This is a genomic window from Streptomyces sp. NPDC002896 (genome assembly GCF_040295225.1).
GTDB lineage: Bacteria > Actinomycetota > Actinomycetes > Streptomycetales > Streptomycetaceae > Streptomyces.
This window is the reverse complement of record NZ_JBEOVA010000029.1, coordinates 56,773-99,145: the sequence shown is the minus strand read 5'-3', so window position 1 is coordinate 99,145 and position 42,373 is coordinate 56,773. Positions and strand designations below refer to the sequence as shown.

General features: G+C 69.2%; 40 protein-coding genes (1 of these 40 cut by a window edge). 26 read left to right on the top strand and 14 right to left on the bottom strand.

Annotated features, from left to right (window positions below; translation table 11 throughout):
• The first annotated feature begins 459 nt into the window (after window positions 1-459).
• Window positions 460-1,320: a phosphotransferase gene (locus tag ABT009_RS36910; protein WP_351305286.1), complete on the top strand. Its 861-nt coding sequence runs from the start codon at window positions 460-462 to the stop codon at window positions 1,318-1,320.
• Between the two features lie 328 nt (window positions 1,321-1,648).
• Here ABT009_RS36910 and ABT009_RS36905 read toward each other — a convergent pair whose 3' ends face one another.
• Together ABT009_RS36905 and ABT009_RS36900 are read right to left on the bottom strand one after the other, a co-directional pair.
• On the bottom strand, window positions 1,649-2,161 hold the full coding sequence (locus ABT009_RS36905) for a P-loop nucleotide/nucleoside kinase family protein (RefSeq protein ID WP_351305265.1): 513 nt from the start codon (window positions 2,159-2,161) through the stop codon (window positions 1,649-1,651).
• Window positions 2,162-2,635: 474 nt separating this feature from the next.
• Window positions 2,636-2,788 (bottom strand): hypothetical protein, encoded by a 153-nt coding sequence (locus ABT009_RS36900; RefSeq protein WP_351305263.1) that lies wholly within the window; start codon window positions 2,786-2,788, stop codon window positions 2,636-2,638.
• A 551-nt stretch (window positions 2,789-3,339) separates the two neighbouring features.
• On the opposite strand from ABT009_RS36900, the gene ABT009_RS36895 reads away from it, so the two are divergent.
• Entirely contained in the window at window positions 3,340-4,200 is an 861-nt protein-coding gene (locus ABT009_RS36895; RefSeq protein WP_351305261.1) for a helix-turn-helix transcriptional regulator, read from the top strand.
• Window positions 4,201-4,293: 93 nt separating this feature from the next.
• Here the strand turns inward: ABT009_RS36895 and ABT009_RS36890 are convergent, their stop codons facing one another.
• The 4 genes from ABT009_RS36890 to ABT009_RS36875 form a co-directional block, all read right to left on the bottom strand.
• Window positions 4,294-5,217, bottom strand: coding sequence for an RNA polymerase sigma-70 factor (locus ABT009_RS36890; RefSeq protein ID WP_351305259.1), 924 nt, complete (start codon window positions 5,215-5,217; stop codon window positions 4,294-4,296).
• A complete protein-coding gene (locus tag ABT009_RS36885) occupies window positions 5,214-6,146 on the bottom strand; it encodes an NAD-dependent epimerase/dehydratase family protein (RefSeq protein WP_502990035.1) in 933 nt (310 codons plus the stop codon). The genes ABT009_RS36890 and ABT009_RS36885 overlap by 4 nt, the downstream gene beginning before the upstream one ends.
• A 121-nt stretch (window positions 6,147-6,267) precedes the next feature.
• A complete protein-coding gene (locus tag ABT009_RS36880; RefSeq protein ID WP_351305255.1) occupies window positions 6,268-6,651 on the bottom strand; it encodes a DoxX family protein in 384 nt (127 codons plus the stop codon).
• 800 nt (window positions 6,652-7,451) lie between these two features.
• Window positions 7,452-7,904 (bottom strand): Lrp/AsnC family transcriptional regulator, encoded by a 453-nt coding sequence (locus ABT009_RS36875; protein WP_351305253.1) that lies wholly within the window; start codon window positions 7,902-7,904, stop codon window positions 7,452-7,454.
• Window positions 7,905-8,015: 111 nt separating this feature from the next.
• Between ABT009_RS36875 and ABT009_RS36870 the strand changes: the two genes are divergently transcribed.
• Both ABT009_RS36870 and ABT009_RS36865 read left to right on the top strand, forming a co-directional pair.
• Window positions 8,016-8,633 carry a LysE family translocator gene (locus ABT009_RS36870; protein ID WP_351305251.1) on the top strand — a complete coding sequence of 206 codons (618 nt, stop codon included), beginning with the start codon at window positions 8,016-8,018 and terminating at the stop codon, window positions 8,631-8,633.
• A gap of 50 nt (window positions 8,634-8,683) precedes the next feature.
• Complete coding sequence (locus ABT009_RS36865; protein WP_351305249.1) at window positions 8,684-9,139, top strand: PaaI family thioesterase; 456 nt, start codon at window positions 8,684-8,686, stop codon at window positions 9,137-9,139.
• Between the two features lie 179 nt (window positions 9,140-9,318).
• On the opposite strand, the gene ABT009_RS36860 is transcribed toward ABT009_RS36865, so the two are convergent.
• Window positions 9,319-11,391 (bottom strand): zinc ribbon domain-containing protein, encoded by a 2,073-nt coding sequence (locus ABT009_RS36860; protein ID WP_351305247.1) that lies wholly within the window; start codon window positions 11,389-11,391, stop codon window positions 9,319-9,321.
• Between the two features lie 232 nt (window positions 11,392-11,623).
• Between ABT009_RS36860 and ABT009_RS36855 the strand changes: the two genes are divergently transcribed.
• Both ABT009_RS36855 and ABT009_RS36850 read left to right on the top strand, forming a co-directional pair.
• Window positions 11,624-12,427: an MBL fold metallo-hydrolase gene (locus ABT009_RS36855; RefSeq protein WP_351305245.1), complete on the top strand. Its 804-nt coding sequence runs from the start codon at window positions 11,624-11,626 to the stop codon at window positions 12,425-12,427.
• Between the two features lie 176 nt (window positions 12,428-12,603).
• Entirely contained in the window at window positions 12,604-12,741 is a 138-nt protein-coding gene (locus ABT009_RS36850) for a hypothetical protein (protein WP_351305243.1), read from the top strand.
• Between the two features lie 71 nt (window positions 12,742-12,812).
• On the opposite strand, the gene ABT009_RS36845 is transcribed toward ABT009_RS36850, so the two are convergent.
• The 5 genes from ABT009_RS36845 to ABT009_RS36825 form a co-directional block, all read right to left on the bottom strand.
• The gene (locus tag ABT009_RS36845) at window positions 12,813-13,319 is read right to left on the bottom strand and encodes a methylated-DNA--[protein]-cysteine S-methyltransferase (protein ID WP_351305241.1); all 507 of its coding nucleotides are present in this window, start codon (window positions 13,317-13,319) and stop codon (window positions 12,813-12,815) included.
• A 197-nt stretch (window positions 13,320-13,516) separates the two neighbouring features.
• Window positions 13,517-14,629: a substrate-binding domain-containing protein gene (locus ABT009_RS36840; RefSeq protein ID WP_351305284.1), complete on the bottom strand. Its 1,113-nt coding sequence runs from the start codon at window positions 14,627-14,629 to the stop codon at window positions 13,517-13,519.
• Between the two features lie 89 nt (window positions 14,630-14,718).
• Entirely contained in the window at window positions 14,719-15,813 is a 1,095-nt protein-coding gene (locus tag ABT009_RS36835) for an ABC transporter permease (RefSeq protein WP_351305239.1), read from the bottom strand.
• Window positions 15,810-17,363: a sugar ABC transporter ATP-binding protein gene (locus tag ABT009_RS36830; protein ID WP_502990034.1), complete on the bottom strand. Its 1,554-nt coding sequence runs from the start codon at window positions 17,361-17,363 to the stop codon at window positions 15,810-15,812. The genes ABT009_RS36835 and ABT009_RS36830 overlap by 4 nt, the downstream gene beginning before the upstream one ends.
• Window positions 17,364-17,527: 164 nt before the next feature.
• Window positions 17,528-20,449 carry a SpoIIE family protein phosphatase gene (locus ABT009_RS36825; protein ID WP_351305281.1) on the bottom strand — a complete coding sequence of 974 codons (2,922 nt, stop codon included), beginning with the start codon at window positions 20,447-20,449 and terminating at the stop codon, window positions 17,528-17,530.
• Between the two features lie 468 nt (window positions 20,450-20,917).
• Here ABT009_RS36825 and ABT009_RS36820 point away from each other — a divergent pair, with 468 nt between their 5' ends.
• The 12 genes from ABT009_RS36820 (at window position 20,918) to ABT009_RS36765 (ending at window position 32,828) form a co-directional block, all read left to right on the top strand.
• Entirely contained in the window at window positions 20,918-22,363 is a 1,446-nt protein-coding gene (locus ABT009_RS36820) for a glyceraldehyde-3-phosphate dehydrogenase (protein ID WP_351305237.1), read from the top strand.
• A 45-nt stretch (window positions 22,364-22,408) separates the two neighbouring features.
• Window positions 22,409-22,813 carry an MDR/zinc-dependent alcohol dehydrogenase-like family protein gene (locus ABT009_RS36815; protein WP_351305236.1) on the top strand — a complete coding sequence of 135 codons (405 nt, stop codon included), beginning with the start codon at window positions 22,409-22,411 and terminating at the stop codon, window positions 22,811-22,813.
• Between the two features lie 59 nt (window positions 22,814-22,872).
• Entirely contained in the window at window positions 22,873-23,538 is a 666-nt protein-coding gene (locus ABT009_RS36810) for an HAD family hydrolase (protein WP_351305234.1), read from the top strand.
• Window positions 23,539-24,081: 543 nt separating this feature from the next.
• Window positions 24,082-24,729, top strand: coding sequence for a pyridoxamine 5'-phosphate oxidase family protein (locus ABT009_RS36805; protein WP_351305232.1), 648 nt, complete (start codon window positions 24,082-24,084; stop codon window positions 24,727-24,729).
• Between the two features lie 747 nt (window positions 24,730-25,476).
• On the top strand, window positions 25,477-25,797 hold the full coding sequence (locus tag ABT009_RS36800) for an SUKH-4 family immunity protein (RefSeq protein ID WP_351305230.1): 321 nt from the start codon (window positions 25,477-25,479) through the stop codon (window positions 25,795-25,797).
• A 493-nt stretch (window positions 25,798-26,290) separates the two neighbouring features.
• On the top strand, window positions 26,291-26,518 hold the full coding sequence (locus ABT009_RS36795; protein ID WP_351305229.1) for a hypothetical protein: 228 nt from the start codon (window positions 26,291-26,293) through the stop codon (window positions 26,516-26,518).
• A gap of 95 nt (window positions 26,519-26,613) precedes the next feature.
• A complete protein-coding gene (locus ABT009_RS36790) occupies window positions 26,614-28,119 on the top strand; it encodes an NUDIX domain-containing protein (RefSeq protein WP_351305227.1) in 1,506 nt (501 codons plus the stop codon).
• Entirely contained in the window at window positions 28,116-29,321 is a 1,206-nt protein-coding gene (locus ABT009_RS36785; protein ID WP_351305225.1) for a protein-L-isoaspartate O-methyltransferase family protein, read from the top strand. The genes ABT009_RS36790 and ABT009_RS36785 overlap by 4 nt, the downstream gene beginning before the upstream one ends.
• Complete coding sequence (locus tag ABT009_RS36780) at window positions 29,318-29,971, top strand: M15 family metallopeptidase (RefSeq protein ID WP_351305279.1); 654 nt, start codon at window positions 29,318-29,320, stop codon at window positions 29,969-29,971. Before ABT009_RS36785 ends, ABT009_RS36780 begins: the two co-directional genes overlap by 4 nt.
• A gap of 524 nt (window positions 29,972-30,495) precedes the next feature.
• A complete protein-coding gene (locus tag ABT009_RS36775) occupies window positions 30,496-30,993 on the top strand; it encodes an NUDIX domain-containing protein (protein WP_351305223.1) in 498 nt (165 codons plus the stop codon).
• A gap of 173 nt (window positions 30,994-31,166) precedes the next feature.
• Entirely contained in the window at window positions 31,167-31,310 is a 144-nt protein-coding gene (locus ABT009_RS36770; protein WP_351305221.1) for a hypothetical protein, read from the top strand.
• A gap of 3 nt (window positions 31,311-31,313) precedes the next feature.
• Window positions 31,314-32,828 carry an FGGY-family carbohydrate kinase gene (locus ABT009_RS36765; RefSeq protein WP_351305219.1) on the top strand — a complete coding sequence of 505 codons (1,515 nt, stop codon included), beginning with the start codon at window positions 31,314-31,316 and terminating at the stop codon, window positions 32,826-32,828.
• Between the two features lie 217 nt (window positions 32,829-33,045).
• Here the strand turns inward: ABT009_RS36765 and ABT009_RS36760 are convergent, their stop codons facing one another.
• A complete protein-coding gene (locus ABT009_RS36760) occupies window positions 33,046-33,180 on the bottom strand; it encodes a hypothetical protein (protein WP_351305218.1) in 135 nt (44 codons plus the stop codon).
• Window positions 33,181-33,570: 390 nt separating this feature from the next.
• On the opposite strand from ABT009_RS36760, the gene ABT009_RS36755 reads away from it, so the two are divergent.
• The 8 genes from ABT009_RS36755 (at window position 33,571) to ABT009_RS36720 (ending at window position 42,297) form a co-directional block, all read left to right on the top strand.
• Window positions 33,571-34,920, top strand: coding sequence for an ABC transporter substrate-binding protein (locus ABT009_RS36755; RefSeq protein WP_351305216.1), 1,350 nt, complete (start codon window positions 33,571-33,573; stop codon window positions 34,918-34,920).
• Between the two features lie 81 nt (window positions 34,921-35,001).
• On the top strand, window positions 35,002-35,961 hold the full coding sequence (locus ABT009_RS36750; RefSeq protein ID WP_351305214.1) for a carbohydrate ABC transporter permease: 960 nt from the start codon (window positions 35,002-35,004) through the stop codon (window positions 35,959-35,961).
• Window positions 35,958-36,845, top strand: coding sequence for a carbohydrate ABC transporter permease (locus ABT009_RS36745; RefSeq protein WP_351305212.1), 888 nt, complete (start codon window positions 35,958-35,960; stop codon window positions 36,843-36,845). The genes ABT009_RS36750 and ABT009_RS36745 overlap by 4 nt, the downstream gene beginning before the upstream one ends.
• Window positions 36,842-37,849 (top strand): zinc-dependent alcohol dehydrogenase family protein, encoded by a 1,008-nt coding sequence (locus tag ABT009_RS36740; protein WP_351305210.1) that lies wholly within the window; start codon window positions 36,842-36,844, stop codon window positions 37,847-37,849. Before ABT009_RS36745 ends, ABT009_RS36740 begins: the two co-directional genes overlap by 4 nt.
• A 29-nt stretch (window positions 37,850-37,878) precedes the next feature.
• On the top strand, window positions 37,879-38,922 hold the full coding sequence (locus ABT009_RS36735) for a zinc-dependent alcohol dehydrogenase (protein ID WP_351305208.1): 1,044 nt from the start codon (window positions 37,879-37,881) through the stop codon (window positions 38,920-38,922).
• Window positions 38,923-39,066: 144 nt separating this feature from the next.
• On the top strand, window positions 39,067-39,873 hold the full coding sequence (locus ABT009_RS36730; RefSeq protein WP_351305206.1) for a DeoR/GlpR family DNA-binding transcription regulator: 807 nt from the start codon (window positions 39,067-39,069) through the stop codon (window positions 39,871-39,873).
• Window positions 39,870-40,607, top strand: a complete 738-nt coding sequence (locus ABT009_RS36725; RefSeq protein ID WP_351305204.1) for an HAD family hydrolase — start codon at window positions 39,870-39,872, stop codon at window positions 40,605-40,607. The genes ABT009_RS36730 and ABT009_RS36725 overlap by 4 nt, the downstream gene beginning before the upstream one ends.
• 304 nt (window positions 40,608-40,911) lie before the next feature.
• Window positions 40,912-42,297, top strand: coding sequence for an MFS transporter (locus ABT009_RS36720; RefSeq protein WP_351305203.1), 1,386 nt, complete (start codon window positions 40,912-40,914; stop codon window positions 42,295-42,297).
• Window positions 42,298-42,333: 36 nt separating this feature from the next.
• Here ABT009_RS36720 and ABT009_RS36715 read toward each other — a convergent pair whose 3' ends face one another.
• Window positions 42,334-42,373, bottom strand: partial view of a helix-turn-helix domain-containing protein gene (locus ABT009_RS36715; RefSeq protein ID WP_351305201.1) — the final stretch only. Its footprint extends 1,919 nt past the window's final position; 40 of the gene's 1,959 nt are visible here — the last part of the coding sequence; its start codon lies off the right edge, out of view; it ends in the stop codon at window positions 42,334-42,336.

The following is a 42,373-nucleotide window of genomic DNA, read 5'->3' as shown; positions in this document are numbered from 1 at the left end:
TCCACGGGCACCTCCGGGGCCTTGGTGTCACTCACCACGTCAGTCATCAACTGTCGCTTCCAGCTCGGGAGTTACACCAGTGACCGTACAGACCCCACGGGACACCCCTGGTAGTTCGGAGAAGCCAGGTCGAGAACCAGGTCGGCTCACCTCCGGGGCCGGTCCAGGTCAGCTCCTCCCTGCGGAACCCGACCCATGCCATCGCTGGCGAGCCGGAGAGGAGCGTGCAGTGCTCGCAGGAGCACAGTTCCCTGTCAAGTCGATGTGTTCACGTCTTGTGCTCCTCTGTGTGGTGGCGTGCGGTTGTGACTGAGCGCTTCAGTTGGCGAGTGAGTGGTTGAGTTGGCGAGTTGAGCTACGCCAGCCGCCCGCGGAGCTGTGCCGAGCCACGATAGTTGGCACCTGGCCACGCTGGTTGGCACCGCCCTCGCTCATCTATGCCAAGATTCGAGGGTGGAGATGACCGACGTCACGCGTGCGATCGCGGCTGCGACTTCGGTCGCCGCATCGCTCGACCTGCTGGCCGACGACGCGATCGTTCTCCACAACTCGAACAAGCTGGCACTGCGGCTGACGCCATGCGGCGTCCTTGCCCGGGTCGCCCCTGTGGGACAAGAGGTTGCACAGTTCGAAGTCGAGCTCGCTCAGCGGCTCGCCGAGGTCGGATGCCCGGTGTGTCCCTTGGAGCCTCGGGCGGACCCGCGTGTGTACACGCGCGATGGCTTCGCAGTGACGATGTGGACCTACTACGAGCCCGTGACACCTCACACCTCACCAGTCGACTACGCCAAGGCGCTGGAGCAGCTGCACGCCGGCATGCGCAAGGTCGATGTGCCGAGCCCGAGGTTCACGGACCGGATCACGGAGGCGGAAGAAGTTGTCGCCGACCGGGATCGCTCGCCGGAGCTCGCCGACGCAGACCGCGTGTTCCTCAGCGGCAGGCTAGCAAGCCTGCGACGAGCGATCGACGACCGCGGCGCCGTGGAGCAGCTGCTCCACGGCGAGCCGCATCCAGGCAATGTGCTCAGCACGAAGAACGGCCCGTTGTTCATCGACCTTGAGACGTGCTGCCGCGGACCCGTCGAGTTCGACCTCGCCCATGTTCCCGAGGCGGTCTCCGAGCACTACCCGAACGTCGACCAAGGGCTGCTGGACGAGTGCCGACAGCTCGTCCTCGCGATGGTCGCCGCGTGGCGTTGGGAGCTTGGCGACCAGTTTCCGAACGGGAGGCGATTCGGAGAAGAATTTCTGCGCGCACTGCACGACGGTGCTCCTTGGCCGACACTCGACACGATGAACAAGCGACTGGGCGGCCTGTAGAAATCGCCGAAGGTCACGTGAAAGCGGCAAGGAACCAAGCGACGAGACTGTCGCCGTTACAACCCCATGCGCGCCGGCCTCGCTGCCGCGCTGAACCATGGCGCCGGTGCCAACAAACGTGGCAATTCATTACAGATGCCAAGAATCTTGGCCAGACGGTGCCAACTAGCGTGGCCAGGCCGTCGGGAGCCCCAGGTCACACAGCCCGATTAGTGCCAACTATCGTGGCCCGGCACAGGAGACGCGTGTGCTGGCCTGGGGCAACACGACAGCGGCACCGCAGGCCAGCACGAACGCCGTCAAGACGCTCCCAGGCGGGACAGCCGGGTTAGCTATCGGTGCACGAGGGCCAGTGGTCTACCGCCCACTCCGGCCAGCCCGGCCAGCCCGCCGGCGGGGTCGGAATCTCGCCGCCGTCGAGTTCGGCGGCGTCAGGCACCTGGAACTTCTCCCGCCATCGGTCTACGTCGGCCTCACTCATCGGGAACGTCTGATGCGGTGCCGTCGCCTGGCGGTGCGCGATGCGGGCGAGCTGGACGTCCTTGTCCACGGGCAGGTAGACCACCTGGCATGCTGCCCCAACCGACCGTGCCAGCCAGCGCAGTGCCGACCGTTCATCGCGGTCCCAGAGCCCGTAGTCGAGCACGACACTGGCCCCCAGCCGCAGCGCCTGCAGGGCGACCGAGATGAGCCGCCCTTCGAGCACAAAGCGCTTGCCGTCGGCCATCGAATCGCCGAAGAGCGGGACCATCCAGTGATCCGGGGTCAGCCGCAGCGCCAGATGCGTTACGGCGAGCTCATTGGCCCGGGTGGTCTTCCCGGCTCCGGGGAGCCCGACCATCAGGAGCAGGGTGGCGACACCCGGGTCCTGCGTGACAACGGGTCCGGCTGCATGCGGGCATGGGAACGGGAATGGGTTTTCGTACTGTGAATCGAAACGCTGCGACTGAGACATGTCTCCCCTGATCAGGCAGGATGGCCCGGCAGCACAGAAACAAGTGTGTGACTGCCGACAGAACACTGATCCGGCGGTACATCAGCAAGGGGCCGTAGTTACGGCAACCTCGGATACCGCCGCAAAGCGGCGGTACGGGTAGTCATAGCAGCGCAGCAGCACATGCCTGCACCATAGCCGACCCGGACGTCGATCCGTCAGCAACCTGCGCGTCAAGCGAACCGGGCTCAGTCCTGCGGCGCCCTGAACGTGGCTCCGCCAATTCAATCGCTCATCCGCCAACTGAAGTGCTCAGTCACAGCGGTGGTGGCCGTCGAAGGAGTGGGACGGCCACCCGACGGTTCGGACGAGCAGCTCCTGTCAGGCCGACTGTGCCTCGTTCACCGGCGCGATGTAAGCCGCTTCGATGAAATTGATGAACCTGTGTGTGTTCTCGTTGCCGAGCATGTTCCCGATGCAGGGGAGCATGTGGCGGGCGACTCTCAGTTCTTCGCCGATCTCCCGATGTTCCACTCACCCAGATTCTTCGAAGCGGCCCACAGTTCTCAAAGTCCTGGGATGTGGTCGTTCGCTTTCTTCTCGTCAGGTGTAGACGGCCCGAATGCCTCTAGGACGTAGCCCAGCGCCTTTCTGAAGTCGTCCTGGTTGAGCATCCCCTAGACCGTCTTGGACTACCGGACGGCTCTCGCAGAGTTCTCCGTCATCCTGGCCGAGCAGGTCCCACTGCGGGCCCCGGCCCGGGAGTTAGCGCCCTGCTGGCGGGCGAGGACGGGATCCCGGCCGGGATCATCGAGGGTGCGGGTGAAGTCGCCGGCCAGTGGACGGCGGTCAACCGGCCGCGCTGTGCTCGGTCTCCGGCACCGGGGGCAGCCAGCGCACGGCGCTGTCGTGGAAGGACGCGTGGATGGGCACAAGGTCTGTGCCGCTGGTGTCGTCGAGGGCGGTGACGTTGATGCCGATCTCAGGGATGTCGCTGTCGATCGCCGCGACGCGGCTGCCACAGGTCGGGCAGAAGCCGCGCTTCGCCTCGCCTTCGAGCCCGGCTGCGGCCGGAGGCCGCGGGCGTGCCGGTGCACGGCGGCGTGCGCAGGGTGCCGGGGCTGCGCCGCGAGGAGGTCGCGCTCCTGACCAGAGTGAGCACGGACTACTACACCCGCCTCGAACAGGGCCGGCACCCCAACGTCTCCGAGGCTGTCCTGACCTCCGTGGCCCGCGCCCTGCGCCTGGACGACACCGAGCGGGACTACCTCCTCGAACTCGCCCGTCCCCGCGCCGCCGGAGCGACCCGCCGCCGTTTTGGCAGTGCGCCGCGCGTCCGCGCGGATGTCCATCGCATGCTGGACGTCCTGGGCGGCGTCTCACCCGCCTTCGTCGCCAACCACCGGCAGGAGGTGTTGGCCTCCAACCATCTCGCCCGCGCGCTGCTCACGGACTTCGAGGCACTGCCGCACCGCGAGCGCAACTTCGCCCGCTACGTCCTACTCGACCCCGCAGCCCGTGACCTGTACCCGGAGTGGGACGAGGTGGCCTCGACCGTTGTCGCCAACCTGCGCCTGGCCACCGGACGTCACCCCGACGACCCCGGGCTCAACGAGTTGATCGACGAACTGTGCGTCAGGGTTCCCGAGTTCAATGGCTGGTGGGCCAGCCGCCGGGTGGACCAGTGCGCCCACGGCACCCAGCACTTCTACCACCCCGTGGTCGGCGAACTGACCCTTCAGCACGAGACGCTGGCCTTCCCCGCCGATCCCGACCAGCACATGTGCCTGTACACGGCCGAGCCCGGCTCCGCCTCCGCGCAGGCCCTTGCCCTGTTGGCCAGTTGGACCGCCCCGGACCGTGCGTCGCTCGCCCCGTCCCCGCCGCCCGCGCAGGGTGCCTCCCATGAGTGGCCGGAGACCTCGCACGGAAGGAATCCCTCATGACACGTCGCGCATCCCCCGGGATGGCGAAGTACTCCTGCCGGTGAAGGTGTTGAGCTGCTTGTAGGGCGTTCGAGGTGCGGTCGGCTGTTGCGGTTATTCCGTGGGGCGGCGCGCCTGTCTTACTTCGCGGTCGATTGCCCAGGCGTCCGCTACTGGGCCCACGTGCCCGAGCTTGTCGGGGTTGATCACCGAGCGGATCGTCTGGATCTGCCCGTCGAGTACATCGAGCGCCAGGGTGTGGAGCACCTTGCCGTCCCGGTCGCGGAAGATCGCGCCCGGCTGGCCGTTGACCTCGTGCGGCTCGAACGTCACGTCGATCCGGGCCATCCAAGGGAAGACGGAGGCAAGCAGCCGGGCCACGTTCTCGGCGCCGATGACGGCCCTGGCCAGCTGCGGGGCCTTGCCGCCACCGTCGCCGACCATCGATACGTCGGCGGCGAGCAGGTCCTGCAGGCCGGCGACGTCGCCTTCGCGGAGGGCGTCGAAGAACCGCGACGCCAGTTCCTCCCGCTCTTTGCGGTCCGCTTCGAAGCGGGGCCGGCCCGCGGCCATATGGCGCCGCGCCCGTACCGCCAGCTGGCGGCACGCCGCCTCCGAGCGCCCCACCGCCGACGCGACCTCGGGAAAGCCGAAGTCGAACACCTCCCGCAGTACGAAGACCGCCCGCTCGAGCGGGCTGAGCCGCTCGAGCAGCAACAGGGCCGCCATCGACACCGAATCGGCCAGCTCCGCCGACCGCGCCGGATCCTCGTAAGGGTCGGCGAGCAGCGGCTCGGGGAACCACGGCCCGACGTACTCCTCCCGACGGACGCGGGCCGAGCGCAGCACGTCGATCGAGATCCGGGTCACCGCGGCCGAGAGGAAGGCCTTGGCCGACCTGATTTGTGCGGGGGAGGCCTCGAAGCGCAGCCAGGTCTCCTGGACCACGTCCTCGGCCTCGCTCACGCTGCCCAGGATCCGGTAGGCGATCGAGAACAGCAGCGGCCGCAGCTCCTGGAACTCCTCGGTCCTGCTCATGCCAGCTCCTCCTTGAAGCCCTGGCGCCACGAGGGGTAGCGCAGCTGCCAGCCGAGTTCCCGCTTGGCCTTGGCGTTGGAGAAGCCGAGCCCCTCGGTCATCATCGCCACCGCCATGTCCCCGGCCAGCAGTCGGGCCAGCCACGTGGGGATGTTCATCGGCCGCTTCGCCCCCGCGCACGCAGCCAGATACGGCAGCCACGCGCTGACCGGGGCGGGCTCGTCGTCGACGATGTTGAACACGCCCGCCGCCTTCTGCTCCACGGCCAGGACGGTAGCGCTCGCCGCGTCGTCGAGATGCACCCACGAGAAGTAGCCGTTGCCGCCCCCGACCAGCGGGAACTTCCGCCGGCGCACGAGCTTGACCTGATCATCGGTGGCGCCCGGCCCGTAGAACGGCCCGTAGCGCAGTACCGCGCCGCCGGCCTTGACGACCACGTCCTCGACGTAGCGCAGCGCCTCCGCCGATGTACGCAACTTCTCCGACAGCTCCTCGGGCGGCAGCAGGTCGTCCTCGGTCACCCAGCCGCCCTCGCGGGCTGCGTTCCAGGTGGCGAGGGACTGCGCGACGACGTGCGAGACGCCGGTCGCCTCGGCGGCGGCCAGCAGGTGATCCGTCCCTTCGGTGCGCAGCCTGATGGTGGGGGCGGCCCATCGGTCGGGGTGCTTGAAATCGGGCTTGCCCGCATGCGCCACGGACAACGCGGTCATCTGGTGCACGATCGCGTCCGGCCGGGCCGCGCCCACCGCCTCGCCGACCGACACCGCGTCCAGCCCGTCCATCACCACCCCCTGCGCGCCCAGCTGCTCCACCACGCCCAGCTTGGCCGCGCTCGTCGTCGTCGCCGTCACCTGGTGCCCCCGCGCCACGAGCTGCGGCACCAGGCGCCGCCCCATCGCCCCGGCCCCGCCTGCCACGAACACTCGCATGATCATCACCCTCCATGATCGACCCCCGAGACGAGACAGCCCAGCCGTCTCAGGCGTTTTTGAACCCCCGGTCCTGAATGAGACGGGGCTGGATGATCGGGAACTGTGTGTTGGCCGCCGGTCAGCCGGTGAAGGACTCGGGGCCGAAGCGGCCCCACGCGATGAATGCCGCAAGCGCGAGATAGATCAGGTTCAGCACCACAAACTTGGATTCGCCGAGTCGGCCATGGGTGACCATCGCGCCGACCATCAGCAAGACCCAGCAGACGGCAGTCACCGGCACCAGAACCGGTGCGATGTCGACCGCGGCTGGCAGGATCAAGCCCAACGCAGCCAGGAGCTCGAGGACGCCGAGGGTCTTGACGAAGCCGACGCCGGCGCCTTCGGTCCATCCCCCACCATGGGCCGCAGCCAGTTTCTCCTTGGGTACGAATGTCTTGCTGATGCCGCCGGTCAGGGCTACTGCGGCCAGCAGTCCGGCAGTGATCCACAGCGCGAGGTTCATCGTCTACTCCTTGATCGAGGATTGCCTGCACCTCGTACGACGAGACAGCAACCCCGCCTGTGACATCTCCGAACACCCGGGCACCGGCATGGGAAGGCGGGGTGTCGGCGCCCTTACGACGCAGCACGGTCCACCCACTTGCCGAAGGCGCGCGGGCCCAGCCCGGTGAACGGGGCTCCAGGACGGTGACGGTTGTTCGGATGACGTCGTTGATGTCGACGGGTTTGCGTGGCTTCTGGCTGGCGGCCGCATCGGAGAGCAGGCCGTTAGACGCCGTGATGGAGCCCGAAACTGAGGGCGCCGACGACGACGCGGGCCAGGAGATGCTACGAGCCAGACGGACCAGAGGTTCGGCGTGTACCGGCCTCGTGGAGCCTGACGCCTGCGTAGGAGTGATGCCACGTCAGGATCATGGGTGCAGGCGGGCTCTCTCGGGAGGGAGTTGACGAGAAACCCCGGGCGCGAGGCCCGAACGGGCAGGGCTGTCGGGCCCGCCCCGGTCGGGCGTGACGGCCGGGTCACAGCCGCAGGAAGAGGTATAGCGCGGCCCAGACCGCCAGGCCGATGCCGAGCGCTGAGACGAGGGCGGGCGCCTGCACGGCGACCATCACGGCGAGCGCGGACCGGATCTCGTGATGGAGAACGGCCGAATCATCGAACAGGGCTCATACAACGAACTCGTCCACGCCGGCGGACTGTTCGCCGAACTGCTCGCCTTGTCCCTGGACCGCTGACGACGAAGTGGGTCGGGCCAGACGATCACCGAAGGCGGGCGGCATCTCAACGGCACGGCGGGATGGCTACTCGGGCAGCGGGCGGTCGTGGACGACGTTCTTCATGACCAGGGTGGAGGTCAGGCGCTGGACGCCCGGCAAGGTGGCGAGCTGCTGGTCGTAGAGCTGCTGGTAGGCGGCGAGGTCGGTGGTGGCGACGCGTAGGAGGTAGTCGGGTTCGCCGAACAGGCGCTGAGCCTGGATAACGTGCGGGACGGCGGCCACGGCTTCTTCGAAGGCGGCGACGGTGTCGCGGTCCTCCCAGCGCAGGGTGGCGAAGACCACGGCTTCGAAGTTCAGGCCGACTGCGGCCGGGTCGACGACGGCGCGGTAGCCGCGGATCGCGCCCTCTCGTTCGAGGTCGCGCAGGCGTCGGTGGCAGGGCGAGACGCTCAGTTGCACGCGGGCGGCAAGTTCGGTGACCGTCAGGCGGCCGTCCTGCTGCAGCTCGGTAAGAATCTTCCGGTCCAGGGCATCCATGAGCAATATTCTCCCCCATTGAGCGCGGTAGTGGGGTAAAGATGAAAACACTTTCGGGCATATCGCACCTAGTCTTCCCTCTCAGAGCAAGGAACGTGAGAGGGATCGACCATGGACACGACGACGATGGCGGCTTTCCTGGCAGTGGATCTGCTGCTGGTGTTCACCCCCGGCGCCGACTGGGCCTACGCGATCGCCGCTGGGCTGCGGGACCGGTCGGTCGTCCCGGCGGTTGCCGGGCTGATAGCCGGATACGCGGGATACACGCTGCTCGCCGTGGCCGGCCTGGTGGTGATCGTGGCAAGCTCGGCGACCCTGCTCACCGCGCTGACCGTCCTCGGGGCCGCCTACCTGGTGTGGCTCGGCTGGGGCGTGCTGACACGGCCCGCCGGCCTGACCGCGTCCACGGAGACCATGGCGTCCTCGCGCCGGCAGATCATGCTGAAGGGCGCTGGGATCAGCGGGCTGAACCCCAAGGCGCTGCTGCTGTACTTCTCGCTGTTCCCACAGTTCATCGACACCGCAGGCAGCTGGCCCGTTGCCGCCCAGACCGGGCTGCTCGGCACGCTCCACATGACCGCCTGCGCCGTGGTCTACCTCGCCGTCGGCGTGCTCGCCCGCACCGTGCTGAAGACCCGGCCCTCAGCGGCCCGGGCGGTCACCCGCGCCTCCGGTGCCATGATGATCGCCATCGGAGGGTTCCTGCTGGTGGAACGCCTGGCCGGCTGACGGACCCACCTCACCCGTTCACACACTGTGATGTCCGCGAAGGAGAGCATGTGGAAGACCAGGCGCAACAGGAACAGGCGAGCCCGGACGTACAGGCGCGCATCCAGGCCAGTTTCGACCGCCAAGGGCTGATGAGCCACCTCGGTGCACGCATAACCCGCATCGCGTCCGGCCGCGTGCACATCGTGCTCCCCAGCCGGCCCGAAGTGACCCAGCAGCACGGGTACTTCCACGCCGGCGCCACCAGCGCCATCGCGGACAGCGCAGGCGGCTACGCGGCCTTCACTCTGTTCCCCGAGAACACCGAGGTGCTCACCGTCGAGTACAAGATCAACCTTCTCGCGCCCGCCATCGGCGACCACATCGAGGCGGTCGGAACCGTCCTGAAGTCCGGACGCACCCTGACCGTGTGCCAGTTGGAGGTATTCGGCGTCCAGGACGGCCGACGCTCGCTCGTCGCCAACGGACAGCAGACGCTGATCCGCGTGAACAGGCCCGAGCAGTGAGTTCGCCGGCGGATCGCGGCGCCGAGCTACTGCCCGCCTGGGTGACCTGGCAGCGCAGGCCGTTTCCCGACGCCAACCTGCTTCTGCTGCACGGGCGGCAACCGGCCCTGGTCGACAGCGGGTTCGTCGGCCACGCCGAGGAGACAGCGTCTCGGGAACTCTGTGTGTGCCTGTGGGTTTCAGGCTTTTCGGGCGCGGCGTGGCCGTCTGTCGCCTGGAGGTCCGAACCTCGGGGTGAGGGTGTGGACTTCGGTGGCGTGCAGGTGGTGGAAGCCGGTCCGCTCGGCGGCGCGGGTGCGTCGCCGACAGGTTCCGCGTGAGAGCCGCGCCCGGCCGGCCGGAGGAGGCTCCGGCCGGGGTGGGGCGGGTACTCCATGACCTGGCACCGGACCGGGAAGGGCGGGTGTCTGGGTGTCATGCCCCGCCGGACGCTTTACCACCCGGGTGGGGGTGGTGGCGGGGACCGTACGCGCTTCGGGCATACGGCGGGAAGTCTTCACGGCCTCAGCGGGGGCCGGGGCCTGTTGTCCCGCGGCGTGTGGGGCGCGCCGACGGGGTGTGTTGGCCGGTCTGCCGGGGGTGGGGCGGCTCTTGCCCGGGGTGGTCTTCGGCCCGCGCGGCCGGGCCGGGGCCGTGGAGGCCTGGCGGGCGCGGCGCAGGCGGCGGGTGGTCTTCTTCGGGCGGCGCACCGAGCGGACGGTGCCCTCTACCGTGGTGCGGATGGTGCGGGTACCGGTGGCGCGTTCGGTGACGGTGTGCGTCTGGGCGAGCAGGCCACGCGCGGCGATCCGGCGGGCGGCAGCATGGTCGCGGTCCATCGACAGCCCGCAGCGGGCACAGTGGGCCCAGGTCCAGCCGCGTTCATCGAGCCGGTCCGGTGCGGGATGGTGTCCGAGCGGAGCGAGGCATGCGGGGCAGCGGGCGGAGGTGCCGCGGGCCGGGACGGTGACCACCGCGATCCCCGCCTTGGCGGCCAGGTGCCGGATGGCTTCGGCGAGGGTGCCGCGCACCTGCCCGGACAGCCGGGCGTTGCCGCGCCTGCGGCCGCGCGCCTGAAGGGTGGCCAGGTCCTCCAGGTAGATGACGGTGGCGCCGAGTGCGGTTGTCTGGTCGACGGCCCAGCGCGCCGCCGACCACGCCAGCGCCTGGTTGAGGTGACGGATACGGGCACACACCCGCTCATGCTCCACCTCCAGCACCGCAGCCCGGTCCAGCAGTTCGCCCCAGGCCCGGTGTGGGGCGCCGAGCCCGTTGGCGAGCTGTTGATAGTGGTCACGTTTGGCGGCGAGGTGTTCGCGGTGGCTGCGCAGCCGGTGCAGTTTCGCGCTGACCGTGGTGGCGTCGAAGATCAGGGGGCGGCCGTCGGTGACCACCCTGCGGCCTGGGCCCTGGCCGGACAGGCGGCCCACGATGCCGGTGAGCAGGGTGTTGACGCCCCAGTCGAACCCGACCGCCACCCGGTGCCCGGACGCGTTGGTGGCCGGGGCGGGGCGCGTGTGCGGCAGGTCCACCGCGATCCGCCCGGCCCGGGTGGGGCGCAGGGTTGGGGTGTGCAGCACCGCGTCCGGGCCGACGGTGCCCGGCAGCCGCAGGTCGAGCACGTGCCAGGCCCACTCCCTTCCCGAGGCCGGGGCCGCGCACAGCGGGAGCTTGACCCGCAACCTGGCCGTCGTACCGTCCACCCGCTGAAGGGTGACCTGCTGGCGGTCCATCGCCGCCAGGAGTACCTGCGCGGCGACCTCGGGCGGGCCCTCCAGCTCACACAACCCGACCGGAAGCCGCCCGTGCTCACGCATATAGGCGTTCGCCTGCCGGGTCCGGTTGCGGATCTCCGCACCACTGACCCCGGCGGGCAGGACGGCCCGCAGCGCCGTCCACTCCGCCTCGCTGCGCCGACGGGGATCGGCGGGCCAAGTGGCCAGGATGGCCGCGACCAGGGTGCGTCGGTGCACGGTCAGCCGCAGGGTCCGCGCTGCGTACTCCTCCGCCGCCCGGCGTACCCGGTCCGAGACATACACCCCCTCGGCCGGGGTGGCGGCCTTCGCCCAGCTCAGACGCCTCAGCGCCATCCACCCCTTGGACGGCAGTGATTCACCCTGCCCGTCGACCCCGGCGGCCAGCACATCCAGTGAGTCCTCGTCCCACCGGGCGGCCACCAGTTGCCGGGTGAGGTCTCCGCACAGGTCCGTCAGGAAGGACACCCGCTCGAACAGCAGCCGCCGCCCGACCCGCTCACCACTGCTCTCAACCACACCACGGAAGGCGGTGCACGGAGCCGTCGCCATCAACCGACCCACACCCACCACCCCCACGCGGCATCGAACCGGGCACACCCCCGGTATCCGATCGGTCTAACGACCGACCATCACACAAAGACACGCACCCCGGCGACACCACCCGATTCATGCAGGAAACCACAGCAAAACCACCAACAGTTGAAGACCCTCCTGGGCACGCGCACAGACCGGGCACATCAATCTGGTCGTGAACACCCACTGGCACTCCGACCACGTCGGCGGCAATGCGCTGCTGCAGGCGATGGGCGCCGGGATCGCGGCCGGCGCTCCGGACGCGCAGGCTGTCGCCCGGCGGGATGCGGGCTGCTGCGTGGCGGAGTACCTCGACCAGCCGGTCAGCCCCTACACCGTCGACGTGCCGCTCGACGAGGGGCAGATCCTGCGGCTCGGGGACGCCGACTGGGAGGTCGTACACACGCCCGGGCACACCCCCGGCCACCTGGCGCTGTGGCTGCCGGAGGAGCGACTCCTCGTGGTCGGTGACGCGCTGTCGGATTACGACGTCGGCTGGGTGAACCTCGCGCTCGACGGGCCCGATGCGGCCGCCATCGCACTGGCCTCCCTCCAGCGGATGGCAGATCTGGCCCCGCGGGTGCTGCTGCCCTCGCACGGTCCGCTCCCCGCCGATCCCGGTGCCGCGTTCGCCGCCGCACTGCGCCGCGCCCAGCGGCTCGTCGACGACCCGGCCGGGGCGGTCTGGTACGGCGCGCGACGGATCTTCGCGTTCGCCCTGATGATCCGTGACGGGATTCCCGCCGACGAGGTCGAGCCCTACCTGCACGCACGGGCGTGGCTGACGGACGCGGCACGGCTGTTGGGCAGGACGCCCGAGGCACTGGCCGCCGAACTGGTCGACACGATGCTCCGCAGCGGCGCCGTCGTCTTGCGCGACGGACGCCTGCACGCCGCCGCCGAACACACCCCGGTCACGGCTGAATCGCTGCGTGTGCCGTTCCCCCACGCATGGCCGGCAGCGGCGCCGATCCGCTAGTCAGAAGGTGTGCGGGTCCCCGGCTGCTGCCCGCACTGGCTGCGGGCGCTCAAGCCCGGCGGGTTGCTGTGCTTCACAGCTCTGCACACCAACTCCCATGGCGACGGCCCGTCCCCGGCCGTCGCAGCCCGCCCTGAGATCCTGCATCTCGCCGCGGCGGCGAAGGCACCGTCCAGATGTGGGTCCTCACCCCGGAGTTGTGGGGGAAGCTGCTCGTTGAGCACGGACTGCTGGTTGAGCACATCGAGGGACTCGACGCTCCGGAGGACGACAACCACGCCTCGTACCGGATCTTTCGGGTGCGGCACCCGTAGGCCGGCAGTGCGGGGGTGTGGCGGCCTGGCCGGCTCTTCGGCCCGAATCGGGGGCTCTGCCAGGGGACGTTTCAGGTGGGCTGGTGGACGCGTTCCAGGTCCAGTAGCCGGAGCTTGCGCTCCAGGCCGGCGGCGTAGCCGGTGAGGGCGCCGTCGGCGCCGATCACGCGGTGGCAGGGCCGTATGACCAGCAGCGGGTTCGCGCCGATCGCCGTACCGACCGCACGCACCGCCGCCCTCGGGGCGCCGATCTGCGTGGCGATGTCCCCGTAGCTGAGGGTGGTGCCGTACGGGATGGCCTCCAGGGCCTTCCACACCCGCTGCTGGAACTCCGAACCGCTGGTGACGCACTCGATGTCGAAGTGGGTCAGCGTGCCGTCGAAGTACGAGCGCAGCTGGGAGACGATCTCCGTGAACGCGGCCGCGTCCTCGGTCCAGCCGACCTGGACCACGGCGCCGCGCTTCTGGCCCGGCATCGAGAGTGAGGCTAGCCGGGTGCCGCCCTTCGCGGTGGCCGACGTCTCGCCCACCAGCAGCAGTTCGCCGAGCGGGCTGTCCATCGTCGTGTAGAGCGTCATCGGGCTCGTTCCTTTCCAAAACCCTTGAATCGCGTTCTGCGATCAACTATGCGGCTCGTACGCCGCTCTGACCGGCGGGATTCGGACATCACGCTGCGGGAGCGGCTCGGACCGGCCGAGCCCGGGAGTCGTTCATCAGTATCCGGCCCCATCGAGTATCCGGCCCGGATGGCATCCGGCCCGACCCTGCCGAGCGGTCACCTGCCCCAGATCTTCCGGTACGCCTCGCGGTAGCCGGGCGGGTCCCAGGCGGTGGCTCCCTTGCTGTTGGCGGCCGTGGCGATGTGGACCGGGGCGACGTATCCGCTGGCCGGCTGGGAGGCGAAGGCCCGGTTGAACTCGTCGATGATCTGCCAGCCCTGCTGGGACAGGGGCTCGGGTGCGGTGGCGGCCTGGAAGTGCTTGCTGTTGATGCGCTGGAAGGCAGACGGGTCGCCGTCGCCCGCGCCGATGTTGAAGGGAGGGCCGGAACCCGGCTTGCTGGCCGCACTCAGGGCGGGGGCGGCGTCGGCGAAGTACAGGTCGTTGATGGCGGCGGAGTGGGTCCACTTGTCGCCGAAGCGGGAGAGGAGGGAGGAGACCTCCTGGGGGGTGCGGGTGCTCGCGTCAGAGATCGGAATGTTCTCGTAGGCCAGGAGCTTCACGCCGGCGCAGGTGGCCAGCTGCTTCTTGATCAGTTCGGACTTGTACTTGGCGAAGGGGATCGAGGCGTCGGTGAAGACGACGGCTCCGGCGTTGCCGCCGGAGTGCGCGATGATCCAGTCGGCGCTGATCTTCGCGACGTCCTCGACCCGGGTGGTCACATTGCTGAAGAGCCTGGGGTGCCGGCTCGGGCCCGGGGAGCCGACCGCGTGCCAGCCGACGAGCGGGATGTGCGCCTCGTCGGCCTGCGCAACCTGCCGCGAGGTCGCATTGGGGTCGAATCCTCCGATGACGATGCCGGAGGGCTTCAGGGCGACGGCCTGGCTGAATGCCGCCTGGATGCCGGCGGGGGTGCCCCCTCCGTCGATCACGCGGACGTTCCAGCCGATGACCTTCGCTGCCTCCCTCATGCCGCTGGCGGCGCCTGCGACACCGGGGTTGGTCATGGTCTGCGCGACATAGACGATGGTCTTGTCCGAAACCGCTGCAGGACCGCTGGTGGGGCCGCTCCAGGGGACGTTCGCCTTCTCGGCCTGCCGAACGGCTGTCATCGCGGCTGCGAGGCGGGCGGGGCAACCGGCGGTCGCAGTCCCCGTTGTGGAGTTCCCGGTGCCGGTGTCCGACCCGCGCTCGCAGCCGGCGATGACGGTGGTGGCCGCCAGCGTCATCAAGGCTCCGGCCGTGAGGGCGGTCCTGCAGTTCGAGAACACGGGTGCTCCTTGCGGTGGTGAGGACAGCGCCGGGACGCAGCCGCAGGTCACGGAGGCGACGAGGGGCGGGCTTCGGAGCCTCCCGCAGGGGTGCCGGCCGATCGGCGCCTCCCCCGGGTCGTGGTGGCGCCTGAGCGCATGCGGCGGCGGGCGGAGTAGCCGGCCAGGCCGACGGCGAGCAGCAGGGTGGCGCCGTTGAAGAGCGGGGTGGCCCAGAACTCGGCGCCGAGCTGGCCGATGCCGGCGAGGCCGATGGCGAGGACGGCCACGGCGACGAGCGTGCCCATGGCGTTAGCCCGGCCGGACTTGATCGCGGTGGAGCCCAGCAGGGCGCCCACGAAGGCGGGCAGCAGGTAGTCCAGCCCGACGCTGGGATTGCCGATCTGCTGCTGCGCGGCCAGCAGTACGCCGGCGAAGCCGACCACCAGGCCGGAACAGGCGAAGGCGAAGACGGAGTATCTGCGGGTGGGAATGCCGACGAGGTCGGCGGCGCGGGGGTTGGATCCGATGACGTACAGGTACCGGCCGAGCGGAAGCCGCTCCAGCAGCAGCCACAGCGCGGCGGCCAGGGCGAGGACGTAGAAGGCGGGGGCGGGCAGGCCGAGGAACGTCGCGTCGTAGATGTCGGTGAAGGCCGAGGGCAGGCCGTTCGGGCCGGGGACGATGCGGGCGCCGTCGGTGACCCAGCCGGTGACGGCGTACATCATGCTGCCGGTGCCGAGGGTGGCGATGAAGGAGTCGATCTGAGCGAACTCGACGACGATGCCGTTGAGGGTGCCGACGACCGCCCCGCCGAGGATCACCACGAGGCAGGCCAACGGCCAGGGCCAGCCCTCGCCCACGATCAGCTGCATCACCATGACATGCGCGAGACCGAGGCCGTAGCCGATGGACAGGTCGAACTTGCCGGTGACGATCGGGACCATCGCGCCGAGCGCGAGGATCGCGGGGACCGACTGGTTGTAAAGGATCGAGGAGACGTTGCCCAGCGTGGGGAAGGTGTCCGGCAAAGCGAGGGAGAAGACGAGGAACAGCAGGGCGGCGAGGGCCAGCAGGCCATAGGTGCCGATGAGATGCCCGCGCGCGCGGCCTGGCTGGAATCGGGACGGGGAAGACGGCGGCGTCTGTGGCGTCGGCGTCATCGAGGTGTCGCCGTTCCGGTGAGGGGTGGCATGGCCGACGCGGTATGCGTGAGCTCGGTGACGGTGAGGGCCTCACCGGTCAGCTCAGCTTTCACGGTCCCGCGGACGAATACCAGGGCGCGGTGGCACACGCCTGCGACCTCCTCGAAATCGGTGGAAACGAGAAGGACGGCGAGCCCGGCCGCCAGCGCGTCGTCGAGCAGGCGGTAGATCTCCGCCTTGGCGCCGATGTCCACGCCGGCCGTCGGCTCCTCGAGGATCAGCAGCCGCCGGGGCATCCGGAGCCACCTGCCGACCATGATCTTCTGTTGGTTTCCGCCGGACAGGGTGTTGATCGGCGCCTCGCTGTCGCGGGGGTGCACCCAGAAACGCTCGACCAGGGCCATGGCCTCGGCACGCTCACGCCGGGGGCTGGTCCAGTGCAGCGCCGGCACGCTGCCCGCCCGAGGGTTGGCCAGGAAGTTCTCCCGTACGGTCAGTTCGGCGGCGCAGCCCTCCTCCAGACGGTTGCTGGACACGAAACCGACACCGCGGTCGACAGCTGCGGCGACGGTGCGCGGGTGGTACGGCCGGCCGTCGAGCAGTGCCCGCCCGCCCAGGATCGGCCGGGACCCGATCAGCGCCCGGCCCAGGTCCATGTGACCGGCGCCGGTGAGGCCCACCATGCCGACCATTTCGCCGGCGTTCAGCTCGAGGCTGACCGGTCCCGAGTTCTCGGTCCGTACACCGTCGAGGCTCAGCACAGCCGACGCGTCGGCGGCGGGGGCGGTTGAGGGTCGGTAGTCGGCCGGTTCGCGGCCCACGATGTCGTGCACAAGGCGGGCGGGGCTCTGCCCGGCGAGCGCGCCCTGGCTGATGAGCCGGCCGTCGCGCAGGACGGCGAAGGTGTCGGCGACCTGGTAGACCTCGTCGAGCCGGTGGCTGACGTAGAGGATGCCGTGGCCGCGGTCGCGCAGCTTGTGCAGGACGTCGAAGAGGCGGGCGCAGTCGGCCGCGGGGAGGCTGGCGGTGGGCTCGTCCAGCACGATGAGATCGGCACGGGTCGACAGGGCCCGCGCGACGGCGGCCAGGGAACGCTCGGCGCGGGTGAGATCCCCGATGCGGGCGTCGGGGGCGAGGTGGCCGGCGATGATCTCGAGGGCCTCCGTGCAGCGCTCCCGCACCTGCCGCCAGGAGACCAGTCCGCGGCGGCGCGGGTAGCCGGCGCCGAGTGCGATGTTCTCGGCGACGGTCATCCACTCGACGAGACCGAGATCCTGGTGGATGAAGGACATGCTCCGGGAGGCGGCGTTCGTGCCGAGCGGGTGACCTGCCACGGTCACCTCGCCCTCATCGGCGTGGTGAACGCCGGCGAGCACCTTGATCAGCGTCGACTTTCCGGCTCCGTTCGGACCGAGAAGGGCAAGGATGCTGCCTCGATGGATGTCGAGGTCGACCTCGGCCAGCGCGAGAGTGCCGCCGAACCGCTTGCTGAGACCGCGTATGCGGACGACGGGTTCCTGATCTCGGCGCCCGCACGGCGTCATCGGGGTGTCGGGAGCATCATGCACGGGCTCTCTCCGGGGTCGGCTTCCGAGTTCGTCCCCTATGGATCAGGAACCTACTGAGGACTCATGGGCAAGGCGCCGCATGAAGAGTGCGCAGTGCGCCGTTTCTGAGATCAACCACTGCTTCATGGAACGATTCGGAATTTTGCCCGACTACATCACTTAAGTCATTGAATGTCTGGACTGTTCTCCCAATCTATCCCGGCCATGGCCTCTGCCCCGGCTGCGGCGGCTCCAGGGACGTCAAGGGCGCACTCGGCCCAGATGACCTTGCCGTCTCTGGTGTAGCGGGTGCCCCAGGCCTGGGCGAGCTGTGCAACGAGAAACAGGCCGCGGCCGCCCTCGTCGGTGACCGCTGCGCGGCGCAGGTGCGGGGCGGTACTGCTGGTGTCGGAGACCTCGCAGATCAGGACGCGGTCATGGATCAGGCGTACCTGTATGGGCCCGCTGCCGTGGCGGATGGCGTTGGTGACCAACTCGCTGAGCAGCAGTTCGGCGGCGAACATGATCTCGTCCAGTCCCCAGTCCGTCAGCCGGCGGGTGACGGCGGCGCGGATGCCTGATACGCGGGCCGGGTCGGCGGGCAGGTCCCAGACGGCGATGCGGTCGGGGTCCATGGCGTGGGTACGGGCGACGAGCAGCGCGATGTCGTCGCCAGGGTGTTCGGGTACCACGGTCTCCAGGACCGCCTTGCAGGTGTCCTCGGGTGCGCGGTCCGGGTGGGCCAGGGCGCGGCGCAGCTGGCCGAACACCGCGTCGATGTCGCGGTGGCGGCCTTGGACGAGCCCGTCGGTGTAGAGGACCAGCTGGCTGCCTTCGGGGAGGGGGACTTCGGCGGTTTCGAAGGGCAGGCCGCCCAGTCCGAGAGGCGGTCCGGCAGGAAGGTCGGGGAAGGTCACGGTGCCGTCGGGGTGAACCAGCGCGGGTGGGACGTGGCCGGCGCGGGCCAATGTGCAGTGTTGCGCGGTGGGGTCGTAGATGGCGTACAGGCAGGTGGCGCCGATGATGCCGGTGCCGTCTCCGGCGGATTCCTCGCCGCCCTCGTCACGGTCGAGGCGGGCCACGAGATTGTCGAGCTTGGTGAGGAGTTCGTCGGGGGCGAAGTCCAGCTCGGCGAAGTTGCGTGCGGCGATGCGCAGTCGCCCCATGGTGACGGCGGCATGCAGCCCGTGGCCTACGACGTCGCCGACGAGAAGGGCGACGCGGCTGCCGGAGAGCGGAATGATGTCGTACCAGTCACCTCCCACTCCGGACTCGGCGGGCAGATATCGATGTGCGACCTCGACGGCGTCCTGCTCGGGCACTCGATGCGGGAGCAGACTGCGCTGCAGGGCCAGGACCGTCGTGTGTTCGCGGGTGTAGCGGCGGGCGTTGTCGATGCAGATGGCTGCGCGGGTGGCGAGTTCCTGGGCCAGCGAGCGATCGTCGTCCCCGAAGGGAGCGGGGTCCTGCGAGCGGTAGAAGCTGGCGACGCCCAGGACGATGCCGCGCGCCAGAAGCGGAGCGGTGATGAGGGAGTGGACGTCCCACGCAAGCAGGCGCTCGGCGTGCGCGGAGTCCTGCGCAAGCCAGCCGGCGGCGACTTTCAGATCGGGTTCCAGCACCGCCTGCCCGCTGGCCAGGCAACGGAGCTGGGGTGTGGTGGGGCGTAGATCGATCCGCTCACCGACGGGATAGAAGGGACAGTCGTCGCGTATGCCATGGACCACCGTGCGACGCAGGTCCCTTCGGGGATCGGCGGACTCCTCACCGCGAAGTACGGCGTCGGGCAGGTCGATGGTGACGAAATCGGCCAAGCGCGGGACGGCCATCTCGGCGAGTTCCTGAGCGGTGCGGCTCACGTCCAAGGTGGTTCCGATGCGCGTGCTGGCCTCGGAGAGCAGCTCCAGGCGGTGTCGTGCCGCGACGGCGTGGACTGCTACTCCCGGCTCACCGAGCAGCATCAAGCGCGGGTCGGCCACGTCATCGGTGCTGTCGTCGGTGATGGCGCTGTCGTCGGTGATGGCCGACGCGGCAGCCTTGCGGGCGGTCGGGGGCTCCACCGTGGCGGCCCGGATGGGTGCGACCCCGGGGAGGAGCCTCGGCGACGGGACGGCGGATGATGGCCCGGCAGACTGCCCCATGAAGCCGAGCGGCATGCCGACGTACGCGGGCACGTCGAGTCGAAGCTGCGGTGAGTCCTCGTGAAGGACGGCCTCGACGGCCATACCTTCCACGCCGGAGGAACTCGTCACCACATGGCTCACGAGGGTGACCCGCCGACCGTGGGACAGAGAAACCTCGACGCCGGCCCGCTGGGCCGAGGAGATCAGCTCGGCGGCCTTCTCCATGAGGATCATCTGATCACGCCGGTCCAGCCCGCTCCGAACCAGCTCCTCCACCCCTATCAGCTGCCCCTTCAGGGTCGCAGCCTCGCCGATCCGCCCTCGGCGCCTGGCATCGAGATAAGCCCGCAGGAGGTCGCGCTCCCGTGCCGAGTTCTGCTCCAGCAGTCGGCGTTCGATGGCATCGGCCGCCTCGCGTATCAGGATGTCCATCACGGGGTCCGCATCGGTACGCGAACATCCGAGGGAGAGGATGCCCTCGATACGTCCGCTGAGCGGGTCCCGGACAGGAATTGCGGAACAGGCATTTGATTGCGAGCGCTCCGCGAAATGCTCAGCCCCGTAGACCTGGCAGAGTCGCCTTTCCGCCAGCGCGATACCGATGCCGTTGGTGCCTGCGACCTGCTCGGTGAAAACGAACCCTGGAACGCTCTGGATCGGAGCGAGCTGCCTGGCCATGGACGGCTCGCCGAAACGGCGCTGAACCACCGTCCCGCCTCCATCCGCGAGGCCCACGTTCATCCGGCTGCCCGCAAATGTGGACTGCAGCCAGTCGAGCACCGGCCGGGCCGCGCGAACGAGCCGACTGTCAAGATCGATGTCCTCCCGGTAGGGAAGCACGGTTTGGTCCGGCGAGAGCCCCAGCAGCTGACAGCGCTGCCACGAACTGAGGATGAGGCCTCGCACACCCCCCTCGATCAGCTCGCCTTGCAGGAACCGCTCACGGGCACCCGAGGGACCGGTGGCATCCCCCGCGAGCCCCATCTGGATCACTTCCCTCACCGGAACGTGGCCGCGGCGATCACGCCGCTTATCGGCTTCGCGAAGAGTATGAGAACTTCGCCAGCAAAAAGAATAGTGCATGGGTTTCTACATGAATTTGTCCGTATGTGCGGCAGTCGAAACCGGGCCGCCTCATGCGGCTCGACGCCCGGCCGATCGGCCGCACTCTCCCCGGCACGGTGACCACGGCACGACCCGAGGGCAGTCATTGCCACTCGTCGTCACCGGGAGTCGGCCATCAGTCCGTGGCTTCGGAGCCCGGCGGCGGAGGCCTGGAAACGGGCCTCATCGTGGCCGCAACTCGCGCACCTTTACGCCACACGGCGGCCGTTCCCCGTCCTGGTGCAGCCAGGGGGCCGGATACGGCATCCCGCTCAGCTGACACCGTTTGATCGATCAAAGTAGCGAGGGGTTAGCATATGAGCGCCGCCTAGCTCGAAAGATAAACTTGTGACTCTCATCGAGGACTCGTTCACCAACTGGAAGCACCGCGAAGAGATCGCGGAGTCGATGATCCCGATCATCGGGAAGCTGCACAGGGAGCGGGACGTCACGGTCCTGCTTCACAGCCGCTCCTTGGTGAACAAGTCGGTCGTCAGCATCCTCAAGACCCACCGATTCGCCCGGCAGATCGCCGGCGAGGAACTCTCCGTCACCGAGACACTGCCGTTCCTGCAGGCTCTCACCACGCTCGATCTCGGCCCTTCCCAGATCGACATCGGCATGCTCGCCGCGACCTACAAGACCGAAGACCGCGGTCTGTCGGTGGAGGAGTTCACCGCCGAGGCCGTCGCCGGCGCCACGGGTGCCAACAAGATCGAGCGCGGCGAGGGACGCGACGTCGTCCTCTACGGTTTCGGCCGCATCGGCCGCCTCGTGGCCCGCCTGCTGATCGAGAAGTCCGGATCCGGCAACGGCCTGCGGCTGCGCGCCATCGTCGTCCGCCAGGGCGGTGACCAGGACATCGTCAAGCGCGCCTCGCTGCTGCGCCGCGACTCCATACACGGCCAGTTCCAGGGCACGATCACCGTCGACGAGGCGAACAGCACGATCATCGCCAACGGCAACGAGATCAAGGTGATCTACGCCAACGACCCTTCGGAGGTCGACTACACGGCGTACGGCATCAAGAACGCCATCCTCATCGACAACACCGGCAAGTGGCGCGACCGCGAGGGCCTGTCGAAGCACCTCCGCCCGGGCGTCGACAAGGTCGTCCTGACCGCGCCGGGCAAGGGCGACGTCCCCAACATCGTCCATGGCGTCAACCACGACACGATCAAGCCGGACGAGCAGATCCTGTCCTGCGCGTCCTGCACCACGAACGCGATCGTCCCGCCGCTGAAGGCGATGGCGGACGAGTACGGCGTCCTGCGCGGCCACGTGGAGACCGTCCACTCGTTCACCAACGACCAGAACCTGCTGGACAACTACCACAAGGCCGACCGCCGCGGCCGCTCGGCGCCGCTCAACATGGTCATCACCGAGACGGGTGCGGCCTCCGCCGTCGCCAAGGCGCTGCCCGACCTCAAGGCGCCGATCACCGGCAGCTCGATTCGTGTCCCGGTGCCGGACGTCTCGATCGCGATCCTCAGCCTGCGGCTCGGGCGCGAGACCACCCGCGATGAGGTCCTCGACTACCTCCGCAACGTGTCGCTGACCTCGCCGCTCAAGCGCCAGATCGACTTCACCACTGCTCCCGACGCGGTCTCGAGCGACTTCATCGGCTCGCGTCACGCCTCGATCGTCGACGCCGGCGCCACCAAGGTCGAGGACGACAACGCGATCCTCTACCTCTGGTACGACAACGAGTTCGGCTACTCCTGCCAGGTCATCCGCGTCGTCCAGCACGTCTCCGGGGTGGAGTACCCGACCTACCCGGCCCCGGCGGTCTGATCCCGGCCTCCCGCCTGATCCGGTGTGCCGGCAGGCGGGGCGGCGGTGGGACGGCAACCGATCCGACTCGGCATCCGGTTGCCCTCCCACCGCCACTCGCCGGCCGACGCCCTGCAGGGCCTCGGCGGCGCCGCGGCGGTCCTCGCCACCGCCGCAAGCGGGTCGTCGATGAGCCCTCTCGTGGCAGGGCTCGCTCCGCGCGGCAAGCTCACTGTCCTCGGCGCCGCGCCGGACCCCGTCCAGGCACAGACCGGCGAGCTGATCACCCGGACCATCCAGGGCCATCTCACCGGCACTTCGATCGCGAACGAGGACAACCTCGCCTTCGGCGCCGCCAACGGCACCCAGGTTGGCATCGAGACCTTCCCGCTCTCCGAGGCTCCCAAGGCCTGTCAGCACATGCGCGCGGGCAAGGCCCGCTTCCGCGTGGTACTCAACGCCGCAGCATGACGCGACACCGGCTGCACCGTCACGTAAGTGGTCTTCAAGGCCCCTGGCATGATCACGGCGTGACCAATGAGCTTGTGCGGCCCGGCCCCAGGAAGTTCGTCCTCTTCGATGTCGACGGGACGTTGATCGACGCCGTGGACAACCAACGCCGGGTCTGGGAAACCCTGGCGGAGCGCTACGGATTGGACGCGGCTGAGGTCTATCGGGTGGCGCTGCGGACGCGGCCGATGGAGACCTTCGCGGAGGTGGCTCCGGACCAGGACCCGAAGGAGTGCCTGGCTGTGCTGCACGAACTGGAGGACGACGACGTTCGGTCCGGCCTCTATACGGCCTTCGACGGCGTATCGGCGCTGCTGGAGGCCCTGCCGTCGGGTTCGTGGGCGCTGGTGACCTCGAACTATGAGCATCGGGTGCGTGGGCGATTTACTCGGACGGGCCTACCGGTGCCGCGCGTCATTGTGGACGCCGCCGCGGTGGAGGAGGGCAAACCGTCGCCCGTGCCCTACCTGTTGGCCGCCGAGCAACTCGGTACCGAGCCAGCCAACTGCCTGGTCATTGAGGACGCCCCGTCCGGAGTGGAGGCAGGGCTACGGGCCGGTATGACGGTGTGGGGCGTGAACGCACCGATCGGGGTGGCAGGCGTACACCGTCACTTCGGGAGCCTGCGCGAAGCGGTCCCCGACATCCTCGCGTTCGTCCGTCAGGAGTCAGCCGTAGTGGGATAGTCGTGGTGCCCGGCTGTGCCCATCATGACCGTCCGCGGACCAAGCCGCGTTCCTGGCGGACCACTTCGCCTACGACCGCTGCTATGTCGCCTATGACCGCTGCCATGCAGTCAGCCACCTGTTTCCGCTACCCGCAACACACCGATATGAAGGAGGAGATCGCGTAGCTCACGCCTGGCGAAGTCGCCGACCCCGTCGCCTAGACTGTCAGCCGACTTTCCGGGGGTCGGGTCAACCACCGGGACCGGCCCGAAAATCGCCATCCTGCCCCCCGCCAGACAGCATCGATCCTGGGAGACCTGCAATGAGCTGCAAGCCCCCCACCTGACGCAGCTGACCATCCCGGTGCCGGCTGATGGCCGCGCAGGGTCCGGCGGCGGCGCCTCCGGAAGGCCGTCTGGCACCGGGCGCGTCAACCTGCAGGCCCAGATGGTGAGCACGCCGGCGGCCAAGCCATCCGCGCTGGCAATGATCGCTTCTTGGTTCCCCGGGTCCTGTTACGAGAAACCCACCGCCCTCCCAAGCACTGCCACAGGAGAATCGTTGCACCACGATGAGCGCGCAGAGCGGCCCGGAAGCCACGGCGAGCACCAGATCCAGCGGGAGTTGGGCACTTCTGTCCGAGCCGACCGGTTCTACGACGAGCAGGTTCTCGACCGGCTCAACTCGCGGATGCGCGAGTTCGTGGCGCGCCAGGAGATGTTCTTCCTCGCCACGTCGGACGGCCGCGGCGAGTGCGACAGCACCTTCCGCGCCGGGCCGGCGGGGTTCCTCCAGGTGCTCGGTGAACGCTCGCTGGCCTACCCCGAGTACCGCGGCAACGGCGTCATGGCGAGCCTCGGCAACATCCGCGAGAACCCCCACGTCGGCATCCTGATGATCGACTTCCTCCGTGATCGCATAGGCCTGCACGTCAACGGCACCGCCCGCCTCGTCTCGGACGACGACATGCGCACCGCGCACCCGGATCTCCCCCACGATCCGGTACCCGGGCGTCGCCCCCAGGTGTGGGTCGAGATCGAGGTCGAGGAGGCCTACATCCACTGCTCCAAGCACATACCGCGGATGGCCAAGCTGCCGACCGCCGGCGGCAGGGCTTGGGGAACCGACGACGTCAGGCGCAAGGGCGGCGACTACTTCGGGGCCGCGGCCGAGCCCGGGCGGGCCAGTTCGGACACCAGGGCCCGCTGAAGCGTCCGTGCTCTGCTCCGCCCCCGCCGCTCACGACGCGTACGCCGCGCCTCCCGCTCGCGATTGAACTCGCGCCGATAACCGATAGCCGAGAGCCGATAGCCAATACAGAAGCCGCTGTTCAGAACCTGGCGTCGCACCGCAGACGTGGGGGCCACATGGCGGTTCGCAGCCCGGCGCTCGAAGCCGGACATCCTCACTCCGTAGTGGCCGGCACGTATTGCCGCATTTGCCGACTAACCCCCAAGGCCCGACGGTTCGTCGTTGTCTTAGCGGCGGCCGGGCCGACCTGCGGCCCGGTTCACCGACGCGCCAGGCTCCCCGTGATCACTGGACCGAGGTCCACTCCGACACCGACGCGCGCGTCTCGCCGATGCCGACCTGGACGGCGGCGCACTGCTGCGCGCCAGGCTGGCTGCACGCTGGGCTTGGCTACACGCTGGGCTTGACCAAAGCCGGACGTCCCGGGCGGACCCGGGTGTACGACGGGGCTGTGGGGGGCGCACACCGGCATCGTCCCGCACGACTGGACGCCAGACGGCTGGTTCGTCGCCGTCGGGCCTCCGGCGATCGCCCGCCCCGCCCAGGACGCCGGCATGCCGATAGACGGCGAATCGGAATACCTTCGCAAGCACCTGCTGCGAGGCAGCCAGGGCGACCCTCCCAGTGCCCGGCGGGGGCGGATCAGCTTCGCTACCCGATCCGGCACTCAGCCCTATACGACCGCCACGGCAAGGAGACCCGCTCATGACCCCGGACAACCCGGTTCCCCCGAAGACCCCCGAACAAGCCTTGGCCATCGTCCGCAGCCGCTACGCCCAGCCCAAACTGCCCGACGGAACCCCGGCCCCCATGCACGTCCACGAATTCGACATCGGCTACTTGGTGTACGCAACCTTCCCGCCCACCACTGACACCACAGGCCAACCGCGGCCCTCATCTCCAGGCGGCAGCAAAATCGTCGTAGCCAAAGACACCGGTGAAACCATCGCCGTCCCCAACTACCCGACCGAGACCGCCATCGCCCTGTACCGCCGGCAGCACCAGGCGCAGCGACCGAACGCGTAGCGGACAAAGGCCCATCCGGAACTGGCCGTCAAGATGCTCGGCAAGCATGACCGCCCGGGCACCTAGCCGCGCTGTTGCAGGGCACCTCGCCTTGAAAGGGCCTCGGCTCGCCGCCCACGGCCCGGCCGGCCACGCCCGCACCGCGTGCGTGCAACAGCACCCTGGCAATCCCTCGACGGAGTGAGCCAAGCCCGTTCGAACGAGTTTGGGACGCGCCGAGCCCAGCGCTTCACGACCAACCGGCCACATCAGAACATACGTTCACAAGCTGCCACCGAAAAAGCCGTGACGACCCCGGATCAGACGCGTTTTTAGAGCACCAGTGCCACCCGAGCGCCCCGATGGAGGTCATCATGAAGCCTGTACCTACCCCCGTGAACCAGCCCTGGGGATTCGAACAGAACCGGCCGGCCGCGATCCTGTCCGCGCTTGACGTACGCGACGTAGACACCTTCACCCGCCGTTCAGCACGCCCGGATACGAGGTGGGCAGCATGAGCGAGTCCACCGATGCAAACCCCCTCGACAGCCGCGTACCGGTGCCGCGGCCCGCCCCGCTCCCCCTGCGCCCGCGGCCGTCAGATCGGACGGCTCGCCTGGCAAACAGCGGGCGCATCGCCGAGGCGGGTTCCCACGACCAGTTGATGGACCTCGGCGGCCACTACGCCGCCATATTCACCCTCCACGCCGGCGGCTACCAGCCCCGCTCCGCCGCCGCATGAGAGGAGGTGGGGTGATGACACACCCGCCGCCCTGCCCGCCGTGCCGCACGCCGGGGCCGCCGCCACCCACTCCCCCAAGCCCGTGAGGTGCTTACATGCCGCCCACCCGATCCCACATCCGTGACCTCGTCAACTCCTACCTGGACCGTCATCCCGGCGAACGCGATCGCCTTGCCGGTCTGTCGGCCGCGCTCGATGAGGCGGACGATCCCACGAGCCGCTCGACGCTGCCGGGACACATCACATGCAGCGGCGTCGTGATCGACCGCCCCCGCCGCGTTCTGCACATCCACCACAAGGCCAGCGGCAAGGTCCTCGCGCCGGGCGGCCACGTCGAGGCCGGGGACAGCACCCTCGTCGGGGCAGCGCTGCGTGAGGTGCATGAAGAGGCCGGGATCGTGCCCGAAGCCTTGTGCCTCACACCCGAGTTCCTTGATGGGCCCGTCGACATCGACGTCCACGGCATCGATGCCAGCGCCGCCAAGGGCGAACCGGCTCACGCGCACTACGACTTCCGGTTCGCCTTCAACCTGGCCCACGACACTCCCGAGATCGCCCTTCAGGCCGAGGAGGTCTCCGGGTGGGAGTGGCGCACCTTCGACCAGGTCAGCTCACCGACGCTGCGCGCCAAACTCGCGGGCTCCGGGCTCGACGGTCAAGCCGAGCCGGTGAACGCCTCGGCGCTGATCTACAACGATGCGGGCGAATACCTGCTGCATCTGCGAGACAACGTTCCCGGCATCTGGTCGCCGGGCACGTTTGCGTTGCTCGGAGGCGGCCGCGAGACGGGGGATGCCTCGCTGGAGGACACCCTCCGGCGGGAGCTGATGGAGAAGGCAGGCCTCGACATGACCGTGCTGGAGCCCTTTGCCATCGAAAGCGCCACGGCCACGGTTGGCACCACCGTGCCGATCCAGGTGTACGCCGGTCTGTGGAACGGGGACCCCGCGGATCTGACCTTGCACGAGGGCGTGATGCTGGCCTGGTTCCGCCCGGAGATCATGCCTCGCCTTCCGCTCGGCCCCTCCACCCTCGCCCTGGTCCAGCAGCACCAGAAGCAGCACCCCAGTCCACCGGTCTCCGGCCCGGGGCGTCTTGCTCGGCCTGCCGCGGTGCGCCGGCCGCAGGTGCCGAGGCAGTCCTCCGCGAAGGACCCGGCCGGGACGGTGCTCAACGTCGTAGGCGTGCATCTGCTCTTGCAGGACACCGAGGGGAGGATCCTGCTCGGGCTGCGGCATCCCGATTCCGCCTACGCCGCAGACCTCTGGCACTACTTGGCCGGACACTGCGAGCAGGAGAGCGCGCGGTCGTGCCTCGTGCGCGAGGCGGAGGAAGAAGCCGGTCTCGTGATCGACCCCGCAGACCTTGAGTTCGCGCACGTGATGCATCTGGTCGACCAGCCAGGCGACCGGCCCCGCATGCAGATCATCTTCAAGGCGCTGCGGTGGGGTGGCGAGCCGACGTTGTGTGAACCCGACAAGTGCGTGCGCTGGCAGTGGTGGGACCCGGCCGCACTGCCGGACAACGTCGTTCCCTACACACGGGCCTCAATCGCGAGCATCCTCGAAGGCCGCGCCTATTCCGAGATGGGGTGGGCATGACGACCGACCCCACACCGGCTCAGGACGGCCTCTCCGTCGCATCGCAGCGCGCGGCGGACGCACGAGCAGCGATGGTCGCCCGTCTCGAAGGCACAGGGGAACTACGGCAGGGGCCCGTGCGCGAGGCGCTGCGAGCGCTCCCCAGGGAAGTGCTGATGCCGCAGGCCTACGTGCGGCGCAGCCGGCCGGAGGAGAAACCCCCGCGATGGGACATGCTGGACTGGTCCGTACCGGGCGACCGTGAGGAGCTGCTCGGACTGCTGTACGGCGGGGAGAGTGTGCTGATCCAGCACTCCGAGGAGCCGATCCTCGGCCGGGTACGGGGTGCCCGGTCGGGCGGGGCGATCACCTCGATGTCCAGCACGGTCGGCATGACCGCCGCTCTGCTCCAGGACCTCGAACTGCGGCCCGGTGACCGGGTCCTCGACGTCGGCACGGGCGCCGGCGTCACGGCAGCCGTCTCGTGCTGGATCAGTGGCGGCGGCGGTGTGGTCACCCTTGACCGGGACGAGCACATCACCGCGGCCGCCCGGGCACGATTGGCTGACCTCGGCCACCACCCCACGGCCGTGACCGGCGACGGCGAAGCCGGGTGGCCGGCAGGAGCCCCCTACGACCGCCTGTTCGTCTCCTACGCCGTCCCCCGAGTCGCCGAAGCCTGGGGGGAGCAACTCGCACCGGAAGGCCGGGCGCTGGCGCACGTCAGCGGGACATCGCCGTCCTGGCCCGGCCTCGCGGTCATCAGTAAGACGGTCGGCGGTCGGCTCCAAGCCGTCCTGCGCGCGGTGGAGTTCGGGCACCGTCCCGGCCACGGCTTCGAGAGGGTCTTCATCTCCCACGCCTTCCTGAACCGCATCAAGGCGGAGGAGGGCAGCAATGGATATCTGGGACGAGATCCAGACCATCGCTGCCCTGTGGCGATCCGCCGGCAAACCCAACTCCTACCGCATCCACTTCGACAGCCACGGCGAGCAGTGGGTCAGCGGCGACACCGGCGACACCACGCTGTCCTGGCCTCTGCCTCACCCGGCCCATACAACCCGCACGGAGGATCCCCAGTGATGACCGCACCGCAAGCGGACTTCGGCCCAGGACCTGGACAGTGGCCGACGAGGTTTCGGGACCACCGGGCCGGTGTCGTGATGGAGGCACGCCGCACCGGCACGACGGCGTACTTCGACTCATGGGACTGGGAGGATTGATGAGCATCGTCTTGATGTCCGATCGGCGTGTGGCCGCGATTCCGGTAGACGACTGCGGAGAGAGCCTGGTCGACGTCCGCACGCACGGTGCGCTGCTGGTCGATGACCGCAAGCAGGACCCGGCCGGCGCCTTCGCGTATCTGCGCCAGGGGGTACTCGACCGGCTAGTGGACGCCCAGTCCTTGCTGCCGGACGGGCTGCGCTTGCTGCTCGTCGAGGGTTACCGACCGCCGGCGCTGCAGCGGCAGTACTTCGAGGAGTACGCCGCCGAGCTGAGCGGGAGCAACCCGGACTGGACGCCCGCCCGGATCCGGGAGGCCGCCAGCCGGTATGTCTCTCCCCCGCAGATCGCACCGCACAGTGCGGGCGCCGCCGTCGATGTGACCCTCGTCGACGCTGACCGACTGGAGCTGGACATGGGAACGCGCATGAACGCGAGCCCGGAGGAGAGCAGCGGCGCCTGCTACACCGCAGCCGACTCGATAAGCCCACTGGCCAGGGCGAACCGGAACACGCTCGGCAGCGCCCTGTCCGCGGCTGGACTCGTGAACTACCCCACCGAGTGGTGGCACTGGAGCTACGGGGACCGCTACTGGGCATTGGCGACCGGTCAGAGGGCCGCCTTGTACGGCCCGAGGGACCTGCCGTGATCCACGGCCGCCACAAGGAGCCGCCGGCAGCCCGCGCCGTGTCCTCCCCGCTGTCCGCCCCTGCCCGCCGTCCCGCTGGCGCCTGCCGTCCGCTGGCGCCTGCCGTCCGCTGGCGCCTGCCGTGAAAGGGCCAGACGCGGACCCGAACCTGACGGCGGCCGGGGACCTGGCCCGGGCAGACGGCCGCCGATGATCACCAGGACGGGACCAACGGACCGCACGGCGCCGACAGGAAGACCACCCCATCCGCCGGCCATGCAGCCGCCCTGCCGGGATCCCTCATCCCCGAGTTCGAGGACGTCAGCGCTGCGGTCCACAGCGCCGAGCGCGGAGATGCCTGTACACAGCGCGGCCAGCCACGCCTGCTGGCACTGAAGGTCCGCCGACGACCAGGGCGCCGTGACGGACGCGTGATCGGCACCAGGTCACACCACCACAGCCAGAGCCTGACCACAGCCCTCGCGCATCTCAGTACCTCACGCCCGCGTCACCCATACCTGTGGCGCTGAATCTCTGGAGACCGAATGAGCGGCACATGGATCCCTCCCGAGCAGTACATCGCCACCCTGCCCAAGGCCACCATCTATGGGTGCTTCTACGTCACCGACGAGGCCGACCGTCCGATCCAGCTGCGCGCCGCCCGCAACCCGGCGCTGTGGCAGTGGCCGGGCGGGAACATGGACCCGGGTGAGACGCCCTGGGAGTGTGCGGTACGCGAGTGCCTGGAAGAGACAGGCCTACGCATCGCCGACGAGCCGAAACTACTGGCCATGCACTTCCTGCCCCCGCTGGGCGACTGGAACACCCACAAGGTCGGCTTCGTCTTCGACGGCGGCCGGCTCACCCAAGCGCAGATCGACAGCATCGTTCTGGACCCGGACGAGCACTGCGAGGTCGCTGTCCGATCACTGCAGGGCTGGCAGGAGGAGATGTCCGCGTTCTCCTTCGGCCGTCTCGCCGCGGTTGCGCAAGCTCGCCGTACCGGGTCGGTCTGCTACCGGGAACACTCCGGCCCCTCTTAGCCTGCCAGCAGCAGCGACGGTACGGGGCTGCTGTCTGCTGCCACGCAGTACCGCTCCCCACCGCGGCCCGGTCTCAACGCACCCTCTTCCCATCGAACATTAAGGAGACACGAACCCCGTGGGCGGTATGGCTTCGACACACGAGGAGACCGCATTGCGCGTTCTGGTCGTCGGTGACCGTTTCATTCCTGGCGGGTACGGTCCGCAGCGTCGACTCGTCGGGAATCAAGGCGGAACAGCACGCGGCGCAACAGACACTCGCCGCGGGCGGCCGGTGCGCCGGGGCGATCAACGGCCGCGAACTGGGGTGGGTGTGAGCATTGGCGCGTGACCTGGTGCTCGGTCTCGATGCGGGACACACCGTGACCAAGGCCGTGCTGTTCGACGCCACAGGCCGACCGGTGGCGCGGGGCAGCGGCACGCTGCCGCTGGACACCCCTCAGCCCCATTGGGTCGAGCGGGACATGGACGACGTGTGGCGGACGGCGTATCAGGCCATCGCCGCCTGTCTCGCCGAGGCGGGACCGGACGCGGGGCGGGCCGTCGCCGCGGTGGGACTGGCCGGGCACGGCGACGGGCTGTACGCCGTCGACGAGCGGGGCCGGCGTGTACGGGCCGCGATCGTGGCGATGGACACGCGCGCCGAACCGGTGCTGGAGGAGTGGCGGGGCGCTCCGGTCTGGTCCCGTGCCCTGGCGTTGTCGGGCACGGTCCCCTTCACGGGTTCCCCGGCCGCCCTGCTGACCTGGCTCGCCCGCCATGAACCGGGAGTGCTTCAGCAGGCCCGTTGGCTGTTGTCCTGCAAGGACTGGCTGCGCCTCAGGCTGACGGGCGCGGTGGCCACCGATCCCACGGACGCCAGTGCCTCGTTCACCGACATGCGGCGGGGCGGCTACTCGCCGGAGCTGCTCGACCTGTACGGCCTCGGCGCGCTCGCCGGCCTGCTGCCGCCCGTCCTGGCTTGCGACGCGGTGAGCGGAACCGTGACCCGCGAGGCCGCGGCGCTCACCGGGCTCACCGCCGGCACCCCCGTCGTCACGGGCGCCCATGACGTCGATGCCGCCGCGCTCGGGATCGGTGGCACGGCGCCGGGCGAACTGTGTCTGATCGCCGGGTCGTTCAGCATCAATCAGGTGATCAGCGAGCGCCCCGTCGTCGACCCGCGCTGGCAGGTCCGTCACTTCGTCCGCCCGGGGCAGTGGATGACCATGTCCACCTCACCCGCCTCGGTCGCGAACCTGGAGTGGTTCCTGCGGGTGACGGGCGCACCGGCCGAGCAGCGCGACGGCGTCCACGAGGCGATCGGCCGAGAGGTCGAGGCGCACTTGGACGGTCCGTCGGAGGTGTTGTTCCACCCGTTCGTCTACGGCTCTCCGCACCCGCATCCCACGTCCGGGACGTTCCTCGGCCTGCGCGGTTGGCACGGCCGCGGCCACCTGCTGCGGGCCCTGATGGAGGGTGTCGTTCTCAATCACCGCTGGCACGTCGACGCGCTCTGCTCGAAGCTGCGGATCACCGGGGCGGCCCGGCTGACCGGCGGCGCCGCGCACAGCGAGGTGTGGAGCCAGATGTTCGCCGATGCTCTGCGGCGGCCGGTCGTGGTGACCGACGTGCAGGAGAGTGCCGCCAGGGGAGCGGCCCTGCTTGCCGCCACCGCCGTCGGACTGCTCGACGACGTGACGGACCCGCGCGCCGGCGCCGCCGTGCTCAGACGCCACGAACCCGACGCCGACCGGGTCGCCGTACTCGACGAGGCGTACGAGGTGTACCGGGAGGCCCTGGAGGCTCTCGGGCCGATCTGGGCGCGCCTGGACGCGCCCGAGACCGCGGAGTGAGTACGGAGCGAGTACCGAGCGAGTCCGCGGCATAAGGGATCGACAGAGATCCCGGAACGGCCCGGGCCACGGGCAACGCCGGGGTCTGCACGCCCTCGCGGCGGTACGGCGGCTAGGCGCCCGCGCGGGTGCAGGTGTCGGCCGCGATCTCCACGGCGTACGACGGCGGCCGTGCGAGCTCAGCCGTATCCGGACGCCTGGCTCCACCCGGGTGTGCTTACGAGTCGAGGTCGTCGACACGGTGGGAGCGGGCGACGCTTTCACCGCGGGGGCGCGTGAGGCCCACCAGCGCGTCTCCGACGACGACAGCGGGCTTGTCTGCGGTTTCCGATCTGTCCGGTCTGGCACTCATGCGGGACTCCTCGGGGACTGCGGCGGCACGGTCGAGGGCCGGGGCTGTTCGGTACTCCCCCCGTGACCTGGTCATCAGCCGCCTCGGCGGCGACCGGAGGTGGAGGGACGAAGGCGTCCCGCACCCTCCTGCGAGACGGCTCGACGATAGATTCAGAGAACTTTTCTCGCAAGATGTGTTAACAACGGCGCAGTCTCCTGCTAATAATTCCGCCATCGATACCGCGCCCGACACCCCAGGGCCGCACACCCACCCCTCCCCTCCCTCCCCAGCCGAGCCTCAGTCGAGGTCCCGACGAACCATGCTGAGCGGCTGCTCCCGACGAGCGGAGCCGCCGCGGGAGCCCCCTACGCCCGTTTCCCGAGCCACCCGTACGAGAGGTCCCCCGTCATGAGATCGACCAGATACGCCCTCATAGCCGGCGCCGCCGCCACCGCCCTCCTCGCCACTGCCTGTTCCGGAGCCGGAGCCGGCGGGTCGTCGGGCGGCGGCAAGAGCATCAACGTGCTGATGGTCGGCAATCCACAGATGGAGGACATCGCAAAGCTGACGAAGGACACGTTCACGAAGGACACCGGTATCAAGGTGAACTTCACGGTCCTTCCCGAGAACGAGCTGCGCGACAAGGTCACCCAGGACATCGCCACCCAGGCCGGCCAGTACGACGTCGCCACCATCGGCGCCTACGAGGTACCCATCTGGACCAAGAACGGCTGGCTGCACGAGCTCGGCTCCTACGCCGACAAGGACGCGAGCTTCGACAAGAGCGACCTGCTCAAGCCGATGGTGCAGTCGCTGTCCGGCTCCGACGGCAAGCTCTACGCCCTGCCGTTCTACGGCGAGTCCTCCATGCTCATGTACAACAAGGACGTCATGAAGGCGAAGGGCATCACGGTGCCCGAGCACCCGACCTGGCAGCAGATCGCCGACATCGCGGCCAAGGTCGACGGCGCCGAGCCGGGGATGCGGGGCATCTGCCTGCGCGGTCTGGCCGGTTGGGGCGAACTCGGGGCGCCGCTGACGTCCGTGGTCAACACCTTCGGCGGCACCTGGTTCACCAAGGACTGGAAGGCGCAGGTCAACAGCCCGGCGTTCAAGAAGGCGACGAACTTCTACGTCAACCTGGTCAAGAAGCACGGTGAGGCGGGCGCCCCGCAGGCCGGGTTCACCGAGTGCCTCAACGCGATGAGCCAGAAGAAGGTCGCGATGTGGTACGACGCGACCAGCGCGGCCGGGCCGCTGGAGGACTCCAGCTCCAGCAAGATCGCCGGCCATGTCGGCTACGCCTACGCGCCGACCGTCGAGACCAAGAGCAGCGGCTGGCTGTGGGCCTGGGCGTGGGCCATGCCCAAGACCACGAAGAACGCCGATGCCGCCTCGAAGTTCATGCTGTGGGCCTCCAGCAAGAAGTACGAGAAGTTGGTCGGCGAGAAGCTCGGCTGGGCGCGCGTCCCGGCCGGCAAGCGGGCCAGCACGTACGACATCCCGCAGTACCAGAAGGCGGCCTCGTCGTTCGGTGACATCACCCTGAAGTCCATCGAGGGAGCCGACCCGGCCAACCCGGGCGTCCAGCCCAGGCCGACCGTGGGCATCCAGTACGTGGCCATCCCCGAGTTCCAGGACCTGGGAACCAAGGTCACCCAGGAGATCTCCGCCGCCATCGCCGGCAAGACCAGCGTGGACAAGGCGCTCAACGACGGCCAGAAGCTCGCCGAGGACGTCGCCAAGAACTACCAGTGACCCGCACGAACCGCCCGGCCGGCCCTCCCCCCGGCCGGGCACCGCTCCCCCTACCCGGCCGTCACTGGCGGAGGAAAGTCCATGACCACGCTCACTGCTCCCCCCAAGACAGCACCGCCACCCGCCCGTACCCGGAAGTCCTCGGGCATCAGCAAGTGGAAGCGCCGCATCCCGCTGCTGCCGGCGCTGGTCTTCACCATCGTCGTCACGCAGCTGCCCTTCGTGGCCACGCTCGTCATCTCCACCTTCCAGTGGAACATCCTCAAGCCGGGCGACCGCCACTTCGTCGGCCTGTCCAACTTCAAGTTCGTCTTCACCGACGAGCGGCTGCGCACCGCGGTGCTCAACACCGTCGTGCTCACCGCGTCGGTGGTGCTCATCAGCGTGGTCCTCGGCCTCGGTCTGGCGATGCTGCTCGACCGCCGGTTCGTCGGCCGCGGCCTGGCGCGCACCCTGCTCATCGCCCCGTTCCTCGTCATGCCGGTCGCGGCGGCGCTGCTGTGGAAGCACGCCATCTACAACCCTGACTACGGCCTGCTCAACGGCACCCTCAACGCCGTCTACCGACTCTTCGGAGCCTCCAACGGGCCCACGGTCGACTGGGTGTCCTCGTACCCCATGCCCGCCGTCGTGGTCTCGCTGGTCTGGCAGTGGACCCCGTTCATGATGCTGATCCTCCTGGCCGGCCTGCAGTCGCAGCCCGGAGACGTCCTGGAGGCGGCCCGCATGGACGGGGCGTCGGCACTGGCGACCTTCCGCTTCATCACCCTGCCGCACCTGCGGCAGTACCTCGAGCTGGGCATCCTGCTCGGCACGATCTACGTCGTGCAGACCTTCGACTCGGTCTACACCATCACCCAGGGCGGCCCCGGCTCGCAGACGACCAACCTGCCCTACGAGATCTACCTGACCATGTTCCGCAAGTACGAGTACGGCGAGGCGGCCGCCGCCGGTGTCGTCGTCGTAATCGGCTCGATCGTGATCGCGACCTTCGCGCTGCGCACCATCGCGTCGCTGTTCCGCGAGGAGGTATCCCGATGACCGCTCACGCAGCAGTCGCCGCCCCCGGGGCGAGGTTCAAGAAGCTCCTCCGCCGCCACGACGACCACGGCGGTGCGCCGCGGCTGTCGCCCCTGTGGACCTTCGTCGCCTGGCTCGCCACGCTGGCGTTCTTCGCGCCGGTGGCGTGGATGGTGCTCACTTCCTTCCACCAGGAGGCGGACGCGGCGACCAACCCGCCGACCCCCTTCGCCCCGCTCACCTTCGACCAGTACGAAACACTGTTCAGCCGGGACATCACCCCCTTCCTGCTCAACTCGGCCATGGCCAGCGTCCTTTCGACATTGCTGGTGCTCGCCCTGGCGGTGCCGACGGCCTACGCGCTGTCCATCAAGCCGGTCGAGAAGTGGACCGACGTGATGTTCTTCTTCCTGTCCACCAAGTTCCTCCCGGCCATCGCGGCTCTGCTGCCGGTCTACATGATCGTCAAAGACGTCGGGATGCTGGACAACGTGTGGACGCTGGTCATCCTCTACACCGCCATGAACCTCCCGATCGCGGTGTGGATGATGCGCTCGTTCCTCGCCGAGGTCCCCAAGGAGATCCTGGAGGCGGCCGAGGTCGACGGCGCCAACCTGCTCACCGTGCTGTGGCGGGTCGTCGCGCCGGTCGCCATGCCCGGACTCGCCGCCACCTCGCTGATCTGCTTCATCTTCAGCTGGAACGAGTTCATGTTCGCCGTGAACCTCACCGCGACGCAGGCGTCCACCGCGCCCGTGTTCCTGGTGGGCTTCATCACCAACGAGGGCCTGTTCCTGGCCCGGCTGTGCGCGGCGGCCACGCTGGTCTCCCTGCCGGTCCTCATCGCCGGTTTCGCCGCCCAGGACAAACTCGTGCGCGGCCTGTCCCTGGGAGCCGTCAAGTGAGGGCCGCCGTCATCACCGCTCCGGGCAAGGTGGAGCTCCAAATCGTCGAAGACCCGGCCCCCGGCCCCCGCGAGGTCGTCATCCAGGTCGCCGCGACCGGGCTGTGCGGCACCGACCTGCACATCCTGCAGGGCGAGCACGCGCCCAGCCTGCCGATCGTTCCCGGCCACGAGTTCGCCGGAGAGATCGTCGCGGTCGGCGCCGAGGTGACCGAGGTGACGGTGGGCGCCCGCGTCGCGGTCGACCCGAACATGTACTGCTCCGAGTGCCACTACTGCCGCCTCGGCCGCAACAACCTGTGTGAGCGGTACGCGGCCATCGGCGTCACTCATCCCGGCGCCGCCGCCGAGTTCGTGGCCGCGCCGGTCGCCAACTGCGTGCTCCTCCCCGACGGCATGCGCACCGAGGACGCGGCTCTGATCGAGCCGCTGTCCTGTGCGGTGCGCGGCTACGACGTCCTGCGCAGCCGTCTCGCCTCCCGCGTGCTCGTCTACGGCGCCGGAACCATGGGACTGATGATGCTCCAGCTCGCCAAGGCCACCGGTGCCGCGAGCGTCGATGTCGTCGACATCAACGTCGAACGCCTCGCCACGGCACGGCAGTTGGGCTGCTCCGCCGGTGCCACGTCCGCCGACGAACTCGAGCGGCCGCGGCACGGCTGGGACGTGGTCATCGACGCCACCGGCAACGCCCAGGCCATCCAGGACGCCCTCGGCCGGGTCGGCAAGGGCGGTACGTACCTGCAGTTCGGGGTCGCCGACTACGCCACCCGGGCCACCATCGAGCCGTACCGGATCTACAACCAGGAGATCACGATCACCGGCTCCATGGCCGTCCTGCACAGCTTCGAACGCGCCGCGGACCTCTTCGCCACCGGCGTCATCGACCCGGACGTCTTCATCAGCGATCGCCTCCCTCTGGCGGCGTTCCCGGACGCGATCGCCCGCTTCCAGGCGGGCATCGGCCGCAAGATCCAGATCCAGCCCGGCCTCGCCTCCGCGTGAACGCCCGAACCGAACGGAACTCCGCCACCATGACCCAGCAGATCAGCCACATCCGCCGCGTGCTCGTCCGGTCCCTCGGCGACATCACCATCGAGCAGGTGCCCGCCCCCGTCACCGGGGACGACGAACTCCTGGTGCGCGCCACCGTCGTCGGCGTGTGCGGCTCCGATACCCATGCGGCGGCCGGCCACCATCCGTTCATCGACCTGCCCTACCGCCCCGGTCACGAGGCGGTAGGCGTCGTCGCCGCGGCAGGGAACGGAGCCGAGGACTTCACCCCCGGCGACCGGGTGATCATCGAACCCAACCTGTACTGCGGCCGGTGCCCCCAGTGCCGCTCCGGCCGCTACAACATCTGCCAGGAGCTGAAGGTCTTCGGCTGCCAGACGCCCGGCGCCATGGCCGACCTGTTCACCATCCCGGCCGACCGCGTCCACCGCGTACCCGACGGCATGACCGACATCGAGGCCGCCCTCGTCGAGCCCCTGGCCACGCCGGTGCACGCCGTGGCGAAGGCCGGTGACCTCACCGGCCGCACGGTCGCCGTACTCGGCGCCGGCCCCATCGGCCTGCTCACCCTCCTCGCCGCCCGGCACGCGGGCGCCGCCCGGATCGCCGTCACCGACCTGCTGGACGGCAAGCGGGAGAGGGCGCTGCGCCTCGGCGCCGACACGGCCCTGCCCGCCGACGCCCTCGACCTTGTCGAGCAGGCCCACGCGGCGCTCGGCGGTCCGGTCGACGTCGTCTTCGACTGCGTGTCCCGGGAGCAGTCCATGGCCCAGGCCACAGAGCTGGTGGCCAAGGGCGGCCACATCGTCGTGGTGGGCGTGGGCGCCGCCGGCCCGACCCCGATCCGTCTGGACCTGGTCCAGGACCGGGAGATCCGCATCGAGGGCACCCTGATGTACACCGGCGAGGACTACCGCACCGCGATGTCCCTGATCGCCTCGGGCGCCGTCGACACCGCCGAGATCGTCACCGCCACCTACCCGCTGGAGGACGCCGCCAAGGCTTTCGCCGCATCCGTCGACCCCGAGCAGGTCAAGGTGCTGGTCACGGTGGACGGTCCGTAGACCCGCGGCCACACAGGTATGTACGTCGTACGCCGCAGCCGTCGCCTCACGGGTGGCCCGAGGGCCGGGAGCCGGACGGGCCCCGGTCCCCACCGGCCCGTGTGGGAAACTGCGAGACCGGAGCGACCGGGAAGGAGGGGCGCTGTGACCGCCCGTACGCGATTGTCACAGGCCGCCGTCGAGGAGCGGCGCCAGGCTGTGCTGCGGTACGTCGCCGAACACGGCGAGACCCGCATCGACGACCTCGCCCGGCACTTCGACGTCAGTCTGATGACGATGCACCGGGACCTGGACGACCTCGCCGGGCGCCATCTGCTGCGCAAGGAGCGCGGGCGGGCCGTCGCCTTCCCCGCCCTCACCATGGAGACGGCCACCCGCTTCCGTGAGAGCAGCGCCCTCGCGGCCAAGAACGCGCTGTGCGCGGCCGTCGCCGACCGGATCAGGCCGGGCAGCACGGTACTCATGGACGACTCGACGACCCTGTTCCCCCTGGTCCCCGCGCTGGCCGAGCTGGACCAGCTCCATGTCGTCACCAACTCCGTCGGCCTCGCACAGCGCCTCGGTTCCGCGCCGGGCGTGAACGTCACCCTGCTGGGCGGCCACTACCGGGGCGACTTCAACTCCTGCACCGGTCCCACCGTCACCCGCGCCCTGTCCCAGATCCGGGCCGACCTCGCCCTGATGTCCGCCACCGCCATCCTGGAAGGCCGACTCTTCCACCCCCTGAACGACTACGTCGAGGTGAAGCTGGCCATGCTCGCCTCCGCCGAACAGGCGCTGCTCCTGGCGGACCACTCGAAGTTCGGCAAGACCGCCACTTACGCGTACGGCACCGTGGCCGACTACGACGCCGTCATCACCGATACCGGAACCCCCGACGCGGAACTCTCGGCCATACGCGACCTCGGAGTCCCCGTCGAGACAATCGAACCCGAAGAGCCCTCCCCGTGATCCACACCCTGTTCGAAACACCGAGCGCCTACCGCCCCAGCGACGTCGAGATGGCCGCACCCGTGCCCCCGGTCCAGGCCGTGCTGTTCGACTTCAGCAACACCATCTTCCAGATGATCGACCTGGAGACGTGGCTACGCCGGGTCGGCGCCGCCTCCGGCCGCCTCGCCTTGCTGGACGTGCCCGGCGCCGTGGCCGAGATCTCCGACCAGTTGCGCGCCGCCTTCCTGCTGCCCTCCGTCGTCGCCCTACAGGAAGGCCGGGACCTCTCTCCCGAGCGGCACCGCCGTGCCATGCGGGGATGGTGGGAGCAGGTGGACTTCCTGCGCGGCGCGGAGGAGGCGGCGTACCGGGAACTCACCGCCCCGGACGCGTGGATCCCCTATCCCGACACCGAACCGGTCCTGCGCGCCCTGCGCGAACGCGGACTGCGCATCGCCATCGTCAGCGACTTCGCCTGGGACCTGCGCACCCACCTCGCCCACCACGGGCTGGACCCCTTGATCGACACCTGCGTCATCTCCTACGAGCAGGGCCGCGAAAAGCCCGACCCGCAGCTGTTCCTGAAAGCCTGCGCCGACCTCGGCGCCGACCCCCGCGCCACCCTCATGGTCGGCGACAACCCGGTCCGCGACGGCGGCGCCACCGCCTGCGGCCTGCGCACCTACATCCTGCCGGCGGAACACCGCACCGGTGAGCGCGGCTTGGCGGACGTGCTGCGGCTCGTTACCTGACATCAGGGACTGTCTTCAGCTGTGATCAAACCCGGGTTGTAGGCACGGACGGGATGCAGGTCCGGTAGGACTCTGGTGTGACGCGCGCGCAACTCGCCGAAAACGGCGTGAATGACGCATCACCGACACCGCCTGATCCGCCGTCGATCGAGCCCCTAGCTCCAGCGTTAACAGGCAGACGTGGGGGCCACACGCACACTCTGCCCCCGAACTATGGTGTCCCACCACATGTGCCACTGACCTGCGTGTTTCTACCTTGTGCCGACACGTACACGTCCCCATCCCATTCCCGGAAGTGGTGCACATGGCCTCCGCAGCATCCGCTCCCCCGACGCCCGCGAATCTCAAGCGCATCGTCGCCGCGAGCCTCATCGGCACCACCATCGAGTGGTACGACTTCTTCCTCTACGGCTCCGCCGCCGCACTCGTGTTCAACAAGCTCTTCTTCCCGGAATCCGAACCGCTCGTCGGCACACTGCTGTCCTTCCTGACGTACGCCGTCGGCTTCGCCGCCCGGCCCCTGGGAGCCCTGGTCTTCGGGCACTACGGGGACCGGCTCGGGCGCAAGAAGCTGCTGGTCCTGAGTCTGCTGCTGATGGGCGGGGCCACCTTTGCGATCGGTCTGCTGCCCACCCATGCCACGGTGGGAGCCGCGGCACCGGTGCTGCTGACCCTGCTGCGACTGGTGCAGGGCTTCGCACTCGGCGGCGAGTGGGGCGGCGCCGTGCTGCTGGTGTCCGAGCACGGGGATGCCAGGCGCCGTGGGTTCTGGGCGTCCTGGCCCCAGACCGGCGCCCCTGCCGGGCAGTTGCTGGCCACCGGTGTGCTGTCGCTGCTGACCGCGGTGCTGTCGGACGCCGCCTTCACATCATGGGGCTGGCGCATCCCGTTCCTCCTGTCCGGTGTGCTGGTGATCGTCGGTCTGTGGATTCGTCTCTCTGTCGATGAATCTCCCGTTTTCAAGGCGGCACGTGCTCAGGCCGAGGCGCGCAAGGCTGAGCACGCCGACGAGGTGGAGAAGCTGCCGCTGATCGCCGTGTTGCGCTACCACTGGCGCGACGTCCTGGTCGCCATGGGCGCACGCATGGCCGAGAACATCAGCTACTACGTCATCACCGCCTTCATCCTCGTGTACGCCACGACAGCGGCCGAGGTCTCCAAGCAGACCGCGCTCAACGCCGTACTCATCGCGTCCGCAGTGCACTTCGCGGTGATTCCGCTCTGGGGCGCCCTGTCGGACCGGATCGGCCGACGGCCCGTCTACCTGCTGGGCGCCGCGGGAATAGGGCTCTGGATGTTCCCGTTCTTCGCGCTGATCGACACCGGTAGCTTCGGAAATCTCCTTCTCGCCGTGACCGTCGGACTGGTGCTGCACGGCGCCATGTACGCACCTCAGGCCGCCTTCTTCTCCGAGATGTTCGCGACGCGGATGCGTTACTCGGGCGCCTCGATCGGCGCGCAGTTCGCGTCCGTTGCCGCTGGCGCGCCCGCGCCGCTCATCGCGACCGCACTGCTCGAGGAGTCCGGCAGCTCCACCTTCATCGCGCTCTATGTGATCGCGGCAGCCGTGCTGACGCTGATCGCGGTCGGCGTGGCGAAGGAGACCAGGCACCGTGACCTGGCGCAGGTGGAGCCCGGCAGCGGTCAGGAGGCCCCCGTGGCGTCGCCTGCCGATGCACGGACCGCATAGGGCACGGGCACTCCGTTCAACCCACGAGCACTCCGTTCAACCCCCGCACGCCCCGGCGCGTGCGGGGGTCCACGGT

Bases quoted from the DNA above. Each gene is read 5' to 3' on its own strand.
- ABT009_RS36910 (WP_351305286.1), top strand. From the start codon at position 460: ATGACCGACGTCACGCGTGCGATCGCGGCTGCGACTTCGGTCGCCGCA.
- ABT009_RS36905 (WP_351305265.1), bottom strand. From the start codon at position 2,161: ATGGTCGGGCTCCCCGGAGCCGGGAAGACCACCCGGGCCAATGAGCTC.
- ABT009_RS36890 (WP_351305259.1), bottom strand. From the start codon at position 5,217: ATGAGCAGGACCGAGGAGTTCCAGGAGCTGCGGCCGCTGCTGTTCTCG.
- ABT009_RS36885 (WP_502990035.1), bottom strand. From the start codon at position 6,146: ATGCGAGTGTTCGTGGCAGGCGGGGCCGGGGCGATGGGGCGGCGCCTG.
- ABT009_RS36880 (WP_351305255.1), bottom strand. From the start codon at position 6,651: ATGAACCTCGCGCTGTGGATCACTGCCGGACTGCTGGCCGCAGTAGCC.
- ABT009_RS36875 (WP_351305253.1), bottom strand. From the start codon at position 7,904: ATGGATGCCCTGGACCGGAAGATTCTTACCGAGCTGCAGCAGGACGGC.
- ABT009_RS36870 (WP_351305251.1), top strand. From the start codon at position 8,016: ATGGACACGACGACGATGGCGGCTTTCCTGGCAGTGGATCTGCTGCTG.
- ABT009_RS36850 (WP_351305243.1), top strand. From the start codon at position 12,604: ATGTGGGTCCTCACCCCGGAGTTGTGGGGGAAGCTGCTCGTTGAGCAC.
- ABT009_RS36845 (WP_351305241.1), bottom strand. From the start codon at position 13,319: ATGACGCTCTACACGACGATGGACAGCCCGCTCGGCGAACTGCTGCTG.
- ABT009_RS36840 (WP_351305284.1), bottom strand. From the start codon at position 14,629: ATGACGCTGGCGGCCACCACCGTCATCGCCGGCTGCGAGCGCGGGTCG.
- ABT009_RS36835 (WP_351305239.1), bottom strand. From the start codon at position 15,813: ATGACGCCGACGCCACAGACGCCGCCGTCTTCCCCGTCCCGATTCCAG.
- ABT009_RS36825 (WP_351305281.1), bottom strand. From the start codon at position 20,449: ATGGGGCTCGCGGGGGATGCCACCGGTCCCTCGGGTGCCCGTGAGCGG.
- ABT009_RS36800 (WP_351305230.1), top strand. From the start codon at position 25,477: ATGACCCCGGACAACCCGGTTCCCCCGAAGACCCCCGAACAAGCCTTG.
- ABT009_RS36795 (WP_351305229.1), top strand. From the start codon at position 26,291: ATGAGCGAGTCCACCGATGCAAACCCCCTCGACAGCCGCGTACCGGTG.
- ABT009_RS36790 (WP_351305227.1), top strand. From the start codon at position 26,614: ATGCCGCCCACCCGATCCCACATCCGTGACCTCGTCAACTCCTACCTG.
- ABT009_RS36785 (WP_351305225.1), top strand. From the start codon at position 28,116: ATGACGACCGACCCCACACCGGCTCAGGACGGCCTCTCCGTCGCATCG.
- ABT009_RS36775 (WP_351305223.1), top strand. From the start codon at position 30,496: ATGAGCGGCACATGGATCCCTCCCGAGCAGTACATCGCCACCCTGCCC.
- ABT009_RS36760 (WP_351305218.1), bottom strand. From the start codon at position 33,180: ATGAGTGCCAGACCGGACAGATCGGAAACCGCAGACAAGCCCGCTGTC.
- ABT009_RS36755 (WP_351305216.1), top strand. From the start codon at position 33,571: ATGAGATCGACCAGATACGCCCTCATAGCCGGCGCCGCCGCCACCGCC.
- ABT009_RS36750 (WP_351305214.1), top strand. From the start codon at position 35,002: ATGACCACGCTCACTGCTCCCCCCAAGACAGCACCGCCACCCGCCCGT.
- ABT009_RS36745 (WP_351305212.1), top strand. From the start codon at position 35,958: ATGACCGCTCACGCAGCAGTCGCCGCCCCCGGGGCGAGGTTCAAGAAG.
- ABT009_RS36735 (WP_351305208.1), top strand. From the start codon at position 37,879: ATGACCCAGCAGATCAGCCACATCCGCCGCGTGCTCGTCCGGTCCCTC.
- ABT009_RS36720 (WP_351305203.1), top strand. From the start codon at position 40,912: ATGGCCTCCGCAGCATCCGCTCCCCCGACGCCCGCGAATCTCAAGCGC.